The organism is Halanaerobium sp. DL-01, assembly GCF_003338615.1.
Classification (GTDB): domain Bacteria; phylum Bacillota; class Halanaerobiia; order Halanaerobiales; family Halanaerobiaceae; genus QPJE01.
Genome location: NZ_QPJN01000019.1, coordinates 1 through 46,074, shown reverse-complemented (window position 1 = coordinate 46,074; position 46,074 = coordinate 1). Strand labels below are relative to the sequence as shown.

44 protein-coding genes, 1 tRNA gene and 1 other RNA gene are annotated in these 46,074 nt (G+C 32.9%); 45 read left to right on the top strand and 1 reads right to left on the bottom strand.

Annotated features, from left to right (window positions below; all coding sequences use genetic code 11):
- The first annotated feature begins 194 nt into the window (after positions 1–194).
- From yedF to holA, 6 genes are all read left to right on the top strand, one after another.
- Positions 195–767 carry a sulfurtransferase-like selenium metabolism protein YedF gene (gene yedF / locus DER71_RS07790; RefSeq protein ID WP_114458387.1) on the top strand — a complete coding sequence of 191 codons (573 nt, stop codon included), beginning with the start codon at positions 195–197 and terminating at the stop codon, positions 765–767.
- 65 nt (positions 768–832) lie between these two features.
- Positions 833–1,870, top strand: coding sequence for a selenide, water dikinase SelD (gene selD / locus DER71_RS07785; protein WP_114458392.1), 1,038 nt, complete (start codon positions 833–835; stop codon positions 1,868–1,870).
- Positions 1,864–2,133 carry a DUF3343 domain-containing protein gene (locus DER71_RS07780; RefSeq protein ID WP_158531739.1) on the top strand — a complete coding sequence of 90 codons (270 nt, stop codon included), beginning with the start codon at positions 1,864–1,866 and terminating at the stop codon, positions 2,131–2,133. The genes selD and DER71_RS07780 overlap by 7 nt, the downstream gene beginning before the upstream one ends.
- 306 nt (positions 2,134–2,439) lie before the next feature.
- The gene (locus tag DER71_RS07775; RefSeq protein WP_114458385.1) at positions 2,440–3,045 is read left to right on the top strand and encodes a helix-hairpin-helix domain-containing protein; all 606 of its coding nucleotides are present in this window, start codon (positions 2,440–2,442) and stop codon (positions 3,043–3,045) included.
- Positions 3,042–5,351 (top strand): DNA internalization-related competence protein ComEC/Rec2, encoded by a 2,310-nt coding sequence (locus DER71_RS07770; protein WP_114458384.1) that lies wholly within the window; start codon positions 3,042–3,044, stop codon positions 5,349–5,351. The genes DER71_RS07775 and DER71_RS07770 overlap by 4 nt, the downstream gene beginning before the upstream one ends.
- 153 nt (positions 5,352–5,504) lie before the next feature.
- Positions 5,505–6,512, top strand: a complete 1,008-nt coding sequence (gene holA, locus DER71_RS07765; protein WP_114458383.1) for a DNA polymerase III subunit delta — start codon at positions 5,505–5,507, stop codon at positions 6,510–6,512.
- A 69-nt stretch (positions 6,513–6,581) separates the two neighbouring features.
- Here the strand turns inward: holA and rpsT are convergent, their stop codons facing one another.
- Positions 6,582–6,842 (bottom strand): 30S ribosomal protein S20, encoded by a 261-nt coding sequence (rpsT, locus tag DER71_RS07760; RefSeq protein WP_114458382.1) that lies wholly within the window; start codon positions 6,840–6,842, stop codon positions 6,582–6,584.
- A 254-nt stretch (positions 6,843–7,096) separates the two neighbouring features.
- Between rpsT and lepA the strand changes: the two genes are divergently transcribed.
- The 39 genes from lepA (at position 7,097) to DER71_RS07565 (ending at position 45,944) form a co-directional block, all read left to right on the top strand.
- Positions 7,097–8,884, top strand: coding sequence for a translation elongation factor 4 (lepA, locus tag DER71_RS07755; RefSeq protein WP_114458381.1), 1,788 nt, complete (start codon positions 7,097–7,099; stop codon positions 8,882–8,884).
- The gene (hemW, locus tag DER71_RS07750; protein WP_114474498.1) at positions 8,874–10,058 is read left to right on the top strand and encodes a radical SAM family heme chaperone HemW; all 1,185 of its coding nucleotides are present in this window, start codon (positions 8,874–8,876) and stop codon (positions 10,056–10,058) included. Before lepA ends, hemW begins: the two co-directional genes overlap by 11 nt.
- Before the next feature lie 99 nt (positions 10,059–10,157).
- The gene (hrcA, locus tag DER71_RS07745; RefSeq protein ID WP_114458380.1) at positions 10,158–11,204 is read left to right on the top strand and encodes a heat-inducible transcriptional repressor HrcA; all 1,047 of its coding nucleotides are present in this window, start codon (positions 10,158–10,160) and stop codon (positions 11,202–11,204) included.
- A 5-nt stretch (positions 11,205–11,209) separates the two neighbouring features.
- Entirely contained in the window at positions 11,210–11,839 is a 630-nt protein-coding gene (grpE, locus tag DER71_RS07740) for a nucleotide exchange factor GrpE (RefSeq protein WP_114458379.1), read from the top strand.
- Between the two features lie 39 nt (positions 11,840–11,878).
- Entirely contained in the window at positions 11,879–13,744 is a 1,866-nt protein-coding gene (dnaK, locus tag DER71_RS07735; RefSeq protein ID WP_114458378.1) for a molecular chaperone DnaK, read from the top strand.
- Positions 13,745–13,832: 88 nt separating this feature from the next.
- Positions 13,833–14,972 (top strand): molecular chaperone DnaJ, encoded by a 1,140-nt coding sequence (dnaJ, locus tag DER71_RS07730; RefSeq protein ID WP_114458377.1) that lies wholly within the window; start codon positions 13,833–13,835, stop codon positions 14,970–14,972.
- Positions 14,973–15,000: 28 nt separating this feature from the next.
- The gene (locus DER71_RS07725; protein WP_114458376.1) at positions 15,001–15,762 is read left to right on the top strand and encodes a 16S rRNA (uracil(1498)-N(3))-methyltransferase; all 762 of its coding nucleotides are present in this window, start codon (positions 15,001–15,003) and stop codon (positions 15,760–15,762) included.
- The gene (mtaB, locus tag DER71_RS07720; protein ID WP_233487030.1) at positions 15,755–17,068 is read left to right on the top strand and encodes a tRNA (N(6)-L-threonylcarbamoyladenosine(37)-C(2))-methylthiotransferase MtaB; all 1,314 of its coding nucleotides are present in this window, start codon (positions 15,755–15,757) and stop codon (positions 17,066–17,068) included. The genes DER71_RS07725 and mtaB overlap by 8 nt, the downstream gene beginning before the upstream one ends.
- Before the next feature lie 79 nt (positions 17,069–17,147).
- Positions 17,148–17,492: a histidine triad nucleotide-binding protein gene (locus tag DER71_RS07715; protein WP_114458374.1), complete on the top strand. Its 345-nt coding sequence runs from the start codon at positions 17,148–17,150 to the stop codon at positions 17,490–17,492.
- Between the two features lie 38 nt (positions 17,493–17,530).
- Positions 17,531–17,980 carry a GatB/YqeY domain-containing protein gene (locus DER71_RS07710; protein ID WP_114458373.1) on the top strand — a complete coding sequence of 150 codons (450 nt, stop codon included), beginning with the start codon at positions 17,531–17,533 and terminating at the stop codon, positions 17,978–17,980.
- A 58-nt stretch (positions 17,981–18,038) separates the two neighbouring features.
- Entirely contained in the window at positions 18,039–19,337 is a 1,299-nt protein-coding gene (locus tag DER71_RS07705) for a nodulation protein NfeD (RefSeq protein WP_114458372.1), read from the top strand.
- A gap of 33 nt (positions 19,338–19,370) precedes the next feature.
- Positions 19,371–20,363: a flotillin-like protein FloA gene (floA, locus tag DER71_RS07700; RefSeq protein ID WP_114458371.1), complete on the top strand. Its 993-nt coding sequence runs from the start codon at positions 19,371–19,373 to the stop codon at positions 20,361–20,363.
- Positions 20,364–20,400: 37 nt separating this feature from the next.
- Positions 20,401–20,865 carry a hypothetical protein gene (locus tag DER71_RS07695; RefSeq protein ID WP_114474497.1) on the top strand — a complete coding sequence of 155 codons (465 nt, stop codon included), beginning with the start codon at positions 20,401–20,403 and terminating at the stop codon, positions 20,863–20,865.
- A gap of 205 nt (positions 20,866–21,070) precedes the next feature.
- Positions 21,071–21,679, top strand: a complete 609-nt coding sequence (locus DER71_RS07690; protein ID WP_114458369.1) for a CBS domain-containing protein — start codon at positions 21,071–21,073, stop codon at positions 21,677–21,679.
- A 14-nt stretch (positions 21,680–21,693) separates the two neighbouring features.
- On the top strand, positions 21,694–22,692 hold the full coding sequence (gene glpX, locus DER71_RS07685) for a class II fructose-bisphosphatase (protein WP_114474496.1): 999 nt from the start codon (positions 21,694–21,696) through the stop codon (positions 22,690–22,692).
- Positions 22,693–23,117: 425 nt separating this feature from the next.
- Positions 23,118–24,032, top strand: coding sequence for a PhoH family protein (locus tag DER71_RS07680; RefSeq protein ID WP_114458390.1), 915 nt, complete (start codon positions 23,118–23,120; stop codon positions 24,030–24,032).
- A 2-nt stretch (positions 24,033–24,034) separates the two neighbouring features.
- Positions 24,035–26,278: an HD family phosphohydrolase gene (locus tag DER71_RS07675; protein ID WP_114474495.1), complete on the top strand. Its 2,244-nt coding sequence runs from the start codon at positions 24,035–24,037 to the stop codon at positions 26,276–26,278.
- Positions 26,271–26,702: an rRNA maturation RNase YbeY gene (gene ybeY, locus DER71_RS07670; RefSeq protein WP_199505587.1), complete on the top strand. Its 432-nt coding sequence runs from the start codon at positions 26,271–26,273 to the stop codon at positions 26,700–26,702. Before DER71_RS07675 ends, ybeY begins: the two co-directional genes overlap by 8 nt.
- A gap of 9 nt (positions 26,703–26,711) precedes the next feature.
- On the top strand, positions 26,712–27,410 hold the full coding sequence (locus DER71_RS07665) for a diacylglycerol kinase (protein WP_114458366.1): 699 nt from the start codon (positions 26,712–26,714) through the stop codon (positions 27,408–27,410).
- Positions 27,411–27,450: 40 nt separating this feature from the next.
- A complete protein-coding gene (locus tag DER71_RS07660; protein WP_114458365.1) occupies positions 27,451–28,713 on the top strand; it encodes a hemolysin family protein in 1,263 nt (420 codons plus the stop codon).
- 2 nt (positions 28,714–28,715) lie between these two features.
- Positions 28,716–29,339 carry a DUF502 domain-containing protein gene (locus tag DER71_RS07655; protein ID WP_114458388.1) on the top strand — a complete coding sequence of 208 codons (624 nt, stop codon included), beginning with the start codon at positions 28,716–28,718 and terminating at the stop codon, positions 29,337–29,339.
- Positions 29,329–30,330 carry a DUF881 domain-containing protein gene (locus DER71_RS07650; protein ID WP_114458364.1) on the top strand — a complete coding sequence of 334 codons (1,002 nt, stop codon included), beginning with the start codon at positions 29,329–29,331 and terminating at the stop codon, positions 30,328–30,330. The genes DER71_RS07655 and DER71_RS07650 overlap by 11 nt, the downstream gene beginning before the upstream one ends.
- A gap of 4 nt (positions 30,331–30,334) precedes the next feature.
- Positions 30,335–31,453, top strand: a complete 1,119-nt coding sequence (locus DER71_RS07645; protein WP_114474494.1) for a DUF3048 domain-containing protein — start codon at positions 30,335–30,337, stop codon at positions 31,451–31,453.
- Between the two features lie 25 nt (positions 31,454–31,478).
- Entirely contained in the window at positions 31,479–31,895 is a 417-nt protein-coding gene (locus DER71_RS07640) for a cytidine deaminase (protein WP_114458362.1), read from the top strand.
- Positions 31,885–32,769, top strand: a complete 885-nt coding sequence (gene era / locus DER71_RS07635; protein ID WP_114458361.1) for a GTPase Era — start codon at positions 31,885–31,887, stop codon at positions 32,767–32,769. The genes DER71_RS07640 and era overlap by 11 nt, the downstream gene beginning before the upstream one ends.
- A 6-nt stretch (positions 32,770–32,775) precedes the next feature.
- Positions 32,776–34,110, top strand: coding sequence for a magnesium transporter (gene mgtE / locus DER71_RS07630; protein WP_255416536.1), 1,335 nt, complete (start codon positions 32,776–32,778; stop codon positions 34,108–34,110).
- A 67-nt stretch (positions 34,111–34,177) separates the two neighbouring features.
- Positions 34,178–34,882: a deoxyribose-phosphate aldolase gene (gene deoC / locus DER71_RS07625; RefSeq protein WP_114458359.1), complete on the top strand. Its 705-nt coding sequence runs from the start codon at positions 34,178–34,180 to the stop codon at positions 34,880–34,882.
- A gap of 3 nt (positions 34,883–34,885) precedes the next feature.
- Positions 34,886–35,662, top strand: a complete 777-nt coding sequence (gene recO, locus DER71_RS07620; RefSeq protein ID WP_114458358.1) for a DNA repair protein RecO — start codon at positions 34,886–34,888, stop codon at positions 35,660–35,662.
- 112 nt (positions 35,663–35,774) lie between these two features.
- Positions 35,775–36,608, top strand: coding sequence for a glycine--tRNA ligase subunit alpha (locus DER71_RS07615; RefSeq protein ID WP_114458357.1), 834 nt, complete (start codon positions 35,775–35,777; stop codon positions 36,606–36,608).
- A gap of 21 nt (positions 36,609–36,629) precedes the next feature.
- The gene (gene glyS / locus DER71_RS07610; RefSeq protein WP_114458356.1) at positions 36,630–38,696 is read left to right on the top strand and encodes a glycine--tRNA ligase subunit beta; all 2,067 of its coding nucleotides are present in this window, start codon (positions 36,630–36,632) and stop codon (positions 38,694–38,696) included.
- Positions 38,697–38,724: 28 nt separating this feature from the next.
- Entirely contained in the window at positions 38,725–39,528 is an 804-nt protein-coding gene (locus DER71_RS07605; RefSeq protein ID WP_114458355.1) for a pyruvate, water dikinase regulatory protein, read from the top strand.
- Positions 39,529–39,540: 12 nt separating this feature from the next.
- On the top strand, positions 39,541–40,575 hold the full coding sequence (locus tag DER71_RS07600; protein WP_114458354.1) for a deoxyguanosinetriphosphate triphosphohydrolase: 1,035 nt from the start codon (positions 39,541–39,543) through the stop codon (positions 40,573–40,575).
- Between the two features lie 149 nt (positions 40,576–40,724).
- Positions 40,725–42,512, top strand: coding sequence for a DNA primase (dnaG, locus tag DER71_RS07595; protein ID WP_233487027.1), 1,788 nt, complete (start codon positions 40,725–40,727; stop codon positions 42,510–42,512).
- A gap of 1 nt (position 42,513) precedes the next feature.
- Complete coding sequence (gene rpoD / locus DER71_RS07590; RefSeq protein ID WP_114458352.1) at positions 42,514–43,599, top strand: RNA polymerase sigma factor RpoD; 1,086 nt, start codon at positions 42,514–42,516, stop codon at positions 43,597–43,599.
- A gap of 149 nt (positions 43,600–43,748) precedes the next feature.
- Positions 43,749–43,825, top strand: a tRNA-Ile gene (locus tag DER71_RS07585).
- A 164-nt stretch (positions 43,826–43,989) separates the two neighbouring features.
- A complete protein-coding gene (locus DER71_RS07580) occupies positions 43,990–45,108 on the top strand; it encodes a Nif3-like dinuclear metal center hexameric protein (RefSeq protein ID WP_114458351.1) in 1,119 nt (372 codons plus the stop codon).
- Positions 45,109–45,173: 65 nt separating this feature from the next.
- Positions 45,174–45,510: RNase P RNA component class A (gene rnpB / locus DER71_RS07575), an RNA gene on the top strand.
- Between the two features lie 28 nt (positions 45,511–45,538).
- Entirely contained in the window at positions 45,539–45,748 is a 210-nt protein-coding gene (locus DER71_RS07570) for a hypothetical protein (protein ID WP_114458350.1), read from the top strand.
- Complete coding sequence (locus DER71_RS07565) at positions 45,741–45,944, top strand: hypothetical protein (RefSeq protein WP_114458349.1); 204 nt, start codon at positions 45,741–45,743, stop codon at positions 45,942–45,944. The genes DER71_RS07570 and DER71_RS07565 overlap by 8 nt, the downstream gene beginning before the upstream one ends.
- Positions 45,945–46,074 lie beyond the last annotated feature (130 nt).

Here is a 46,074-nt window from a genome sequence, read left to right as displayed (position 1 = left end):
GTTCAACCCTATTTCTTCCTTCATTTCGTTAAGATTCATTGACTAAAAATTTCAATATTCCTGCATCTCCCCTTTTTGCAGCAGTATATAAAAAATGGGGAAAGTCCAGATAAATATGATATTGAGATAGTAATAAATATATGTTATAATTTTCATTAGTAAATATTATAAATTATTTGAAGGAGGTTTATAATTTGAAAGAAATTGATGCACGAGGAATGGACTGTCCAAAACCGGTAGTTTTAACAAAAAAGGCTCTTGATGATAATACTAAAATAACTACTATTGTTGATAATGAAATTGCCGCAGAGAATGTTGCCAAACTTGCCAAAAAGATGAACTGCAGTTATTCGACTGTAAAAGAGGGAGAAGACTTTTTTAAAATTTTAATAACAGCGCCAGAAGGGACTGTTACTAATGAGTCTCAAAATGATAATGCCAAAGTTTATTTAATTGGATCTGAGAATATGGGTGAAGGAGAAAAAGAACTGGGTAAAATTCTAATGAAGGGTTTTTTAAGTACCCTGCTAGATATTACTCCTCGGCCTAAAAAATTGCTATTTATAAATTCTGGAGTTAAATTAACTACTATTTATCCTGAAACTATTTCAGTGTTAAAGGAATTAGAAGAAAAGGGAACTGATATTTTAGTTTGTGGTACATGTTTAAATTATTATAATTTAACAGATAAAATTAAAGTTGGAAAAATAAGCAATATGTACGAAATTGCAGACAGCATTAATAATGGTAAAGCATTAATTTTGTAAGAATATAAAATCAAAGCAGTTTAAAACATATTTAATAGGTAAATTTAATGAAAGTTGGTGAATTTGTGGATAAAATTAAACTAACAGATTACAGTAAAACATCTGGCTGAGCAGCAAAAATGGGTCCTGATGCCCTGGCACAGGTTCTGTGTCAAGTGGATTTTCCAGCTGATAGAGAAAAATTAATTGTAGGTTTAGATAATGCAGATGATGCTGCTGTTTATAGCATTTCTGATGAATTGGCATTAATTCAATCTGTAGATTTTTTTACACCAGTTGTAGATGATCCTTATCTTTTTGGACAAATAGCGGCTGCAAATGCGCTAAGTGATATTTATGCCATGGGGGGAGAACCAATTTTAGCAATGAATATTGTTGGATTTCCATCCTGTCTAGAAAACGATATACTGGCACAAATTTTAAAAGGTGGAGCTGATAAAGTTCGAGAAGCTGGTGCCAGTTTGTGTGGTGGTCATACTGTAGTTGATGATGAACCTAAATACGGACTCTCTGTTTCCGGTACAGTTCATCCTAGTAATTTATTGACTAACTCAAAAGCTCAGAGTGGAGATCTTCTTGTTTTGACCAAAAAAATTGGTGTTGGAGTTATGATTTCAGCAATAAAAGCAGGGTTCATAAGTGGTGATCTGTCAAATCATGCTGTAAAGTCAATGACTGAATTGAATAATAAAGCTGTTAAATATTTTCCACAGTACAATATAAATGCCTGTACAGATATTACTGGGTTTGGTCTTATAGGGCATCTTCTTGAACTTTCAGAAGGTAGTAAAAGAACAATTGAAATTGAACCAGATTCTATTCCTGTTCTGGATAGAGCAGATGAATTTGCTGAAATGGGGTTATTACCAGCAGGTGCTTATACCAATAGAGATACATATAAAAAATTTGTAATGGAAAAAGGTGATAGAAAAGATATTATTTATGATCTCCTGTTTGATCCTCAAACTTCCGGGGGGCTTTTGATTTCCATTAGTGAAGAAGATGCTTCAAATTTTTTGATTGACCTCTATACTGAGGATATTGATGCTGCAGTAATTGGTAAAGTGGTTGATGGAGACAAAGGAGTTGTATTAAAGTGGTAGAAAAAAACAAATATTACCTTCTGGTATTTCAGTCTACACATCACTCCATAAAAGCAGAAAAGATTTTTTCTTCCGAAAATATTTCTTATAGAATTGTTCCTGTTCCACCTGAAATAACAGCGGATTGTGGTTCAGCAGTTAGATTTAATGAAAATTTAAAAGATGTTTTACAGCTGATGAAAAAAAATAATGTTGTAATTGAAGAAGTTTATGAGGTTACTGCCGAAAATGAAAATAAAAGATATAATAAAATATATATTTAAAGAGTTTTAGATATACAGGCATTTTGATTGGTACTGCAGAGGGAATAGCTTCAGGAAAAACTATTCTGGCTGAAATTATCAAAAACTATTTTTAGGATGATGTTATATATTAAAACATAATTATTATTTTTCACGGAGAATTAAATAAATAGCAAATGATTTAATAATAAAAAACAAAAGGTCATTTACTATCAAAATAATTAAATTTTATACCGGTTGAAAGCCGGTATTTTTTCAGCACTAAATTTACAAAATTTTACAGGAATTTTAAAATTTACCTCGAAGTATATAAGTGGAGGTGCTGATATGAAGAAAAAAATAAAATTTGTAGGAACATTTATTATGATATTATTTCTGGCTGTCTCATATTATTTTGATGGTGCCGGAAGTAATATCAGAGAAATTCAGGAAAAGGAAAATACTGATCTTATGTTAGAAAGCAGTAGTAAGGTTTTACGAGAAAAAGAAAATGAGAAAATAATAATTTATATTACTGGGGAAATAAAAAATCCCGGTGTTTATCAGGTAGCTTCAGATGATAGGCTTATTAACTTAGTTGAACTGGCAGGAGGATTTACTAAAAAGGCTGATAAAGAAAAAATTAATCTTGCATCACCATTGATTGATGGAGAAAAGATTGAAATTCCCAAAAAAAGAGCAGCAGACGAAATCAAGTTTATTGAACAGCCCGGGGAAAATGGCAGCAGTCTCCCTGATGACAAAATAAATGTTAATAGAGCGAATCGGAAAGAATTAGAAAAAATAACAGGTATTGGACCAGGGAAAGCAAAAAATATTATAGATTACAGAGATAACAATGGTTTTTTTACTTCTTTTGATCAGCTGCTTAATGTAAGTGGAATAGGAGAAAAAACTCTTGAAAAAATAAAGGGTGAAATTTCTTTAAGATGAAAAGGAGGCCCTGTTTTTATATTAGTGCTGCTCTGCTTGCTGGAATTTTACTCGCCAGAATATATTTAGAATTTTTTAATAGAGCAAAAATTTTATTTTTATTAATTTCATTAGTTTATTTAATATATTCCACGGTAGCTGATAAAAAACAATTAGGCAGAAAATATTTTAATATTATGCTTATATTTTTATTAATAGGTTTTACTTTTTTTATTTATGAAAATTATAAATACACCAGCAGCTTTTCAATTACAAATTATGCAGATAATAAAAGCCATTCTATTTTGGCATCTTTAAAAATACCTATTTCTAATCTGGAAGGAAAATACTATTATTTTAAACCGAAACTTATCGATGGTAGAAAAGTAAAATATGGCTTACTTAAAGTGCCAAAGAAAAAACTGATTAAATTTAAAGATAATGATTTAATTAAATTTAAGGCAGTGTTATCTCTGCTGGAAGAGCAAAAAAATCCAGGTGGTTTTTCTTACCGTAAATATATGAAGAAAAAGGGAGTTTTTGCGGAGACATGGCAGTTGAAAAACGTTAAGTTTATTGAAAATGGATTTTCTCTATTAAAACCTCTAATAAGGTTGAAGAAAAAATTAATAAATATTCTAAAAAAATTGTTTTCTAAAGATAAGCATTCATTTTTGCTGGCTGTTCTTTTAGGAGAAAAAGAACATTTGAGTTTTGAACAAAAAGAACTTTTACAGTCAACTGGTGCAGGACATCTACTTGCAATTTCAGGACTTCATATTGGTATTATTATATTGTTTTTATCCAAAATATGTTTTAAAATATTTTTCAGTAGAAGACTTTCATTATATTTTATAACTTTTTTTACAATTAATTATCTTGTTATAACAGGGGGAAGTGTTTCAGTAATCCGAGCTTCTGTACTGGCACTTTTATATTTGTGGTCAGACGAGTTTAATAGAGAAGGAGATTTTCTCAACCTGCTAGGAGTAACAATGATAATAAATTTACTTGTAAGTCCTGCTTCTCTTTTTACAGTTAGTTTACAGCTTTCTTATGTGCTGGTTACATCACTTGTTATTTTAAGTGAATTTTTGCGTGCTTTTAATACAGCAGCAGTTTTTAAGGCCTCTGCTGCTGCACAATTAGCTTCTTTTCCACTTACTGCATATTATTTTAATAAATATTGTTATATTGCTTTTTTGACTAATATATGGCTGATACCTTTTGTTGGTCTGCTGCTCCCACTGTCGTTCTTTTTAATGATAGTTTCCTTTTTTTCTTTAACAGCAGCGAATTTTTTAGTTCCACCTGTAAATTTGGGTATAGATTTTTTATTTTTTTTACTAAAAATAATGGATTTACTGCAGAAAAAAATATTAATAATTGCTACACCTAATTTGTTTATAGTATTGATATACTATGTAGTGCTGTTTTGTCTTCCATATATATATAAAAAAAGAATAATTCCTTTAAAAAGAAAGCAATTTGGCAGGGCAAAGATAATACTTCCACTTATATTTATAATGATATTAATTTCTTTTTTTGTTAATCCAGACTTTAATAAAAATTTAGAAGTAGTCTTTTTATCAGTGGGGCAGGGTGATGGTATATTTATAAAATTCCCTGATGGCAGAAACATGCTGGTTGATACAGGTCCACCTGGAGCTGATGGAAGAAATGCAAATTATAATATTATTCCTTTTTTGAATTATCGGGGTATAGATAAAATAGATTATCTTTTAATAACACATTTTGATTCTGATCATGCTGGTGGTGCAGAATTTATAATAGCTAGAAAAGAAGTTGAAGCTATTTTAATTCCCTCATCTCTAGAGAAAAACAAATATTATAATTCGATTAGCCAAAATCACAGCAAAATTTTTAAACTCAGTGAAGTAAATTCTTTTCAGATAGGTGAAGTGTATATAGATTTTCTCAATCCTTCTCAACAAAATTTTACCGATGATAAAAATGATAATTCCCTGGCTTTTCTTATGCAGTATGGAGATACAAAAATGTTTTTAACCGGAGATTTATCCGTTAAAGGAGAAAAAAGAATACTCAATGAAAATAAGCTGGGAAAAATTAATATTTTAAAAGCAGGACATCATGGGAGCAGTACTTCTACTTCTGCTGAACTGCTTGATTATACAGAACCTGATCTGGTAGTTATTTCGGTGGGGAAAAATAATTACGGACATCCTTCTAAAGAAGTTATACAAAAACTCAGAAAAAGGCAGATACCATATTTAAGAACTGATAAAAATGGTGCTGTTATGTTAAAAAGCAGCAAAAAACAAATATATGTTGATACTTTTAATTAAAAACTGATAAGAAAAGGAGATAAAGAAATATTAAAATTTTTAGTATTAGAATTTTAAATAACTGGCTGATAAAAAGCTACAAATATTGATTTTGATGTGATAGAATAATAAATAGAATGAATAAAAGAATAAAATATTCAGGAGTTGGTTTTTTTGCAGATTTCCGATTATTTTAATGATAATGAGAAATTAAAAAAGATATATTATGTAGAAAGTGAAGACGATTTTTTGCGGGAAGAGTTTAAAAATAAATTTATTAAAAAATTTATACCTGAAGAAATTAGGGGTTTTAATCTTTCACTGGTTAAAAGTGGAGATAGGTATATTGAAAGATTGAAAACTGTTTTAAACACACCACCGGTTGGATATGAGAAGAGATTTATATTAAGTGAAGTTGATTCTGGATCTGATTTTAATAAAAAAGAAATTGAAAAAATAGGGCAGATAATTGCTTCAATACCGGAAAGCAGCGTTTTCCTGTTTTTTAATTCTGACTCGATAGACAAAAGAAAAAAATTATACAGGGTTATTAAAAAGGAAGGTGTCTTCTTTGAACTGCAGACTCCCAAATACAGGGAACTTGATCACTGGATTAACGAACAATTTAGAGCACATAATAAATCAATAGACAGCCAGGCAGTAAAAACACTGGAAGATATGTTTAACAACCAGCTGGATATTTTAAAAAGTGAGATAGAAAAAATAATTACTAGATTTCCGGAAAAAAACAAAATAAAATTTGGTGATATTAGAGAAGTTATAAGCAGAGATCGTTTAATTGAAGACAGAGAAATTTTCGATTTTCTGGATTTAATAGGTGAGAAAAAAACAGCCCGAGCACTGCTGAGTTTAAAGGATATGATTAATAGAGGAGCCTACCCACTTTATTTACTTACTATGCTGGCCAATCATATACGTCTGCTTATGGAAGTTAAGTTTTACAGCAGATATACAACAAATCACAAAAAAATAGCAGAAAAATTGAATAAACATCCCTATCCTGTAAAAAAAGCTCTGCAGAGAAGTAAAAATTTTACACAGCATGAATTAGAAAATATTCTGGAAGAAATTCTTCAGGCAAATTATAATTTTGTAACAGGTTATTATCCGGATCAAAATATGGCCGTGGAGATGATTATTATGAAGGCAATTATTCTATAACAAAAAACTCATCCAGGTGGATGAGTTTAAGAGTTTTATTAAAAATATAATTATATTTTTAATTTAAAATTACATATTATTATACATTTTAGTGAGGCGAGATTTTTTTCTGGCTGCATTATTTTTATGAATGATATTTCTTGTGGCAGCCTTATCGATGACCTTTGTAGTCTCTCTCAACTGTTCTGCTGCAGCTTCTTTGTCTCCATTTTCCACTGCTTTTTCAAAAGCTTTGATAGAATCTTTAAGCTTATTTTTCCACTCACGATTTAGCGCTGTTTTCTTTTCTGTTATTTTAACTCTCTTTTTAGCAGACTTAATAATAGGCATCTAAATTCACCTCCTCTTAACTTAGTTTCAAATATTTATTCAACATTTAATTTGCAACATTTCAATTTTACCATGTGCCGTTATAAAATGCAAGCCAATCTACAAAGGAGTTTTCCCATTTTTTTTGCAACTATAAAAATAATTTTGGGAAACTCCTTACTATAAACCATTTTATAACTTTTTTTCAACTTGAATAAAGATAATGCCGGTGTTATAATATGGGCAGAATTCGGGCATTTTAAGGAGGTAATTTTTTGCAGACAGATAAGATAAGGAATTTCTGTATAATCGCACATATTGATCATGGGAAATCTACTCTGGCTGATCGTATGTTAGAATATACTAATACTATTACAGATAGAAAAATGAAAGAACAGGTTCTGGATAAAATGGATTTAGAGCGGGAAAGAGGGATTACTATTAAAGCTCAGGCTGTTAAAATTGATTATAAAGGTTATGAGCTTAATTTAATCGATACGCCTGGTCATGTCGATTTTGTATATGAAGTATCCCGCAGCCTGGCAGCATGTGAGGGTGCAATTCTTGTGATTGATGCAGCTCAAGGAGTTGAAGCTCAGACTATGGCCAATATTTATCTGGCTCTTGAACATGATTTAGAAATTATTCCTGTTATAAATAAAATTGATCTTCCAAGTGCTGAACCTGATCGCGTTAAGGAGCAGCTGGTTGATATAGGTATAGATCCTGATGAAGCTATTCTTGCCAGTGCAAAAGAAGGTACAAATATTGATTTGATTCTGGATGCAGTTATAGATAGAATTCCCTCTCCATATGCGGGAAATGAAAAACCACTAAAAGCACTTGTTTTTGATTCCTTTTATGATTCATATCAGGGTGTAATTGCTTATGTAAGAATTATGGAGGGTACTGTTAAAAAAGGTGACAAAATAATGCTGATGTCAAATAAAAAAACTTATGAAGTCAATGAAGTAGGCTATTTTGCACCTGATATGACAAAACAGAATGGCTTAACATCTGGAGAAGTAGGTTACATTATTTCTGGAATTAAAGATGTAAAAAACTGTCGTGTTGGTGATACAATTACTCATGCGAACAATCCAGCTTCAGAACCGCTGCCCGGCTATAAAAAAGTTAAACCGATGGTTTTTAGTGGCCTTTATCCATCTGATAATGCTGACTATGAAATATTAAAGGAAGCATTAGAAAAGCTTCAGTTAAATGATGCTTCCTTTACTTTTGAACCGGAAACATCAGAGGCACTTGGCTTTGGATTTAGATGTGGTTTTTTGGGACTTCTGCATATGGAAGTTATACAGGAGCGTCTGGAAAGAGAATATGATCTTGATCTTGTTATAACTGCTCCCAGTGTTGAATATAAAATAATAAAAAATAATGGTGAAGAACTGGAAATAGAAAACCCGGCTCTTTTTCCTGATGCCAATGAAATAGATACAATTATGGAACCATTTGTCGATGCAGAAATACATCTGCCAGAAGAATATGTGGGCCAGGCAATGGAGCTCTGTCAGGATAATAGGGGACAGTTTAAAGATATGCGCTATATTGATCAGGATAGGGTTGCACTGAAGTATGAAATGCCTTTGAGTGAGATTATTACTGATTTTTTTAATCTGCTGAAATCTAAAACCAGGGGTTATGCAACATTAGATTATGAGTTAAAAGGTTATAAAGAATCTAATCTGGTAAAACTGGACATACTGGTTAACAATGAAATTGTTGATGCACTTTCTACCATAGTTCATGACGAAAATTCCTATCATATAGGAAATCATCTCACCAGAAAACTCAAAGAAGTGATTCCGAAACATATGTTTAAAATTCCCATACAGGCAGCTGTAGGAGGTAAAATCATTGCACGGGTTAATATACCTGCTTTGAGGAAAAATGTTCTCCAAAAATGTTATGGAGGAGATATCACAAGGAAAAGGAAACTGCTGGAAAAACAGAAAGAAGGAAAAAAACGTATGAAGCAGGTTGGAAGTGTAGAAATACCTCAGGAGGCATTTATGACAGTACTGGAGCAAAATGATGCAGATTAGTAATAAATTATCTTATGAAAGTGAAATTGAACTGTCTTACGAAAAGCCATTTGGTATATATATTCATATTCCTTTTTGTGCCAATAAATGCAGATACTGTGATTTCTATTCATGCAGATATAAAAAAAGCCTTGTGGAAAAATATTTTGAAGCACTTTTTATAGAATTAGAAAATATGCTTTCTTCTGTACAGAAGAAACTTATTAGATCTGTATATTTTGGTGGTGGTACTCCCTCTCTGATAAGTTCAGAATATATTTTTAAGATTTTAAAAAAGATAAAGAAGAACTTCAATTATCCCCCAAATATGGAGATTACTCTTGAAGCAAATCCGGATAGTTTGAGCCAAAAACGTCTGGTTAATTATCGTCAAGTGGGTATTAATCGTCTAAGTCTGGGGGTACAGTCTTTTGATGATAATATTTTAAAATTTTTGGGTAGAAAAAGCAGTTCAAAAAAAAATAAAATAAAGATAGAACTTGTAAAAAAATATTTTAATAATTACAGTCTTGATATTATTTTTGCGGTACCTGGACAGACGATGGATGACTTCTGCTGTGATTTAAATACAGCAATATCCTTTTCTCCTACCCATTTGTCATTATATAATCTTCAAATTGAAGAAGGTACAGAAATTTATAATGATCTTGTGAAGGGAAAAATTAAAAAGTTTGATCAGGAACTTGATGCCTCTATGTATAAAAAGGCAGTTTCACTGCTGAAAGATTGTGGTTATAAGCACTATGAAATATCGAATTTTGCAAAAAATGGTTACAGAGCCATTCATAATTATCTTTATTGGGATTTTACCCCTTATTTGGCTTTGGGACCGTCAGCAAGTGGTTTTGATGGAAAAACAAGATATACCAATACTGCAGATCTAAACGATTATATAGATATGATTTTTAAATCAGGCTTTCCGGAGAGAGAGTATACAGTTCTTTCTCTAAAAGATCTGGCTGCAGAGTACAGTTTTTTAAACTTAAGAAAAAAAAGTGGTTTGAGCAGATTATTATTTAAAAAACAATTTTATATAAATTTTGATGATCTTTATAAAGAAGAAATAAAAAAATTAATGAAACTAGAGCTGATTTATGAACAAAATGGAAGGATTTTTCTTTCAGAAAGAGGAAAACTGCTGGGTAATGAAGTTTTTGCACATTTTTTACCTTGATTGACTTTTAAAAGATTTGACAAAAAAAATACAATATGTTATTTTAATAATAGTTATTAGCACTCTAATTTAATGAGTGCTAAAAATGGGGTGAAAATAATGGTTGAAGAAATAGATGCCAGAAAAAAGAAAATACTGCAGGCTGTTATTCAGGAGCATATTATTTCAGCATCTCCAATCGGGTCTCGTACTTTAGCTAAAAAATATAATCTAGATGTAAGTCCTGCAACAATAAGGAATGAGATGGCCGATCTTGAAGAACTTGGTTATTTAGAACAGCCCCACACATCTGCAGGAAGAATTCCTTCAGATAAAGGATATCGTTTTTATGTTGATACAATTGTCAAAAAAAATATAAATCCGGCCCCTTCATCGATACAAAAAATAGAACATATATACGATGATATGAAGAGTGTGCAGGATATTATTTCTGGAATGGGAAAAATGCTTTCCAATATGACACATTATACTTCACTAGTTAGTGAACCAAAAATTCAGGAAAGTAGGTTGAGAAAAGTACAGATTATGGAACTGGAAGATAATTCACTCCTGATTATTCTTGTTACAGATACAGGAATGGTTAACAATAAAATTGTTAAAGTTCAGGAAAAATTATCAAACAAAAAACTGGCTTATATAAACAAATTTTTAAGTGATAAGTTAGAAAACAAATTCTTATCTTCTTTAACAGCTGAATATCTAACCAGAGTAGAAAAAGAACTGCTTTCCCGGATTGATATTTCAGCAGAAATAATTAAGCAGATATATTCTGAAATCGAAGATGTTTTTGAACCAGAAGATGTCAAAGTGTATCTCGGTGGAACATCATATATACTTGAACAGCCAGAATTTAATGATATAGAAAGATTAAAAAAAGTGCTAAAACTGCTGGAGCAGGAAGATATATTGAGCAGTCTTATCAGTGATTTTTCTGATTCTGATCTTGAAATAAGGATTGGTCAGGAAAATGGTATAGAGGATATGCAGAACTGCAGCCTGGTTGTGGCAACATATTATCTTGCCAATAGAGCAGTTGGTAAAATTGGTGTTATAGGGCCAACAAGGATGGAATATTCAAAGGTTATCTTATCTGTTGATATTATATCTGATTTATTAGGAAAATTAATTTCAAAAGCAAGTAGGTGATAATAATGGAAAAAGCCGAAGAAAAAAATATAAATAGGGAAAATGAGGCTGATCAAAATAATAATATACAGCCTGAAGACGAATTGGAAGTAGAAAAAAATGTTTCTGAAGAGGAAAATCAATTTGATGAAACAGAAACAGATGGAGAAATTGAAGTTTCAAAACAGGAACTTATTGATGAAATCAATAAGAAAGATACTAAAATTGATGCATTAAATAAGGAAGTTGATGATCTGCTTAACAGACTGCAGCGTCTGCAGGCAGATTTTATTAACTATAGAAAAAGATCTGAAAAAGAAAAAAGAGAAATGACTCTAAAAGGTAAAATAGAGCTCTGCGAAAATCTATTACCTGTAATTGATAACTTCGAAAGAGCACTTAATTCTGCTGACCAGGAAGGCGATTTTTTCAACGGTGTCGAGATGATTTACCGCCAAATTATAACTGTATTAAATAAAGAAGGCATTGAAGAAATTTCTGCACTTGGCGAAGAATTTAATCCTGAATTTCACGAAGCAATTATGAAGGTTGAAGCTGATGATCAGGAAGAAGGTACAGTAGTTGAAGTACTGCAGAAAGGTTATATTGTTGAAGGTAGAGTAATTAGGCCGGCAATGGTTAAGGTTGCCTGTTAACTAAAATTACAGAAAGTTATATATAAGGAGGAATTTAAAATGGGTAAAGTAATTGGTATTGATTTAGGAACAACTAATTCATGTATGGCAGTTATGGAAGGTGGAGAACCAACTGTTATACCAAATAAAGAAGGTGGAAGAACTACACCATCTGTAGTTGCATATTCCAAAAAAGGTGAAAGAATAGTTGGTGAACATGCAAAGCGTCAGGCGATTACCAATCCTGACCAGACCGTAAGTTCTATTAAGAGACATATGGGTTCTGATTATACAGTTACGCTGAATAATGAAAAATACACTCCTCAGCAGATATCTGCTATGATTTTGCAGAAGCTGAAAAGAGATGCAGAAGAGTATCTTGGAGAAACAATTGATGAGGCAGTAATTACTGTTCCTGCCTATTTTACAGACAGCCAGAGGCAGGCAACTAAAGATGCTGGTAAAATAGCAGGGTTAAAAGTAGAAAGAATTATCAATGAGCCAACAGCTGCTGCTCTTGCATATGGATTAACCGATGATAAAGAGCAGACAATTCTGGTTTATGATCTCGGTGGTGGAACTTTTGATGTATCTATTCTTGATATAGGGGATGGAGTTTTTGAAGTTATTGCAACCAATGGTAATAATCACCTTGGTGGAGATGATTTTGATCAGAGAATTATTGATCATATAGCTGAAGAATTTAAAAAGCAGAGTGGGATAGATTTGAGAAAAGATAAAATGGCTCTGCAGAGATTAAAAGATGCTGCCGAAAAAGCTAAAATAGAGCTTTCCAGTGTTAAGCAGACAAATATTAATCTGCCGTTTATTACTCAGACCGAAGATGGTCCACAGCATCTTGATTTAGATCTTACAAGAGCAACTTTTGAAAGTTTAATTAGTGATTTAATTGATAAAACTATGGAACCGGCAAAAAAAGCTCTCAAAGATGCAGATATGGATACTTCTGACATAGATGAAGTTATACTTGTTGGTGGTTCTACTAGAGTACCTGCTGTACAGGAAGCTGTAAAAAATCTGATCGGTAAAGATCCTCACAAAGGTATTAATCCTGATGAAGTTGTTGCAGTTGGTGCAGCTATACAGGGAGGTATTTTAGCTGGAGAAGTTGATGATATTGTACTACTTGATGTAACACCACTATCTCTTGGTATAGAAACTCTTGGTGGAGTATTTACCAAACTGATAGAAAGAAATACTACCATTCCAACATCAAAGAGTAAAATTTTCTCGACTGCAACAGATAATCAGACAAGTGTTGATATCCATGTTCTGCAGGGAGAAAGAAAGATGGCCAAAGATAATAAAACACTGGGCCGCTTCCAGCTGACAGATATTCCACCTGCACCACGTGGAGTACCACAAATTGAAGTCACATTTGATATAGATAAAAATGGTATTGTTCATGTTTCAGCTAAAGATAAAGGCACAGGAAATGAACAGAAAATTACTATTAAGTCTACCAGTGGTCTGTCCGAAGAAGAGATTGAAGAAATGGTAAAGGATGCAGAAGCACACGAAGAAGAAGACAGAAAGCGTGTAGAAAAGATTGAGACTAGAAATGAAGCAGATGCCCTTGTACATCAAACTGAAAAGACACTGAAAGAAGCTGGAGATAAAGTTAGTGATGATATTAAAGATAAAGTAGAGGCTTCCAAAAATGAACTGGAAGAAACACTTAAATCTGAAGATGAAGATATAGATGAAATCAAGGAAAAGATGGAAGCACTTAAAGAAGTGCTGAGCGAATTAAGTACTGAACTGTATTCTCAGGCTCAACAGGCACAGCAGGGTGCTGCACAGGGCCAACCGGGGGCTGGACAGACACAGCAAGGAGCTTCTGGACAGAGTGATGATGATAATACCGTTGATGTAGATTATGAAGAAGTTGACGAAGATAAATAAGATAAGATAGAGTGAGTTATAGACAAGGGAGAGATTTACTCTCCCTTGGTCTGTTCTCTCTTTTCTTTATAGATGAGGTGGTGTATTTATGGCAAAAAAGGATTATTATGAGATTCTTGGTGTCAGCAGAGATGCTGACCAGAAAGAAATTAAAAAAGCATATCGAAAACTTGCAAAAAAATACCATCCAGATATGAATCAGGATGGTAAGGATACAACAGAAAAATTCAAAGAAATATCTGAGGCATATGATATATTAAGTGATCCGGATAAAAGAGCCAGATATGATCAGTATGGACATTCTGGTATTAATGAAAATGACTTTAATTTTGATGATTTTGCCAGAAGTGGATTTGGTGGTCTTGATGATATATTTGACATGTTTTTCGGTGGAGGTTTTGGCGGTATGGGAAACCGCCAGCAAAGAGGAAGAGGACCACGCCCGGGAGCGGATCTTCAGTACAGGCTGAATATAACTTTTGAAGAAGCTGCCTTTGGTGGTAAAAAAGAAATTAGAATTCCTAGAGATGAAGAATGTGATCACTGTAATGGTAGTGGAGCAGAACCGGGCTCTGAGGTAAAAACATGTCCGGAATGTCGCGGCCAGGGTCAGGTGAGATCCACTCAAAACACTCCTTTTGGTCAGTTCACTCAGGCAAAAGTATGTCCGCGCTGTGGTGGTGAAGGTAAGATAATTTCAGAACCCTGCTCAAAATGTGGTGGATCTGGAAAGGTAAGAAAACAGAGAAAATTAACAGTTAATATCCCGGCAGGTGTAGATACAGGAACAAGACTGAGAATGTCCGGAGAAGGACAGGCAGGAGAAAAAGGTGCACCGGCTGGAGATCTATATATATTAATTGAGGTTGAAAATCATAAGATATTTGATCGAAAAGGTGATGATGTTTACTGTGAAGTACCCATCAGCTTTGTTCAGGCTACTCTGGGAGATAAAATAAAAGTCCCTACACTTGACGGCAAAGTACAATTTGATATACCGGAAGGAACTCAACCTGGCACAACATTTAGATTAAAAAATAAAGGTATTGCTCACCTCAACCGTCATGGGCGGGGAGATCAATATATAAAAGTTAAGGTAATTATACCTAAAAATTTAAGTAAAGAGCAGAAAAAACTTTTAGAAGAGTTTGCAGAAATCAGTGGTGAAGAAATTAATCCGGAACATAAAGGGTTTTTAAAAAAAATAAAAGAAGCCCTTAGTGTTTAATGTAAAAATTATACTGGAGAGGATTAAGATGCACAGATTTTTCATCAAAAGGCATTACAATACTGGGGAAACTATTACAATTTCTGGAAAAGATTATAATCACATTAAAAATTCCCTGCGCCTAAAAATAGGTGACAGGGTTGTTCTTTCTAATGGTAGGGGAAATGATATGCTGGCAGAAATTGTTGATTATCCAGAAAATGAAGTTTTGCTGGAGATTATAAAAAGCGAAAAATCAAAAACAGAGTCAGAATTGAAAGTATTTATAGCTCAGGGTCTTCCAAAAAAGAGTAAAATGGATTTAATAGTAGAAAAAGCAACAGAAATAGGGTTTTATGGATTAATACCATTAGAAAGCAGCCGCAGTATTGTAAAATATAATGCTAAAAAGAAAGCTAAAAAAATTGAAAGATGGCAGAGAGTTGCTGAAGCTGCTGCCAAACAGTCTGGCCGAGCTGTTATTCCTGATATTTTAGAATTTAGAAATCTCAAATCTTTAAAAGAATTAAAAGAACGGTTTGATCATATTATTACTTTTTGGGAGGCAGAAAAAACGCGAACTTTAAAAAATTATTTTTCTCATAATATTGTTAAAAGCAGTGATAATATACTTATAATAATTGGTCCTGAGGGAGGATTTTCTGTTCAGGAAATTGAATTTTTAGAAAATGAACTAAAAGCAGATATTCTGACACTCGGTCCGAGAATTATGAGAACAGAAACAGCCGGTATTGTAGCATTAAGCTGTATATTATATGAAAAAGGTGAATTTGGTGATAATAATGAATAAAAAAGCAGCATTTTATACTTTAGGCTGCAGAGTAAATCAGTATGAGACAGAAGCAATGATAGATCTTTTTACAGACAGTGGTTTTGAAATCGTTGATTATTCTAAATCTGCAGATGTTTATATAATAAATAGCTGTACAGTTACAAATGAAGCTGCCAGAAAGACAAGGCAGATTGCAAGAAGAGCTAAAAGAGCCAATCCTAACAGTTTGGTAGGAATTGTTGGCTGTTATACTCAGGCTTTTCCTGATGAAGTTGAATCTATTGATGAAATAGATTTTATTATGGGAAGTTCCGGCAAATTGCAAATAGTTAATAAAGTCTCTGAACTTCTTGCTGGAGATGAATTTGACGCAGAAATAAAGGATTATAAAGAACTTAATGATTATGAGGGTCTTGAGGTAAAGAGGCTGACAAATACCACCAGAGCCAATGTAAAAATAGAGGATGGTTGTAACCAGTTCTGCACTTACTGTATTATACCCTATGCCAGAGGACCTGTGCGCAGCCGAAGTGAGAAATCTGTAATTGAAGAGGTTAAAAATCTCTGCAGTCAGGGAGTAAAAGAAATCATTTTAACTGGTACTCATCTGGGGGCATATGGTTCTGATAAAAAAAACAAAGATGCTCTGGCTGAATTGATAGAAAAAATTTTGGATATTTCTGATATAAAAAGAATTAGATTAAGCTCTATTGAAGAAACTGAAATTAGTGATAAATTGATAGCTCTGATTGCTGAAGAGAAAAGAGTCTGTTCCCATCTGCATCTTCCGCTACAGAGTGGAAGTGATAAAATTCTAAAAGCAATGAACAGGCCTTATTTAAGAGAAGATTTTATTGAAACTGTAGAAAAAATTAGAAAGTTAGTTCCTGATATTGCCATTACAACGGATATTATTGTAGGTTTTCCAGGTGAAAATAATGAGAGTTTTTCTAAAACGGTTGAAATAGTGAAAGAAGTGGAATTCAGTAAAATTCATGTTTTCCCATTTTCTATTAGAGAAGGAACAAAAGCTGCAGAAATGAAAAATAAATTACCAGGTGATATTATTAGTGCTTACAGTAAAAAACTTCGTGATGTCAATGAAGAGTTGATGCTGAAATATCAGAGGAAATTTATAAATAAAGTAAAAGAGGTTTTGGTTGAGGAAGAAAGAGATCATAGAACAGGTATGCTTACAGGTTTTACTGATAACTATCTTAAGGTTCTTTTTGCTGGCCCTGATGCTGCCCAAAATAGCCTTCTTAAAGTAAGACTTACTGATTCGGCTGATCCACATCATGTTAAAGGAGAATTGGTGGATTAGCAGGAGTTTTTCTTTTTTAATAGAATATATTTATAAAGAACCTATTTATTTAATTTGAACATTTTTTGGAGGTGAGAAGATGAAGGACTGCTTGTTCTGCAAAATTTCTGCAGGAGAAACTGATACAGATTTAATATATGAAGATGAAAAAGTTGTAGCTTTTTCTGATATCAATCCACAGGCACCGGTACATATTTTAATTGTACCAAAAAAACACATCTCAACTATTAATGATATTTCTGAAGGTGATAGTGAACTGCTGGGACATGTTTATCAGACTGCAGCTGATTTAGCCGAAAAGAATAATATTGCAGAATCCGGTTATAGAATTGTCAGCAACTGTGGAGATGATGGTGGTCAGACAGTTTATCATATTCATTTCCATCTTTTGGGTGGAAGAGTAATGCAGTGGCCGCCGGGCTAAAAATATCTTTTTATTTTAAAAGATTGGGAGTGAAAATTATGAGTGGTTTAAAAGAACGTCTTTTGGAAGACATGAAAAAAGCAATGAAAAACAAAGATAAAGAAAAACTTTCAGTGATTAGAATGACACGATCTGAGATAAAAAATAAAGAAATAGAATTATCTAAAGATTTGGATGACCAGGAAGTTACTGCTGTTATAGCAAAACAGGTAAAACAGATTAAAGATTCTTTGGATGATTTTGCTAAATCAGGGAAAAAGGATGTAATGGATAAACTTTATAGAGAAATAGACATACTGCAGGAATATTTACCTGAACAGCTTTCTGAAGCAGAAGTAGATGAGCTGATTGATGAAGCGATTGAAGAATTAGGTGCTGAATCAATGGCTGATATGGGCCAGGTAATGGGAAATATTATGCCTAGAGTAAAAGGACGGGCAGATGGTGGAATGGTGAGCGAAAAAGTAAAAGAAAGATTAAATAATTAATAATTTATCTAGCCCAGGGGTAAAACCCTGGCTAAATTATTTTCCCGGAGGTGGGGAAATGTCGAAAAAAATTATTTTATACCTGATTATTATACTTGTTTTGGTATCTTTACTGCCTGTTTTTAATTGTAAAACCAGGGCAGAAAATATATATTTTATCAATCTTGAAGGAACTATTGACAGCAGTCAGTATTCTTTTCTAAAAAGAGGTATTAAAGAAGCTGAAAATTCTGGTGCTGATCTGCTTATTATGGAAATAAATACTTTAGGTGGATATGTTAATTCTGCACTTAATATAAGAGATTTAATTCTTAATTCATCAGTAAAAATTGATACTTTTGTAAATGGAAGAGCATGGTCTGCTGGAGCACTAATTGCACTTTCGGGGGAGAATTTATATATGGCTCCTGGTTCGAGTATTGGAGCAGCAGAGACCCGACCAAAAGAGGAAAAATATATTTCTGCTTTAAGAAAAGAATTTGCTGCTACAGCTGAAAAAAGGAATAAAGATTCATTAATTGCCGAGGCAATGGTTGATGAAGATATAGTAATCGAGGGTATAATTGAGAAAGGTAAACTTCTTACACTGACTGCTGAAGAAGCAGTAAAATTAAAAATTGCTGATCAAATAGTTAATTCCAGAGACGATTTGTTTTTTGAAAAAAATATTGAAATTTCTGAAATTAATTTTATTACAAAAAGTAACATTGAATTAGTTTCATCTGTTTTAACCAATCCAATTGTAAGTACTTTATTATTAGTTGTAGGATTTTCCGGTCTTATTTTTGAAATACTTACTCCAGGCTTTGGTATTGGTGGAACAGTGGGTATTACAGCATTTTTATTATTTTTTGCCGGACATTTATTTGTAGGCAGTGCGGGCTGGGGTTTAATGCTTCTCTTTTTACTGGGAATCATTCTTATTATTCTAGAGGTTTTTGTTATACCTGGGTTTGGAGTGGCGGGAATTAGTGGAATTGCAGCAGTAATGACCAGCCTTTTTTTCTTTTTTCCTGATAAAAGTACGGCTGTAAATGTGCTGGCTGCTGTTGTAATTATGACAGTATTAAGCGCAGTTATTTTAATTAAACTGCTTGGTGTTAGTAAGTTCTGGAAAAGAATATCTCTATCAGCTGATGCCGAAAAATATTTTTCACACAGCAGCAGGAAAGATCTGGTAGGGAAAAGGGGTATTGCTGTAACTCCTCTCCGACCCTCAGGTATTATAGAAATAGATTCTGAACGGCTGGATGTTGTTAGTGAAGGTGGTTTTGTTGATAAAGAGGTAAAGGTTGAAATAATTTCTGTAATTGGCAGTAGAATTGTGGTAAAAGAAAGTAAAGAAAGTGAAGAGTGATAGAATTTTAATACAAAGAGGGAGGAAAAAAGTATGACAGTATTTTCTGTTTTTAGTTTGGTTTTAGTTGTATTATTTATTTTTGTTTTCTTTTATTTTATTCCCATAGGGCTCTGGATTTCTGCAACAGCAGCAGGAGTTAAAGTTAGTTTTTTTAATTTAATTGGTATGAGATTGAGGCGAGTTGTACCGTCATTAATAGTTAGTCCTATGATAAAATCTCATAAGGCTGGTCTTGCATTGAGCAGTGATAAACTGGAAGCTCATTATCTTGCCGGCGGTAATGTTGATCGAGTAGTTGATGCATTAATTGCTGCTCAGAGGGCAGAAATAGATCTTATTTTTGAAAGAGCTGCTGCAATAGATCTTGCTGGTAGAGATGTTTTAGAAGCTGTCAAAATGAGTGTTAATCCTAAAGTTATCCAGACTCCAATAGTGACAGCTGTTGCAATGGATGGGATTCAGGTTATGGCAACTGCACGGGTAACTGTCAGGGCTAATATTGAAAGACTAGTTGGAGGTGCAGGGGAAGAAACTGTGCTGGCCCGGGTAGGAGAAGGCATTGTAACTACTGTTGGTTCTGCCGAGTCTCATAAAAAAGTTCTGGAAAATCCAGATTCCATTTCCAAAACTGTCCTTGGTAAAGGTCTTGATTCTGGAACTGCTTTTGAAATACTCTCTATAGATATTGCTGATGTAGATGTAGGTAAGAATATTGGTGCACAGCTGCAGACTGATCAGGCAGAAGCGGATAAAGAAATTGCACAGGCAAAAGCCGAAGAAAGAAGAGCAATGGCTGTTGCAGAAGAACAGGAAATGAAGGCTCGTGTTCAGGAAATGAGGGCAAAAGTAGTAGAAGCAGAAGCACAGGTTCCTCTGGCCATGTCTGAAGCACTAAAAAATGGAAATTTAGGAGTTATGGATTATATGAAAATAAAAAATGTAGAATCTGACACTAAAATGAGAACAAGTATCTCGGATTCTTCAGAAGTAAAGAAAAATAATAATTCAGGAAATGAATTTTAAAGAAGGTATAATTTTGAAGAAAAAAGGAGGTTGAGGGATGGAAACTTTGATATTTATACTACCAGTTTTACTGATATTTTTATTTATAATTGTTAATTTTTTTAGTATATTTAAAAAAATCATTAGCTTTATCTTGAAATCTGCGGAAGAAAACAGAGCTCAAAATAGAGGTGTAATGGATTCACAGCAGCCAGTTAATTCTGATATTAATGTCACAACTACTGTTGATAATGATAAAACTGTTTATGAATATACCCAGGGAAATATAAATGATTTTTCAGAAAATCAGGTTGATTCTGATGTGTCATTCGGGTCAGCAGATGATAAACCTATCAGTATGGAATCCTACTCTGATTTTGGATCTGATATCAATTTTGACTCAGGAAGTGAAAATAATATTTTTAGACAATTCGCCACTTATACAGAAGCAGAAAAAGTAGTTTTATATAATGAGATAATGAATCCACCAAAAGCTTATGAAAATAAGAAAAAATTTTTCTAATTTAATTCTTATAAATTTAAAACTGTAATCCATTAAACAGATTACAGAACACTAATTATCCTAAAAATTTTATTTATAAGGGAAATTCTTTTCTGCAGTTCTAAAAATAATTTTGGGAACCTCTATTTTAATACTATATATTGCATAATCAGTCCAATATGTTATACTATATATATAAATAGTACTATTTATTGGAGGTATGGAGATGCAGCTTACAGATAGACAAAATAATATAATAGCGATTGTAAAAAATAACGAACCTATTTCGAGCCAGAATATTGCAAAAGAGCTGGGACTGTCCAGAACAGCAATAAGGTCAGACCTGTCTCTTTTGACGATGCTGGAACTGCTTGATGCAAAACCAAAAGTTGGATACTATTTAAAAAAAGGGAAAAAACTAACTAATATTGATGATCTTTTAGAAAAACCAGTTTCAGAATTTATGTCATCTCCAGTGAGTGTAGAAGAAAATCAGAGTATTTATGATACAACAATAAAGCTCTTTATGGAAGATGTTGGGACAGTTTTTGTTACAGATACAGAAGAAGAGCTTACCGGAATTATTTCCAGAAAAGATCTGCTAAAAATGAGTATTGGACACGGTAATTTAAAGAAAACTCCAGTTAGCCTTGCCATGACAAGAATGCCCAATATTATTTCAGTTAAAAAAAACGAAAAATTCATAGATGTTCTGGAAAAAATTGTTGATAATGAAATTGATTCACTGCCTGTTATTGATAATAAAAAGATTGTGGGCAGAGTTAGTAAAACTATTTTACTCCAGACAATTATGAATATAGCTAAAAAATTCTAATGGAGGTATTAAAAATGCAGAGAGAACTAACACTGGAATTTGTAAGGGTAACTGAAGCTGCAGCTTTAGCTGCAGCACCATGGATGGGAAAAGGGCAGGAAAAAATGGCAGATAAAGCAGCAGTTGATGCAATGCGAGCTGTTTTTGACACCATTTCTATTAGTGGAACAGTTGTCATTGGAGAAGGAGAGAAAGATGAAGCACCAAGGCTTTATATTGGAGAAAAGATTGGTGCAAAGAATTCTTTTAATGAGGTTGATATAGCTGTTGATCCTTTAGAGGGTACTACACTTGTTGCAAGAGGACTGCCAAATGCTTTAGCAGTAGTAGCTGTTGCAGAAAAAGGTTCATTTTTAAAAGCTCCGGATACATATATGGAAAAAATTGCAGTAGGACCAGAAGCTAAAGGCAAAATTAATCTGGATGCACCTGTTGAAGATAATCTTAGAGCAGTTGCAGATTCCTTAAATAAAAGTGTTAAAGACCTCACGGTAATTATTCTGGATCGACCGCGCCATGATGAGTTAATTTCTGAAATAAGAAAAGTTGGTTCAAGAATTAAATTGATTAGTGATGGAGATGTTGCAGCCGGGATTGCTACTGCCCGTAAGGGAAGTGGAGTAGACGTAATGATAGGTATTGGGGGAGCGACTGAGGGAGTGTTAACGGCAGCAGCTTTAAAATGTCTTGGTGGAGAAATACAGGCAAGATTAAAATGCAGAAATAAAGATGATGAAGAAAAAGCAGCAAAATTTGGTATAAAAGATCTAGATAGGCTGTATTGTACTGATGATCTTGCTAAAGGTGATGATATAATGCTTGCCATTACAGGTGTTACAGATGGAGAGCTTTTAAAGGGTGTTAGATATTCCTGGAATAATGCTGAAACTCACTCACTTGTAACAAGAAGTAAAACAGGTACAGTCAGATTTATTAGAACAGAACATATTATCACAAATAAGCCTCCTTATTTTCCAAAAAATATTTTTAATTTAGATTATGCAAGAGAATAGATTAGTTTAATAAAATAAATTTTAGAAGCTGCAGTCTAATACAGGCTGCAGCTTCTTTCTATATAGTCCTCCTAACAGAATTGGAGAAAAAATTTGAAAGTGATATACTCTAATTACAAGAAGGAAAACAAAATGGTTAAATAGAATTTCCCCAAAATTATTTTTAGAGATGCAAAATGGGAAAAGGTTTAATGGCTAAAACTTGTCTGAACACATAAGTATGATATAATAGTATAACGGTTAATTAATAAATTTCTCACATTAATTTGAATATTTGGATAGAGTTTTATTTAGATATTTTCGATTAAGAATAGAGAGGAAGGATTATCTTATTTACTATAGAATTATATAATGTAAGAAAGAGGAGGAATTTTAAATTGCCAGAAGAGAGTAAAAGTATTATTATTAATGATTATAAAATAGCAATGAATTTTTTTGGACGTCATGATAGAAATTTAAAAATTCTGGAAGAGATGCTTTCAGTTGATCTTATTGGGCGGGGAAATGAAATTAGACTTATTGCTGATCATGAAGAAATCGAAGAAAAGGAAAAAATTATCAAAAGAATTATTTCAATAACATCTGAAGAAAGAGAACTTATACCACGAGAAGTAAAATATGCTGTAGATCTTTTAAAAAGAAATCCTAGTGTAAATCTTAATGATATATATAATGAGGTTATTCAAGAAAATTATAAAGGTAGAAAAATAAAGGCTAAAACTATTGGCCAGAAGCTGTATATTGAATCTATAAAAAACAGAGATATTGTTTTTTCAATTGGACCTGCCGGAACAGGTAAAACTTATCTTGCCATGGTAATGGCAGTAAAAAGTCTTCTCAATAAAACAGTAAGCAGAATTGTATTAACAAGGCCAGCGATTGAAGCAGGAGAAAATCTGGGCTTTCTGCCAGGAGATATGCAGGATAAAGTTGATCCATATCTTAGACCGCTTTATGATGCCCTTTATGATATACTGGGGCCGGAGAAGTCAAAACTTTATCAGGAAAAGGATATTATTGAAGTTGCACCTCTTGCATATATGCGCGGGCGTACACTGGATGATTCATTTGTTATTTTAGATGAAGCTCAAAATACAACTCTAGAGCAGATGAAGATGTTTTTAACCAGGATAGGATTTAATTCAAAAGCAGTAATAACCGGTGATATAACTCAAATTGATCTACCTAATAACAAAAAATCAGGACTTGCAACTGTACAAAAAATTTTAAGAGATATAAAAGGAATAGATTTTGTTTATCTGACAAGGCATGATGTTGTAAGGCATGACCTTGTTAAAGAAATCATTAAAGCTTATGAGAGATATGAAAGTGGGAAATAAATATGAAATTAATGAAAAAGTTAAGGGTGAAGCTGAGAAATTTCAGAAAAAAACACCTCAGTTTTTCCCAGAATACTCAGAAAATAATCTGGGCAGTTATTTTTTTCATTCTTTTAAGTCTAACTTTGACTTTAGATTTAATCCCTAATAGAATTGATTTAAAATCCGGACAGGTCAGCAAAAATGATATAACAGCTCCAAGGACATTAACGTTTGTAGATGAAGAGAAAACTGAAGAATTAAAACAGATGGCGGCTAAAAGAGCACCAAAAGTTTATGAGGAAGATAACAATGTTAACTCAACCGTTAATAGAAAGCTTAATATGATTTTTACAGCTGTTAAGTCAGAGAAAAATAATTTTATACAAAATAAAATATTAAAAGAAAACAAAAATTTAACAGAAAGCAATGATGAAAATTCTGAATCAAATTCCAGCAAAGAGGGAAATAAAAATTTTGATTTTGAAAATTTGAATGAAGAAGAGAAAAATAGTTTGATCACAAATATAAAATCTAAAATCAATTTTAATATAGAAGATGTTACTATTGGAACATTATTGAATACGGATACAGAAGAGTTAAAACAGCTACAGAAATATTCTCAAAATCTTATAAAAGAACAGCTTTCACAGAGAATTTTGCCGTCTGATATTCCGGATGCAGCAAAAAATTTACGGCAGTCTGCAATGGAGCTGGATATTTCCAGAGAACAGAGACTGGCTGCTGCCAATATAGTTACTGCTGTTATTGAACCAAATATGTTTTTAAATTCAGAAGAAACAGAAAAAAGACGGCAGGAAGCTGTTAGTCAGGTTGAACCTGTAAAAAGAACTGTAAGACAGGGAGAAATAATTGTTAGAAAAGGTGATGTTGTACAGCCTGAAGATATTGTAGTACTGGAAAAATTAGGTCTGCAGAAATCCAGAATTAATTATTTTAATATATTTGGCACACTGGTAATTGTACTTATAATTATTCCGCTGCTGGGTTTTTACTTTCGCAAATATCAGCCAGATATATGGAACAGCAATACAAAACTATTATTAATTGAACTACTTATTTTTATAGTGGTTATGCTGGCAAAAATATTTGCGATTTTTCAGAATTCGTTTATGGATTATTTAGTGCCAACTGCAATGGCATCGATTTTATTGACAGTACTAATAGATTCTCAGACAGCTCTTATTTCAACAGTCTTTTTAAGTTTCCTTATTGCACCTGTCTTTAATATGAATATAAATATTGTTTTAACATCTTTTCTGGCAGGACTTGTCGGGATATTCAGTGTATCCAGAGTAAAAGAGCGGGGAGATGTGATTAGAGCTGGATTTAATGTAAGCCTGGTCTTAATTTTTTCTATAACAGGATTATCTTTTCTTGAAAGAACACAGGACTGGATGTATCTTCTCTGGGCTGCTACGGGTGGGATTTTAAATGGAATTTTGGTTGGAATACTTGCAAACGGATTTCTTCCGTATTTAGAAAACTTATTTGATATGACTTCTTCTGTTAAGCTGCTGGAACTTTCCAATCCAAGCCAGCCCATCTTAAAGAGACTGCTGGTTGAAGCACCCGGAAGTTATCACCACAGTATAATAGTTGGTAATCTTGCCGAAACTGCAGCTGAGAATATAGGGGCAGATGCACTACTTGCTAGAACAGGTGCATATTATCATGATATTGGAAAATTAAAAAGACCTTACTTTTTTTCTGATAATCAGTTTGGAGGAGAAAATCCACATGATAAAACATCTCCTAACTTAAGCTCTCTTATTATAAAGTCTCATGTTAAAGATGGAGTTGAGCTGGCAGAAGAATATGGATTACCCAGTAAAATAATAAATATTATTAAACAGCATCATGGTACAAATCTGATTTCTTATTTTTATCAGCAGGCCCTACAGGATGACAAACATAACAATGTTAAAAAAAGTGATTTTAGATATGATGGTCCAAAACCTCAGAGCCGTGAAGCTGCTATAATAATGCTGGCAGATATAGTTGAAGCTGCTGTTAGATCTAAAAATTTTAATAAAAATAACCATAATAGAATAGAAGGTTTTGTCAGGGGATTGATAAAGGATAAATTGATCGAAAATCAGCTTGATGAATGTGATCTTACTCTTAAGGATCTTGATATAATAGTGAGCAGTTTTGTTAAAGTACTGTCAGGCATTTATCATCAGCGTGTGGAATATCCAGAAAATATTATAAAAGAAATGAAAGGAAAAGATAAGGATGATTAATATTCAGCTGAGCAATAATCAGGACAAAATTAAGCTTCCTTCTGAAATAGAAAATTTGCTTCAGAAGGTTGTGAAATGTGCTGCAGAACTTGAAGGCTACAACGGGGGTGAAGTAAGTATTGCTCTTGTCGATAATGAGCAAATTAAAGAATTAAATATAAAATACAGAGATAAACATGAAGCAACAGATGTTTTGTCCTTTCCTATTGGTGATGAGATACTTGGGGATATAGTAATTTCTGCTGAAAGAGCTTTACAGCAGGCTAAAGATTATGGACATTCTTTTGCCAGAGAAATAGCATATTTGACAGTTCATGGAGTTCTGCATCTGTTTGGATATAATCATTATGGGGAAGAAGAAAAGAAAATGATGAGGCAAAAAGAAGAAAGAGTTCTTGCTCAGCTTGATTTGAGAAGGAATTAGGAGGGATTTATGCAACCGAGAAAATTTATAGACACTTTTAATCATGCAATTGCAGGATTAATACATTCTATTAAAACACAGAGAAATATGAAAATACATTTATTTGTGACAATGATGGTTCTCGGTTTTAGTTTGCTGTTTAATGTAAGTAGAGTGGAGCTTGCACTTGTAATTGTTGCTATATCTTTTGTTATTTTTGCCGAGCTTATAAATACAGCAGTAGAAGTAATTATTGATATGACTGCACCAGAATACAGTTATCAGGCAAGAATTGCAAAAAATATTAGTGCTGCTGCAGTTTTAGTTGCCGCTGGAAATGCAGCTTTTACCGGTTATTTAATTTTTTTTTATAAGTTAGAGAAACTTTCACTGGAGCTTATTTTTGTTTTGCGGCATCAGCCTATTCATCTTACATTTATAAATATTGTATTCTTATTCGTTTTTGTAATAGTTTTAAAATCAATGGTTAAAAGCGGGACACCACTTAAGGGAGGAATTATAAGTGGGCATACTGCAATAGCATTTTCTTCCGTAATTATAATTGCTTTTTTAACCCGCAATTTTTTGGCCGCTACTCTTGCTCTGCTGCTGGCAGTTTTGATTGCTCAGAGTCGTCTGGAATCAGGCACCCATTCATTGAAAGAAGTTATATTAGGCGCTTTAGTTGGTACTGCTGTAAGTATTTTAATTTTTGCTTTTTTTAGATGAGTTTTATTTGGATTACTGAAGATATTTTGGGGGAGATGCTATGGTACTGGAATTATTAATATTAGCAGCACTTTTATTTTTATCTGCATTTTTTTCTGGTTCGGAAACTGCTTTTATGGCGGTAAACAGAATAAAAATAAAAGAAAGAGTTCAGCGGGGTGATGATAGAGCTTCCAGAGTGGATAAGCTTTTAACAAATCAGACTAAACTTCTTACCACTATTTTAATTGGTAATAATCTTGTCAATATATCAGCTTCTTCTATTGCTACAGCTTTAGCTGTAAGATTATTTGGCAATAAAGGTGTTGGTATTGCAACAGGTGCTGTTACTTTATTAATACTTGTTTTTGGAGAAATAACACCGAAAGCACTTGGAAATAATAAATCGGTAAAATATACAGAAATAGCTGCTCCATTTTTGTTTTATATGGGTAAATTGTTTGCTCCCTTTATTTTTTTATTCACAAAAATAGTAAAGATATTTGTTGGAGATAAAGATCTCATTTCTTCTGCTTTTTTAAGTGAGGAAGAAATTAGGCGTTTTGTGGAGGTAAGCCACAGAGAAGGGATTATAAAAGAAACTGAACAGGAAATGATACAGAGTGTTTTTGAGTTTGACGACACTCTTGTAAAAGAGGTTATGATTCCTAGAACTGATATGGTTTGTATAGAAAAAAGTGCAGGTCTAAAAGAATTAATAAGTCTTGCTGTAGAAAAAGGCCATTCTCGTATTCCTGTTTTTGAAGAGTCGATTGATAATATTATTGGACTGATTTATATAAAAGATCTTTTAGAACTTCTGCTAGAAAGAGAAAAAGAAGTTTCTATTGAAGATTTTGTTAAGCCAATATATTTTATACCGGAAGGAAAGCCGATAAATCAGCTTTTATCAGAAATGAAAAAAAGAAAAGAACATATGGCAGTAGTAATAGATGAATATGGTGGAACAGCCGGATTAATAACTATTGAGGATCTTTTGGAAGAAATAGTAGGTGATATTCAGGATGAATTTGATTTGGAGCCAAAATATATTGAATTTTTAAATGAAAAAGAATTGATGCTTGATGGTAGAGTGGATATTGATGAGTTAAATGAACTTCTCCCTAATCCTCTTCCTGTTAGTGAAGATTATGAAACTATTAGTGGACTTATTTTATATTATCTTAACCGTCTGCCTGAAGCTGGAGATAAAATTGATTTAGATGGAATTGAAGTTATAGTGGAGGATGTTCTGGACAATAGAATAAGAAAAATAAGATTGAAGAGTGAAGATAAAATCAGACTAGAAGATCGTGAGTGGTAAAAATGATTAAAAAAATAAGAAATTTATTTATAACAGGGCTTTTAGTTCTTTTACCTCTTGTATTAACTGCTTATCTTTTTGGGAGTCTTTTTCTAATACTTGATAACTGGATTAGACCAATGTTTAAACACTGGCTGGGTGTTGATCTTCCTGGAATTGGTTTTGTTTTCATTTTGCTGCTTATATTTTTAACTGGTATTTTTGCTACCAATATAATTGGAAAAAAGATTATAGATATTGGGGAGTATATGCTTTTAAAAATTCCTTTGATAAGGAATATTTATTTGAGTATAAAGCAGATTTTGGATGGTGTTTTTGCCAGTCAAAATGTTAGTTTTAAAAAAGCTATTCTGTTTGAATATCCTCGCAGAGGTCTTTATCAGATAGGATTTATAACCAAGGAAACTTCTATTTATTTTGAAAATCTAACCGGAGAAAAAATGTATAATGTTTTTTTGCCCACTACCCCTAATCCAACTTCCGGTATGTTCATAATGGTTCCTGTTAAAGAAGCATATGAACTTGAAGATATTACAATAGAAGAAGCACTTAAATTAATTATTTCTGGCGGTATTCTGTCACCCAGCAAAAACAGCTCGGGAGGTATAGATAGTTTTGAAACTTAAAGATAATAAATATTTTGAATTATTGATTACAGCTCTTTTGATATTCTTAATTATTAATGCTGTACTTTTATTGAGAATGCTGGGGTTTATTTATTTGCCCGGTGAAATAAGTCAGCTTGATAAAGCTAAAGAAGGTGCCAGGGCTGTGGTAAGATACAGCAGTGAGCTTGCAGAAAGCTATGGAATTGGAGACAGAAAAAATATTGTTAATCTGCTTGCAGAATTTGAATATGAAATAGAAAAGGCTAAAAGTGATGATATTGTTGCAAGTATAATGATGGATTATGGCAGACAGATACAGGATGAGATTTTTAGAGAAGTTCAGCAGATGAGAATAAATGAGGTATTAAATATAATAAACAGTCAAAAACTGCCCCAGACAGGTGTTATTTCTATCACTCATGTAGATGGAAAAACTAAAATTATTGATCCAGATGTTGTTCTTGAGGAAAAAACAAGAGAAAAATTAAAAAATATAGATCTGTTTCAGACATTAGAATTAAAAATAGAAAATCAAAAAGCAGAAATAACTGCTGGAGATATTTTTAATCTTGTCGAATATTTAAAAACAGAAAATGTCAGTCTTAAAAGACAGTATAGTATTTTGTCATCTCAGGCAGGTTACAGCAGTATATCGGGCCAGGGTATAGTTATATATATAAATGATGATGATTCCTCAGCAGACCAGAATTCTCTAATACATGATTCTGATATAAGGAATATAATAAATGAACTCTGGATAGCTGGTGCAAGGGGTATTGAAGTTGGTGGTCAGAGAATTAATGTAAAATCTTCTGTGAGATGTGTAGGACCAACAATTTTGGTAAATAGTAAACCTGTGGCAGTTAAACCGGTTACGGTTAAAGCAGTAGGTAATCCGGATGTTCTTCGGAGCAGCCTAGAGATAATCAAGAAAAATTTAAATGCTTTTGGTATTGAAATTTTGATAAATGAAGAAGAAAATATAACTTTAAACAGCAGTCAGAGGTGAAATAATGAAGTTTAAAATTGCAGTTTTGTTGCTTGTTGTCATATTATCTATAGCCGTATTAAGCGGCTGCAGTTTTACAGATAGGTCAGAACAGCCTGCTGGAGAAACTGTAGAAAAAAATAGAGCTGGAGGAGAAATAGCTGACAGTCAGATGAGTGAAGAAGAAAGAGAAGAAAAAAAAGAAGAAATAAAAGAACAGTATGCTGATGATGAAATTCAGCAGCCGATAGAAGAAGGTGAAAATTTTGCAGGACAGTCTCCTTTTACTGGGGAAATGTTAAAAGAAATTAAGTATAAACATGCCATTTCAGTTTCTATTGAAAATTCTCCTGTAGCAAGACCACAGAGTGGTTTGGAAAGTGCAGAAATTGTGTATGAATTTATGCTGGAAGGTGGTATTACCCGGTTTTTAGCCATTTTTTGGCCTGAAATTCCAGAAAAAGTAGGACCTATTAGAAGTGCCAGACCGTTTTTAATTGATGTTGCAAATAGCTATGATTCTCTGTTTTTACATGCTGGTGCTAGCCCGGACGGTTTTAAACAATTATCAGATTCCGGCATACTTCATCTTGATCAAATATATCAGAACCAGTATTTTTGGAGAAGCAGTAAAAGACTGGCTCCACATAATCTGTATTCTGGCAAAATTCCGCTTCAGGACTTTACTGACAAGTTGGACCGAATAGAATATCCGAACAGATTTAAATTTTTAACTGCTTCTATTGTGTCAAATCCTCAAACAGCAGAAGAAATTACAATTGATTACTGGGGAGATTATAGTGTAAATTACCGCTATGATGAAGAAGCTAATATATATTACAGATTTTTATATGATTTTAAAACACCCCACCGGGTAGAAAATGGACGCCAGTTGAGTGCCAAAAATATAATTGTTCAGTTTACAGATACTGAAGTAAAGGATGATGAAGGTAGGCTGGAAATGGATTTAAACAAAGGTGGGAAAGCACTGCTTTTTAGAGATGGAATAGTTGTTTCAGGGAACTGGCAGAAAAATGATGATTCCTGGATTATCTATTATGATAAAAATGGCAGTGAATTGGAAATAAATCCAGGTCAGACCTGGATTCAGGTAGTACCAGATGGTACAGAAATTAAATATTAAGCTTATCTGAAAGGGATGATTATAGATGGAAAAAAAAGTTAAGGATGAACTTTTTAAAGCTGCACTTAAAGTACAGCAGAATGCATATGTTCCCTATTCTAATTTTCCTCTGGGGGCTGCTGTGCTGACAGAAGAGGGAGAAATATATACTGGAGTGAATATAGAAAATGCATCATTTGGTCTTAGCAATTGTGCTGAGAGATCTGCTATTTTTAATGCAGTTTCTCATGGGAAGAAAAATATTAAAGCACTTCTTTTAGTAAGCAGCACTGAAAAACCAGTCACACCCTGTGGGGCATGCCGACAGGTTATTAAAGAATTTTCAGATAATATTGAAGTTGTTATGATGACTGATAGGGGTAAAGAGCTTATTATGACAAGTAGTGAGCTGCTTCCTGGTGCTTTTACCGAAGAAAATATGGAGAAAAATGATGAATTATAAATCAGGATTTGTTACAGTAATTGGCCGTTCTAATGTTGGGAAGTCTACTTTAGTAAATAAATTAGTAGGGGAAAAAATAAATATAACTTCACCAAGACCTCAGACAACCAGGAACAGTATTAAGGCAATTTATTCAGAAGATAATGGCCAGATTATATTTATAGATACTCCAGGTATCTACCAACCCAGCAATAAGCTGGATAATTATATGATAAATCAAGCTTATAAAAGTCTTGAAGGAATCGATGTAGTAATATTTATTGTTGATGGCAGTACCTACTTTGGTAGAGGGGATCAGCAGATATTTAATCAAATCAAAAATTATTCTAAACCAGTAATTTGTGTTATGAATAAAATTGATAAGATGAGTAAAAACGATATATTAAAAAAACAGAAAGAATACAGTCAGAAAACCTCACTGGAAGTTATTCCAATTTCTGCTGCAGAAGAGAAAAATCTAGATTCTTTACTGGCTGAAGTTTTTCTGCATCTTCCTGAAGGTCCACAGTATTATCCAGATGATATGATTACAGATCAGATAGAAAGATTTATTTTTGCCGAAATAGTTCGAGAAAAAATTTTTTATTTATGTAGAGAAGAGGTTCCTTATGGAGTTGCAGTTCTGGTAGAAGAGGTAAAAGAAAGAGATAATGAAGATTATTATATTAGAGCCAATATTTATGTAGAAAAGAAGTCACATAAAGGTATTATTATTGGCAAAAATGGTTCTATGCTGAAAAAAATAGGTAAAAATGCAAGAAAAGAAATAGAGGATCTTCTGCAGACAAAGGTTTATCTGGATTTATGGGTAAAAGTTCTTAAAGACTGGCGAGAAAAAGAAAACCTCCTTAAAAGAATGGGATATAAGGGGTGATTTACTATTGAAGCAAAAAATTTAATTAGAGAGTATCTTCCTGAAGGGTACGATACTTTTGATGATTATTATAGTGATAATTATCCTGCAGACGCTGCAGAATTTTTGTCTGAACTGCCGGAAAATGTTCTGATAGAATTAGTAGAAGATTTTAATTATGAAATTTTAAGTCAGATAATTATATTTTTTGAAGAAGAACTGCAGAAAAAAATTGCTGAAAAAATGTCAGTACTAAAAACAGCTCAGGTGCTGTCAGCAATGTATAGTGATGATGCTGCTGATTTTTTAAGCATTCTGTCGGTAGGAAAAGTAAAAAAAGTATTAAAGCTTATGAAAGAAAATGATGCTCTTAAATTAAAAGAACTTCTGCATTATGATGATGAAAGTGCAGGAGGACGTATGACTACAGAGTTTATTGCTTTTTATGCTGATAATACTGCCCAATCTGTTTTGAATAAAATTCGGAAAATAATTACAGAACCAGAAATGATTTATTATATATATGTAATTTCCAGAAAAAAAGAGCTGGTAGGTGTACTTTCGGTTAGACAACTTTTAACTGCTCAGCCCGATACAAAACTGAAGGATATTATGAATAAAAGAGCTATTAAAGTTAATATTGCAGCTGATCAGGAGGAGGCTGCACGTATTATTTCCAAATATGATTTGTTGGCAGTTCCGGTTGTAAATGATCATAATCAGCTGCTGGGAATTATAACAGTTGATGATATTATTGATATTTTAGAAGAAGAAACAACAGAAGATCTTTTTAAAATATCTGGAGCTACAAATGCATATGATATAAGAGGTAATTTTATGGAAGCGGTAAAAAAGAGAATTCCCTGGCTGTTTATACTGTTGATTGGTGATCTTTTATCAGGGACTGTAATTCACCGTTTTGAAGCTTCGCTTGAGTCTATTGTTGCACTTGCTATTTTTATTCCTGTTTTGATGGATATGGGAGGTAATGTGGGAACTCAGTCTCTGACTGTTGTTGTGAGGGGACTGGCAACAGAAGAACTTGATTTTTCACATTTTATTAAACATCTTTTTAGTGAGCTTAAAGCAGGTTTAGTAATGGGAGTGATTATATCATTTTCTCTGTTTATAATCACATTTTTATGGCATCAGAATTTCGCGCTTTCTTCTGTAGTTGCATTTTCAATGCTGATAACAATGATTACAGCTGTAACTGCAGGAACATCTATACCTTTTTTTGTTGATTATTTTGGTGCAGATCCTGCTGTAGCAGCTGGACCTTTTATTACAACTTTGATAGATATATCTGGATTATTTATTTATTTCACAATAGCATCACTTTTAATGGAAAAATTGCTTTAAATGCAGGATAATATTATATTTTGCAGAATAATAATATTAACTTGAGAAAATAAGGAGTGAATTTTTAATGGCGATCAAACCACGTGATATGGCAAAGATGATTGACCATACCAATTTAAACCCTACTGCAACAGTAGATGATATTAAAAAATTATGTGAGGAAGCAAGTGAATACGAATTTGCATCTGTTTGTGTTCATCCAATATATGTTCCTTTATCTGCTAAGCTTCTGGAAGAAAGCTCTGTTAAAATATGTACTGTAATTGGTTTTCCACTTGGAGCCAATACTACTGAAACAAAGGCTTTTGAAACCAGGAATGCAATCAGATTGGGAGCACAGGAGATAGATATGGTTATGAATCTAGGAGCTTTTAAGTCGGAGGCATATGAGCTGTTTCAGACAGATATAAAAGCAGTTGTTGATGCAACTAAAAAAGCAGGTGTAAGTTCTGATATAATTGTTAAAGTTATTTTAGAAACCTGCTATTTAAATGAAGAAGAAATAGTAAAGGCATGTGAGATAGCAAAATCAGCTGGAGCTGATTTTGTTAAAACTTCAACCGGTTTTGGCAGTTATGGAGCGAGAGTAGAAGATATCAGTTTAATGAGAAAAACTGTGGGAAGAGATGTAGGTGTTAAAGCAGCCGGTGGAATAAAAAATTTTGAACAGGCACTTAAAATGCTGGATGCTGGAGCAAATAGAATTGGAGCCAGTTCTGGAGTTGCAATAGTAACCGGTGATGAAGATAAAGGTAAGGATGGAGATGATTAAACTTTGGCTTCTTTTGAAACAGAAGGTGTTGTTTTAAAACAGTTTGATTTAGGAGAATCTGATCGCCTTATAACTCTGTATACAAAAGAAAGGGGTAAAATAAGGGCTGTTGCCAGAGGAGCCCGTAAAGGGATTAAAAGTCGTTCAGGACTTGTACTACCTTTCAGCTATCATAATTTTACTTTATATAAGGGTAAATCTATGGCGCGTATTAATCATATAGAATCAAAAGAGATGAATTCCAGGCTCAGAGAAGATCTGGATTATATGGCATATGCCAGTGTGGTATCAGAATATATAGAGAGGGTAGGGCTAGAAGATGAAAAAGATCTGGCCCTTTTTTCACTGCTGGTTCTGATATTAAAGGAAATGAATGATTCTGATAAGGAAAATCTTCTGTTTTATTATATTTTTTTTAAAACAAAGCTTTTAATCCTGCTGGGAATAAAACCAGAATTAAAAAAATGCACCTATTGTAATGAACAGATTGATTATGATAAAATTTATTTTAATATTGAATACGGTGGAGTTATATGCAGAAACTGTAAAGAGAAGTATAAGACAGATTATATAAAATTCAGCCGGGAAGAATTTGTGATTTTTGCTAAATTTATAAATTCGACGTTTGCCGATATTGCAGACAAAGATATTGAAATTGATAACAGGATATTAAAAAAAGTTTCTTTACTAACAGAAGATTTTATTGCCTATCATCTTGATTTAAAACCTAAATCTCTTTCATTTCTGTATAACTTACAGAGTATGAATAGATATTTTTAAATATCATTATATCAGGGAATAAATCTAAATTTAATGGAAACAAATATATATATTTTTAAATTGTGATATATTTCAAAATTACTAACTATATTATATGAAGGAAGTGTTTAAATTGAATTTTCAAGAAATAATTTTTGCTTTAGATAAATTCTGGAGTGAGCAAAAATGTGTAATAGAACAGCCATATGATATTGAAGTAGGGGCCGGTACAATGAGTCCTTCAACATTTCTGCGGGCTCTGGGTCCTGATGAATGGAATACAGCATATGTTCAGCCCAGCAGAAGACCGACTGATGGCAGATATGGTGACAATCCATACAGGCTGCAGAGATATTTCCAGTATCAGGTAATTATGAAACCTTCACCTGATAATATTCAGGATATTTATTTAGACAGCCTCCGTGCAATGGGGATTGATCCTAAAAAACACGATATTAGGTTTGTAGAAGATAACTGGGAAGCTCCAACTCTGGGAGCCTGGGGTCTGGGATGGGAAGTATGGCTTGATGGTATGGAAATAACTCAATTCACTTATTTTCAGCAGGTCGGAGGTTTTCAGGCAAAACCTGTAACAGTTGAAATCACCTATGGGCTGGAAAGAATAGCCATGTATCTGCAGGAAGTAGAAAATGTATTTGACCTAACCTGGGTAGAAGGTGTAAGCTATGGTGATATCTATCATCAGAATGAAGTAGAACAATCTAAATATAATTTTGAAATTGCAGATGTGGACAGTCTGTTTAAAATGTTTGATTTATATGAAAGTGAAGCAGAAAATGCAGTCAATTCCGGATTGACTCTGCCTGCATATGATTATACTTTAAAATGCTCACATACATTTAATCTTTTGGATGCCAGAGGAGCAATTAGTGTAACTGAAAGAACACGTTTTATTAAGCGGGTTAGGGATCTGGCCCATAAATGTGCAGAAAGCTATCTAGAATAAGTTAATTGAGGAGTTGATATAATGTCAAAAACACTACTTTTTGAAATAGGAACAGAAGAAATGCCTGCAGAAACAATGCAGAAATTTCGTAAAGATTATCTGGGAACTGCGTTAAAAATTTTTGATAAAAATCGTATTAAATTTAAAAACATGGAAGTTTATTCTACCCCCAGAAGATTAGTTCTCTTTGTGGAAGATCTGCTGGAAAAGCAGCCGGATAAAAAGGAAACTGTTCGGGGACCTGCAGCTAATATTGCTTTTGATGATAAAGGTTTTCCTACTAAGGCTGGAGAGGGATTTGCAAGAGGACAGGGTGTATCTGTAGAAGATCTCAAAGAAAAAGATGGCTATTTATATGCGGAAAAAACTGAAAAAGGGAAAGAAACTGCTGATATTTTACCATCATTATTGACAGAAATTGTTAATAAAGTTCCGCTTCCCAAAGCTATGCGCTGGGCAAATTATGATATTGAATTTATTCGTCCTATAAAATGGCTGCTTGTTCTTTTTGGTACTCAGAATATTGATCTAAAAATTGCAGATGTTAAAAGTGGAAACTTCAGTATGGGGCATAGATTTTTATCTGATGGAAGGGTAAAAATTATAGATGTTAATAATTACTTTAGTAAACTGAAAGATGCTTATATTATTGTAAACCACAGAAAGAGAAAAGAATTGATTTTAAATCAGATAGATGAACTAAATATTTCTGGTAGAACAGTTATAAAAGATAAACTTTTGGAAGAAGTTGTTGATCTTGTTGAATTTCCAACAGCTTTTAAGGGCGAATTCAGTAAAAGTTTTTTAAAACTTCCTCAGGAAGTTTTGATTACAGTTATGGAGAAACACCAGAGATATTTTCCTGTTAAGGATAATAATGGTAAACTTCTTAATCAATTTGTAGGTGTAAGAGATGGTGGTAAAGATTATTTAAAAGAAGTAATTTCCGGTAATGAGATGGTTTTGAGGGGGAGACTTGCTGATGCTGAGTTCTTTTTTGCTGAAGATAAAAAATATGGGTTTAAGAATAGATTGGATGACTTAAAAAATATTGTTTTTCAGCAGGAACTGGGAAGTGTTTATGATAAGGTATTAAAACTGGAAGTTATGGCTGAAAAAATTGCAGATGAGCTTAACTGGAATAGACAAGACAAAAAATTATTAAAAAGAGCGGCGAGATTAAGTAAAAATGATCTAGCAACAGAAATGGTTAATGAATTTGCCAATCTGCAGGGTCTTATGGGTAAAGAGTATGCACTTCTCGAAGGAGAAGACAAGAAAACGGCTGAAGCCATTTTGGAACAATATATGCCGCGCTTTGCCGGAGATGAACTTCCGCAGAGCAGAATAGGAATAGTATTATCAATTGCTGAAAAACTGTTTAATCTATCCGGACACTTTTTGATTGATAATATTCCTTCTGGTTCTCAGGATCCGTTTGCACTGAGGCGTCAGGCAACAGGACTTGTCCGCATAATTCTTGAACATGATCTGCCTCTTGATCTGGAAAAAATGATCCAGATTGGGATTAGAACAGTTGAGATAAGAGAAGATAATAGAAATAAAGCTTTTAGAGAATTAAAATCATTTATAAAACAGAGGTTGGAAAACTATCTTACAGAACAGAATATCAGATATGATGTTATCAATGCTGTAATAAATGTTCGTGACAATAATTTTGTTGATTTATTTAAAAGAGCAGAAGCACTAATGGAATTTAGAAATGAAAACCCAGAACTTTTTACAGAACTGATAAGAGGTCTGGTAAGGGCCAAAAATATTTCTTCTAAATTAGAAAAAGAACTTAATATCAATAAAAATTTGTTAAAAGAAAAAGAAGAACTCAAACTTTATAATTCATATAGAGAGAAAGAAAAAGAAATTAAAAATTATTTTAACAGCAGTAACTACTTAAAAGGTTTTCATAAAATAGTTGAATTAAAGGAGGAAATAGATGAATTTTTAGATAATGTAATGGTAATGGTTGAAGATGATAAAATTAAAAACAACAGGCTCTCACTGCTGAAAAAAATTACTGATTTAATGCAACCTGTAATGGATATTGATGAGATAGCTCTTGATGATTAATTAACGAAAATGGATATGGGGTGAGAAAATGAATAATAAAAAAACCAGTGTTTATATCATCTCTGATTCTCTTGGTGATACAGCTAAGGCAATTATTAATTCAGCCGCTGTACAGTTTAAAGATGTTGAAATTGATAAAACCACATTTCCCCATGTTAGAACACAAAAACAATTAGAAAAAATTACAGAAAAAGCGGCAGATAATTCTGCAATTATAGTATTTACTTTGGCAAAAGATAAGATGAGGTCAAAATTAATTGAACTTGCAGATAAATACGAGCTGGATTATATTGATTTATTGGGACCTATACTGGATAAATTGTCGTCAAAATCAAATAGAAAACCTGATGAAATACCAGGAATAAAGTATAATATAGATCAGGATTATTTTAAAAGAATAGAAGCAATGGAATTTACTCTTAAATTTGATGACTTAAATGATCAGCAGGGAATAGATGAAGCGGATATTGTTCTTGTCGGAATTTCCCGTACATCTAAAACTCCTCTTTCAATTTATCTATCATATTTAGGGTATAAAACAGCAAATGTACCTCTTGTTCCTGAAGTGACTGTTCAGCAAAGTATACTGGAAAATAAAGATAGGAAAGTTATTGGCTTAACTATTGACCCACTGCTGTTAAATGATATACGTATAGAAAGGCTGAAAAAGATGGGATTGGGTAATGATGCATCTTATGCTGCAGGTGAGAGAATTAATGAAGAAATAGCTTATGCTGATTCTTTAATGGAAAAAATAGGTTGTCCAATAATTGATGTAACTGATAAAACAATAGAAGAAACTGCTTCTGAAGTGCTTGCATATGTAACTTAAAAGGAGGAGTTTATGTTTAGCAGAATAGAACAGGAAAAAAGGGAAAAAGAAATACTTTCTCCTTTTGCAGCTTTGAGTATGGAAAGCCGAGGTCGGGAAAATGTGGAGAAAGAATGTGATATAAGAACTGCATTTCAGCGTGATAGAGACAGAATTATACATTCTAAAGCATTTAGAAGATTGAAACATAAAACACAGGTTTTTATAGCTCCAGAAGGAGATCATTACAGAACAAGACTCACTCATACTCTGGAAGTTTCTCAGATTGCAAGAACTGTTGCCAGGGCACTTAGATTAAATGAAGATTTAACAGAGGCTATAGCATTAGGCCATGACCTTGGACATACTCCTTTTGGTCATGCAGGAGAAGAAGCTTTATCCGAAGTGTCAGGTAGAGATTTTTTGCACAACAGACACAGCTTAAGAGTTGTTGATAAACTTGAACAGAGAAGCAGCGGCAAAAATGGGTTAAATTTAAGCTGGGAGGTGAGGGATGGTATTGTTAATCATACTGGAACAGAACTTCCCTCTACACTGGAAGGCCAGATAGTGCGTATTTCTGATAGAATAGCCTATATAAATCATGATATAGATGATGCCCTGAGAGCTAAAATAATTAAAGTGGAAGAACTGCCAGTTGAAGCAGTTTATCTGCTTGGAGAAAGTCACTCTAAAAGAATAGACACAATGGTCAGAGATTTAATTAATGAAAGTCAGGATAAAAACATAATCAGCAGATCTGAATCTGTAAAAAAGGCAACAGAAAAGCTCCGTGATTTTCTTTTTGCTAATGTTTATATTGGTTCTGTTGGTAAGAGTGAAGAAGGAAAAGCAATAAGACTCATAAAAAATCTATATGAGTATTTTATTAACAATAATCTGTCAGTTCCAGATGAATTTTTAAAAAAAGAAGATGATTATGAACAGGCTGTAATTGATTATATTGCAGGTATGAGTGACCGTTACGCAATCAATTTAGGTAGAGCACTTTTTATTCCAACACCATGGCTTAATAAAAAAAATTATATTTCACTGCAGGATTTTTAAAATAGTTAGTGAATAAATGTAAGTACTGATAAAAACTGAACTTATAAATTATACTTTATTTGTATTTTTAAAATATTTTTAATGAAGGATTAATTGCTTTTTTAGAGAACTATAAGTTTAGAGTAAGATTAAATTAGTTAATACTTAGGGTGAATAAATTGGCCAGATATTCAGATAATTTTATAGAAGAATTGAAATTTAGTGTCGATATTATAGATGTTGTTTCTGATTATTTGGAGCTTAAGAGAGCTGGAAATAGATTTAAAGGGCTCTGTCCTTTTCATAATGAAAAAACGCCATCTTTTTTTGTAAATCCAGATAATAATTTTTATCACTGTTTTGGCTGTGGAGCTGGTGGAGATGTAATAAATTTTGTTATGGAAATTGAAAATATAACTTTTACAGAGGCTGTTAAAGTTTTAGCAGAAAAAGCTGGAATAAAGCTGCCGAATTTGACTGATAGAGAGAAAAAACTTTATCAGGAAAGAGAACAGTTATTTGAAATAAATAAGACTGCAGCCAGGTTTTATAATTATTTATTGCTGGAAACAGAATTAGGAGCTGATTCTTTAAAATATCTTAAAGATAGAGGTTTTACTGAAGATGATATCGAATATTTTCAGCTTGGTTATGCTCCTGATGAATGGAAGGCAGTACTGTCGTTTTTAAGTAAAAGAGAATACAGTCTTGATATGATTCATAAGGCAGGACTTATATCAAAAGGGAAAAACAATTCTTTTTATGATAGATTTAGGAATAGAATAATTTTTCCTATATTTAATATCAGAGGTGAAGTAATAGCTTTTGGAGGCCGAGTTCTACCGGATTCTGAGCAGGGTGCTAAATATTTGAATTCGCCGGAGACAGCAATATTCAGCAAGAAAAAAAATCTTTATGGTTTAAATAGAGCAAAAAAATATATTAGACAAGAACAGAGATGTATTATTATGGAAGGTTATACCGATGTAATTCAGGCACATAAAAAAGGAATTAAAAATGCTGTCGCATCACTTGGAACTGCTTTTACAGATGAGCAGGCAAAATTAATTAAAAGATATGCCGATCAGGCTCTGATTGCCTATGATTCTGATACAGCTGGAAATAAAGCAACTTTGCGGGGACTTGAAATTCTTAATAATCATGGTATTGATGTAAAAGTCATAACTCTTCCCGAAGGATCTGACCCTGATGATATACTGCGTGAAAATAATCTAGAATTATTTAATGAATATATGGATAAAGCAGAGAGTTTAGTGGATTTTAAAATTGATATGATTATTAAAGGCAGAAATTTGAATGATCCAGGTGTTAAAATAAAAACACTAAAAGAGGCGGCTGAACTTATTAGTGGGATAGATAATGAAATGGAAAAAGAAATTTATGTTGAGAGAACTTCACAAAAAATGAATTTTGATAAAAATGTTTTAAATAAAGAAATTAAAATGAGGTCAAAAAAGAAAAAAAGAAAAAATTTCAGCAGAAAAGAGAAAAAGATAGATAAAAGAAGAAAAGTCAAAAAGTCTGATATTGTGAGGATACAGGAACAGCTGCTGTCATATTTTATTACACATAAACATCTCCGCAGCAGTCTGTCTCAAATAATTTCTGCTGATGATTTTTATGGTAAAGGGAAAAAGCTGGCAAAAATTATTTGGAATGGACCATTTATAAGTGACTCAGTGAGCAGTGATAAAATCAAATCTGAACTTGGTGAAGATCTTAAATCTTACTGGTCTGAGATTATTGTTAAACAAAAAAGTGGTTTAAATAAAGATAAGCTTTTTAATCTAGCAAAATTTGTTGTAGAAAAAAATCTTGAAGTTAGTAAAAATGAAATTTGCAGCAGACTTAATAATGGACAAAATGATTTGCAAACTTTAAATCAGATGTTAAAAAAATTTCACAGTTTAAATTCTAATAGTGAAAGGGGGGATTAATTTGGCTGATAAAAATGTAAGTCCTGCCAAAATTGATGAAGTTAAAGAACTGCTCAGCCGTGGTAAAAAAGTGGGCGAATTAACTTATGAAGAAATTATGGATGCTTTAGAAGATATAGATCTTGATTCTGAAGATATAGAAAAGATATATGATATTTTTAATGAAATGAATATTAGTATTGTTAGTGAAAGAAATGAGCAGGAAGAGGAAGAAGATGAAGATGACAGTGGTCTTGATTTAAGTGTTCCACAGGGAGTTGGTATCGATGATCCTGTACGAATGTATCTAAAAGAAATAGGAAAAGTTGATCTTCTTACTGCTGAAGAAGAAGTTGAAATAGCCAAAAGAATGGAACAGGGTGATGAATCTGCTAAAAGAGAGCTGGTTGAAGCTAACTTACGTCTAGTTGTCAGTATTGCTAAAAAGTATGTTGGTCGTGGGATGCTATTTTTGGATCTTATTCAGGAAGGTAATATGGGGCTGATGAAAGCGGTAGAAAAATTTGACTATACGAAAGGTTATAAATTCAGCACTTATGCCACTTGGTGGATTAGACAGGCTATTACTCGGTCTATTGCAGACCAGGCCAGAACTATTCGTGTACCAGTACACATGGTTGAGACTATTAATAAATTAATCAGAGTCTCCAGACAGCTTCTGCAGGAAAAAGGACGTGAACCCAAACCAGAAGAAATTGGTGAGGAAATGGGTATATCTGCAGAAAAAGTGAGAGAAATTATGAAAATAGCTCAGGAACCTGTATCACTTGAAACTCCTATTGGAGAAGAAGAAGACAGTCATCTGGGAGATTTTATAGAAGATGAAGATTCTCCTGCTCCTGCATCTGCTGCTTCATATATTTTATTAAAAGAACAGCTGGATGGAGTTTTAGATACACTAACAGACAGAGAAAAAAGAGTGCTAGAACTGCGATTTGGTATTGAAGATGGTCGTCCAAGAACTTTAGAGGAAGTAGGGAAAGAATTTGGTGTTACTAGAGAACGAATTAGACAGATTGAGGCTAAAGCTTTAAGAAAACTGCGTCATCCAAGCAGAAGCAAAAAATTAAAGGATTATTTAGATTAGTTCTTTAAATATGCGAAAACAGGAGCAAACAGGAGTAAATTTTGTTTTATCTTCTTAAAAAGCATAAAAAAAAAGTTTTAAACTCTTGACGTCAGTTATTATATATCATATAATTACTTCTGTCGTTACAAAGTTATATTAATTTTGAAGGGCCCATAGCTCAGCTGGTCAGAGCAACCGGCTCATAACCGGTTGGTCCCAGGTTCGAATCCTGGTGGGCCCACCAGATTATCAACCTTGTTCTCCTGAGAACAGGGTTTTTTAATGTTTAGCGTATAATTGTCAATAGTTTTTTAGAAAAAATGCACAGAGATAACCATTTCATCTTACTGTAATAAAGAAGTCCGAAGGACATTTTGTTCTATTTATTTCACAGGGAGGAGTATAAATATGACTAAAGCTCAGGAAATTATATCACTTATGGGAGAAATAGCCCCAGTAAGGCTTGCCGAAAAATGGGACAATGTTGGTCTTCAGATTGGTGATCTTAATAATGAAGTGGAAAAAATTTTGCTGACCCTGGATTTAAATAATGAAGTTATAGATGAAGCGGTAAAAAAAAGCTGTAATATGATAATTACACATCATCCTGTAATATTTAATGGTATCAATTCAGTAAGTTCAGAATCTGCTGTAGGACAGATGATTATAAGATTAATAAAGAACGATATAATAGTTTTTTCTGCCCATACAAATCTTGATATTGCAGAAGAAGGGCTTAATGATTATATCTGTAATAAACTTGGTATTAAGGATTTTCAGCCGCTTGATGTAACACAATCTGAAAATTATTATAAATTTGTGGTTTTTGTACCAGAAAATTACATAGAAGAAATTAAATCTGCTGTATATGAAAATGGTGGAGGGGAAATTGGCAAGTACAGCCACAGTGGTTTTTATTTACAGGGAAAAGGCAGTTTTAAGCCTTTGGAGGGTTCCAGTCCTTACATAGGTAGTACTGGAAAGATTTCGGAAGTAGATGAAATTAGACTGGAAACAGTAGTAGCTGAAGATAAAATTGATCAGGTTTTAAAATCTGTTTTAAAGGTTCATCCTTATGAAGAAGTAGCATATGATATTTATAAAATTGATAGGAAAAGTAAGATTAGTGGGATTGGACGTATAGGTTATCTAAAAGAAAAAATATTGTTAAATGATTATTTAAATATTGTAAAAGAAGAATTAAATCTTCCTTATCTTAAATTTGTAGGGAATAAAAACAAAGAGATCAAAAAAGTAGCTGTATGTAATGGTAGTGGTGCAGATCTTACCCAAAAAGCCATTTATAAAGGGGCAGATCTATATTTAACTGGTGATGTTAAATATCATGAAGCACAGTATGCTGAAGAAATGGGTCTGGCATTAATTGATATTGGTCATTATGAAAGTGAAATTTGGGTAAAAAAATTATTATATCAAAAATTAACTTGTTATGCTGATAAGGAAAATAAAAAAGATGTTGAATTTGTGATTTCCAATATTAATACAAATCCCTGGAATTACAGGTAATTTTAAGTTGAGTGATTTGCTTGACATATCATTAATTCAATGGTATACTTTTAAATATGTAAAAATAAGTTAACCAGGTGATCGCGGCCTTTTTGGCTGAGGAAAGTCCGAGCTCCACAGGACAGGATGCTGGGTAATTCCCAGTGGAGGTAACTCCCAGGAAAGTGCCACAGAAATATACCGCCTTATTTTAATAAGGTAAGGGTGAAAAGGTAAGGTAAGAGCTTACCAGGTTTCAGGTGACTGGAATGCTAGGTAAACCCCATCTGGAGTAAGTCCAAATAGGGAGAATGAGGAGTGGTCCGCTCTTCTCCGGGTAAGGACGCTCAAACTAATAGGTAACTATTAGTTAAGATAGATGATCGCCTAATACAGAACTCGGCTTACAGGTTAACTTATTATACATTTTAAATATTAAAGGGGTGTTAAGATGAAAAATGCAATGCTGGAAGCAATAGCGTATATCGATTCTGCAGTTGAAAAATCAGCTCAATTTAACAATTTTGCTCCTGAAATGAGTGATAGAGTATTGGATAATAGAATAATTACTTTGGAAGGTTATATAAAATATATTGATAAAGAAGGACTGAATTTAATGAAAGAATTTATTCAGGAATTAGAGGAGGAAACTAATGACTGATCAAATATATTATAAAATACAATATCCGTTAAAAAAAGCAATAACTTTAATGAAAAAAATTGATAGAGAAGATAATGTTGATATCAGTGTTTCGGAATCAGAAAAAGAAAAAATAAAAGATTTTGTGTTTAGATGGAATAATGGGGGGAAAAAACAGCTTCATCAATTGATCAATAATCTTAGAGATAATTTATAGAATTAATGCCATGACTTATTTTGTCATGGTTTTTATTTTGTGTGCTCCGTAAATTATTCTGATAATAGGTGAAAGTCCTATCTATGTTGTGGCATGTATCATGTAGAAGTCAACAGTGACAGGGTGTTCA

Excerpts from the sequence above, each read along its gene's own strand:
- DER71_RS07775 (WP_114458385.1), top strand. The coding sequence starts at position 2,440 with ATGAAGAAAAAAATAAAATTTGTAGGAACATTTATTATGATATTATTT.
- DER71_RS07770 (WP_114458384.1), top strand. The coding sequence starts at position 3,042 with ATGAAAAGGAGGCCCTGTTTTTATATTAGTGCTGCTCTGCTTGCTGGA.
- rpsT (WP_114458382.1), bottom strand. The coding sequence starts at position 6,842 with ATGCCTATTATTAAGTCTGCTAAAAAGAGAGTTAAAATAACAGAAAAG.
- hemW (WP_114474498.1), top strand. The coding sequence starts at position 8,874 with ATGCAGATTAGTAATAAATTATCTTATGAAAGTGAAATTGAACTGTCT.
- hrcA (WP_114458380.1), top strand. The coding sequence starts at position 10,158 with ATGGTTGAAGAAATAGATGCCAGAAAAAAGAAAATACTGCAGGCTGTT.
- grpE (WP_114458379.1), top strand. The coding sequence starts at position 11,210 with ATGGAAAAAGCCGAAGAAAAAAATATAAATAGGGAAAATGAGGCTGAT.
- dnaK (WP_114458378.1), top strand. The coding sequence starts at position 11,879 with ATGGGTAAAGTAATTGGTATTGATTTAGGAACAACTAATTCATGTATG.
- dnaJ (WP_114458377.1), top strand. The coding sequence starts at position 13,833 with ATGGCAAAAAAGGATTATTATGAGATTCTTGGTGTCAGCAGAGATGCT.
- DER71_RS07725 (WP_114458376.1), top strand. The coding sequence starts at position 15,001 with ATGCACAGATTTTTCATCAAAAGGCATTACAATACTGGGGAAACTATT.
- mtaB (WP_233487030.1), top strand. The coding sequence starts at position 15,755 with ATGAATAAAAAAGCAGCATTTTATACTTTAGGCTGCAGAGTAAATCAG.
- DER71_RS07715 (WP_114458374.1), top strand. The coding sequence starts at position 17,148 with ATGAAGGACTGCTTGTTCTGCAAAATTTCTGCAGGAGAAACTGATACA.
- DER71_RS07710 (WP_114458373.1), top strand. The coding sequence starts at position 17,531 with ATGAGTGGTTTAAAAGAACGTCTTTTGGAAGACATGAAAAAAGCAATG.
- DER71_RS07705 (WP_114458372.1), top strand. The coding sequence starts at position 18,039 with ATGTCGAAAAAAATTATTTTATACCTGATTATTATACTTGTTTTGGTA.
- floA (WP_114458371.1), top strand. The coding sequence starts at position 19,371 with ATGACAGTATTTTCTGTTTTTAGTTTGGTTTTAGTTGTATTATTTATT.
- DER71_RS07695 (WP_114474497.1), top strand. The coding sequence starts at position 20,401 with ATGGAAACTTTGATATTTATACTACCAGTTTTACTGATATTTTTATTT.
- DER71_RS07690 (WP_114458369.1), top strand. The coding sequence starts at position 21,071 with ATGCAGCTTACAGATAGACAAAATAATATAATAGCGATTGTAAAAAAT.
- glpX (WP_114474496.1), top strand. The coding sequence starts at position 21,694 with ATGCAGAGAGAACTAACACTGGAATTTGTAAGGGTAACTGAAGCTGCA.
- DER71_RS07680 (WP_114458390.1), top strand. The coding sequence starts at position 23,118 with ATGAATTTTTTTGGACGTCATGATAGAAATTTAAAAATTCTGGAAGAG.
- DER71_RS07675 (WP_114474495.1), top strand. The coding sequence starts at position 24,035 with ATGAAATTAATGAAAAAGTTAAGGGTGAAGCTGAGAAATTTCAGAAAA.
- ybeY (WP_199505587.1), top strand. The coding sequence starts at position 26,271 with ATGATTAATATTCAGCTGAGCAATAATCAGGACAAAATTAAGCTTCCT.
- DER71_RS07665 (WP_114458366.1), top strand. The coding sequence starts at position 26,712 with ATGCAACCGAGAAAATTTATAGACACTTTTAATCATGCAATTGCAGGA.
- DER71_RS07660 (WP_114458365.1), top strand. The coding sequence starts at position 27,451 with ATGGTACTGGAATTATTAATATTAGCAGCACTTTTATTTTTATCTGCA.
- DER71_RS07655 (WP_114458388.1), top strand. The coding sequence starts at position 28,716 with ATGATTAAAAAAATAAGAAATTTATTTATAACAGGGCTTTTAGTTCTT.
- DER71_RS07645 (WP_114474494.1), top strand. The coding sequence starts at position 30,335 with ATGAAGTTTAAAATTGCAGTTTTGTTGCTTGTTGTCATATTATCTATA.
- DER71_RS07640 (WP_114458362.1), top strand. The coding sequence starts at position 31,479 with ATGGAAAAAAAAGTTAAGGATGAACTTTTTAAAGCTGCACTTAAAGTA.
- era (WP_114458361.1), top strand. The coding sequence starts at position 31,885 with ATGAATTATAAATCAGGATTTGTTACAGTAATTGGCCGTTCTAATGTT.
- deoC (WP_114458359.1), top strand. The coding sequence starts at position 34,178 with ATGGCGATCAAACCACGTGATATGGCAAAGATGATTGACCATACCAAT.
- glyS (WP_114458356.1), top strand. The coding sequence starts at position 36,630 with ATGTCAAAAACACTACTTTTTGAAATAGGAACAGAAGAAATGCCTGCA.
- DER71_RS07605 (WP_114458355.1), top strand. The coding sequence starts at position 38,725 with ATGAATAATAAAAAAACCAGTGTTTATATCATCTCTGATTCTCTTGGT.
- DER71_RS07600 (WP_114458354.1), top strand. The coding sequence starts at position 39,541 with ATGTTTAGCAGAATAGAACAGGAAAAAAGGGAAAAAGAAATACTTTCT.
- DER71_RS07580 (WP_114458351.1), top strand. The coding sequence starts at position 43,990 with ATGACTAAAGCTCAGGAAATTATATCACTTATGGGAGAAATAGCCCCA.
- DER71_RS07570 (WP_114458350.1), top strand. The coding sequence starts at position 45,539 with ATGAAAAATGCAATGCTGGAAGCAATAGCGTATATCGATTCTGCAGTT.
- DER71_RS07565 (WP_114458349.1), top strand. The coding sequence starts at position 45,741 with ATGACTGATCAAATATATTATAAAATACAATATCCGTTAAAAAAAGCA.